General features: G+C 68.6%; 53 protein-coding genes and 1 tRNA gene (1 of these 54 cut by a window edge). 31 read left to right on the forward strand and 23 right to left on the reverse strand.

Annotated features, from left to right (window positions below; all coding sequences use genetic code 11):
- Nucleotides 1-321 precede the first annotated feature (321 nt).
- From aspS to ppx, 7 genes are all read left to right on the forward strand, one after another.
- On the forward strand, nt 322-2097 hold the full coding sequence (aspS, locus tag OZ671_RS13980; RefSeq protein WP_268861322.1) for an aspartate--tRNA ligase: 1776 nt from the start codon (nt 322-324) through the stop codon (nt 2095-2097).
- Between the two features lie 5 nt (nt 2098-2102).
- Nucleotides 2103-2975 (forward strand): alpha/beta fold hydrolase, encoded by an 873-nt coding sequence (locus OZ671_RS13985; RefSeq protein WP_268861323.1) that lies wholly within the window; start codon nt 2103-2105, stop codon nt 2973-2975.
- 130 nt (nt 2976-3105) lie between these two features.
- Nucleotides 3106-3636: a CDP-alcohol phosphatidyltransferase family protein gene (locus tag OZ671_RS13990; RefSeq protein ID WP_038311639.1), complete on the forward strand. Its 531-nt coding sequence runs from the start codon at nt 3106-3108 to the stop codon at nt 3634-3636.
- Nucleotides 3637-3720: 84 nt separating this feature from the next.
- Complete coding sequence (locus tag OZ671_RS13995) at nt 3721-4809, forward strand: AI-2E family transporter (RefSeq protein ID WP_268861324.1); 1089 nt, start codon at nt 3721-3723, stop codon at nt 4807-4809.
- Between the two features lie 2 nt (nt 4810-4811).
- The gene (locus tag OZ671_RS14000; RefSeq protein ID WP_038311641.1) at nt 4812-5513 is read left to right on the forward strand and encodes an HdaA/DnaA family protein; all 702 of its coding nucleotides are present in this window, start codon (nt 4812-4814) and stop codon (nt 5511-5513) included.
- 111 nt (nt 5514-5624) lie between these two features.
- The gene (locus OZ671_RS14005) at nt 5625-7883 is read left to right on the forward strand and encodes an RNA degradosome polyphosphate kinase (protein ID WP_268861325.1); all 2259 of its coding nucleotides are present in this window, start codon (nt 5625-5627) and stop codon (nt 7881-7883) included.
- Nucleotides 7870-9396, forward strand: a complete 1527-nt coding sequence (ppx, locus tag OZ671_RS14010) for an exopolyphosphatase (RefSeq protein ID WP_268861326.1) — start codon at nt 7870-7872, stop codon at nt 9394-9396. Before OZ671_RS14005 ends, ppx begins: the two co-directional genes overlap by 14 nt.
- 93 nt (nt 9397-9489) lie before the next feature.
- On the opposite strand, the gene OZ671_RS14015 is transcribed toward ppx, so the two are convergent.
- Nucleotides 9490-9906, reverse strand: coding sequence for a winged helix-turn-helix transcriptional regulator (locus OZ671_RS14015; RefSeq protein WP_268861327.1), 417 nt, complete (start codon nt 9904-9906; stop codon nt 9490-9492).
- Nucleotides 9907-10035: 129 nt separating this feature from the next.
- Between OZ671_RS14015 and OZ671_RS14020 the strand changes: the two genes are divergently transcribed.
- The 3 genes from OZ671_RS14020 to OZ671_RS14030 all read left to right on the forward strand — a co-directional run bounded on the left by OZ671_RS14020 (nt 10036) and on the right by OZ671_RS14030 (nt 12918).
- Nucleotides 10036-10599 (forward strand): NADPH-dependent FMN reductase, encoded by a 564-nt coding sequence (locus tag OZ671_RS14020; protein WP_268861328.1) that lies wholly within the window; start codon nt 10036-10038, stop codon nt 10597-10599.
- Between the two features lie 129 nt (nt 10600-10728).
- Nucleotides 10729-12750, forward strand: coding sequence for an acetyl-CoA carboxylase biotin carboxylase subunit (locus OZ671_RS14025; protein ID WP_268861329.1), 2022 nt, complete (start codon nt 10729-10731; stop codon nt 12748-12750).
- Between the two features lie 83 nt (nt 12751-12833).
- Nucleotides 12834-12918 (forward strand) — tRNA-Leu (locus OZ671_RS14030).
- Nucleotides 12919-13193: 275 nt separating this feature from the next.
- Here OZ671_RS14030 and OZ671_RS14035 read toward each other — a convergent pair.
- Nucleotides 13194-13628 carry a hypothetical protein gene (locus OZ671_RS14035; RefSeq protein ID WP_268861330.1) on the reverse strand — a complete coding sequence of 145 codons (435 nt, stop codon included), beginning with the start codon at nt 13626-13628 and terminating at the stop codon, nt 13194-13196.
- 332 nt (nt 13629-13960) lie between these two features.
- Here OZ671_RS14035 and OZ671_RS14040 point away from each other — a divergent pair, with 332 nt between their 5' ends.
- Nucleotides 13961-14746: an outer membrane protein gene (locus OZ671_RS14040; RefSeq protein ID WP_268861331.1), complete on the forward strand. Its 786-nt coding sequence runs from the start codon at nt 13961-13963 to the stop codon at nt 14744-14746.
- Between the two features lie 95 nt (nt 14747-14841).
- Here the strand turns inward: OZ671_RS14040 and OZ671_RS14045 are convergent, their stop codons facing one another.
- Nucleotides 14842-15639, reverse strand: a complete 798-nt coding sequence (locus OZ671_RS14045) for a polysaccharide deacetylase family protein (RefSeq protein WP_268861332.1) — start codon at nt 15637-15639, stop codon at nt 14842-14844.
- 94 nt (nt 15640-15733) lie between these two features.
- Between OZ671_RS14045 and mgtE the strand changes: the two genes are divergently transcribed.
- The 5 genes from mgtE (at nt 15734) to OZ671_RS14070 (ending at nt 21501) form a co-directional block, all read left to right on the forward strand.
- Nucleotides 15734-17131, forward strand: a complete 1398-nt coding sequence (mgtE, locus tag OZ671_RS14050) for a magnesium transporter (protein ID WP_268861333.1) — start codon at nt 15734-15736, stop codon at nt 17129-17131.
- A gap of 302 nt (nt 17132-17433) precedes the next feature.
- Entirely contained in the window at nt 17434-18984 is a 1551-nt protein-coding gene (locus tag OZ671_RS14055) for a putative bifunctional diguanylate cyclase/phosphodiesterase (RefSeq protein ID WP_268861334.1), read from the forward strand.
- A 172-nt stretch (nt 18985-19156) separates the two neighbouring features.
- A complete protein-coding gene (locus OZ671_RS14060) occupies nt 19157-19591 on the forward strand; it encodes a DUF3617 domain-containing protein (protein WP_268861335.1) in 435 nt (144 codons plus the stop codon).
- A gap of 90 nt (nt 19592-19681) precedes the next feature.
- Nucleotides 19682-20401 carry a ribonuclease activity regulator RraA gene (locus OZ671_RS14065; RefSeq protein WP_268861336.1) on the forward strand — a complete coding sequence of 240 codons (720 nt, stop codon included), beginning with the start codon at nt 19682-19684 and terminating at the stop codon, nt 20399-20401.
- Between the two features lie 152 nt (nt 20402-20553).
- Nucleotides 20554-21501, forward strand: a complete 948-nt coding sequence (locus OZ671_RS14070) for a glycoside hydrolase family 25 protein (protein WP_268861337.1) — start codon at nt 20554-20556, stop codon at nt 21499-21501.
- A 207-nt stretch (nt 21502-21708) separates the two neighbouring features.
- Here OZ671_RS14070 and OZ671_RS14075 read toward each other — a convergent pair whose 3' ends face one another.
- Entirely contained in the window at nt 21709-22191 is a 483-nt protein-coding gene (locus OZ671_RS14075; RefSeq protein ID WP_268861338.1) for a methyltransferase family protein, read from the reverse strand.
- Nucleotides 22192-22293: 102 nt separating this feature from the next.
- On the opposite strand from OZ671_RS14075, the gene OZ671_RS14080 reads away from it, so the two are divergent.
- On the forward strand, nt 22294-23466 hold the full coding sequence (locus tag OZ671_RS14080) for an isovaleryl-CoA dehydrogenase (RefSeq protein ID WP_268861339.1): 1173 nt from the start codon (nt 22294-22296) through the stop codon (nt 23464-23466).
- Nucleotides 23467-23515: 49 nt separating this feature from the next.
- Complete coding sequence (locus OZ671_RS14085) at nt 23516-24319, forward strand: YdcF family protein (RefSeq protein WP_268861340.1); 804 nt, start codon at nt 23516-23518, stop codon at nt 24317-24319.
- A 28-nt stretch (nt 24320-24347) separates the two neighbouring features.
- Here the strand turns inward: OZ671_RS14085 and OZ671_RS14090 are convergent, their stop codons facing one another.
- The 8 genes from OZ671_RS14090 to OZ671_RS14125 all read right to left on the reverse strand — a co-directional run bounded on the left by OZ671_RS14090 (nt 24348) and on the right by OZ671_RS14125 (nt 34015).
- Nucleotides 24348-26393, reverse strand: coding sequence for a hydantoinase/oxoprolinase family protein (locus tag OZ671_RS14090; protein ID WP_268861341.1), 2046 nt, complete (start codon nt 26391-26393; stop codon nt 24348-24350).
- A 2-nt stretch (nt 26394-26395) separates the two neighbouring features.
- The gene (locus tag OZ671_RS14095; protein WP_268861342.1) at nt 26396-28057 is read right to left on the reverse strand and encodes a hydantoinase B/oxoprolinase family protein; all 1662 of its coding nucleotides are present in this window, start codon (nt 28055-28057) and stop codon (nt 26396-26398) included.
- A 98-nt stretch (nt 28058-28155) separates the two neighbouring features.
- Entirely contained in the window at nt 28156-29472 is a 1317-nt protein-coding gene (locus OZ671_RS14100; protein WP_268861343.1) for an aspartate aminotransferase family protein, read from the reverse strand.
- A 25-nt stretch (nt 29473-29497) separates the two neighbouring features.
- Complete coding sequence (locus OZ671_RS14105; RefSeq protein WP_268861344.1) at nt 29498-30205, reverse strand: ABC transporter ATP-binding protein; 708 nt, start codon at nt 30203-30205, stop codon at nt 29498-29500.
- A complete protein-coding gene (locus OZ671_RS14110) occupies nt 30192-30929 on the reverse strand; it encodes an ABC transporter ATP-binding protein (protein ID WP_268861345.1) in 738 nt (245 codons plus the stop codon). Before OZ671_RS14110 ends, OZ671_RS14105 begins: the two co-directional genes overlap by 14 nt.
- Nucleotides 30926-31885, reverse strand: a complete 960-nt coding sequence (locus OZ671_RS14115) for a branched-chain amino acid ABC transporter permease (protein WP_103168622.1) — start codon at nt 31883-31885, stop codon at nt 30926-30928. The genes OZ671_RS14110 and OZ671_RS14115 overlap by 4 nt, the downstream gene beginning before the upstream one ends.
- A 2-nt stretch (nt 31886-31887) precedes the next feature.
- Nucleotides 31888-32763 (reverse strand): branched-chain amino acid ABC transporter permease, encoded by an 876-nt coding sequence (locus tag OZ671_RS14120; RefSeq protein ID WP_268861346.1) that lies wholly within the window; start codon nt 32761-32763, stop codon nt 31888-31890.
- A 103-nt stretch (nt 32764-32866) separates the two neighbouring features.
- On the reverse strand, nt 32867-34015 hold the full coding sequence (locus tag OZ671_RS14125) for an ABC transporter substrate-binding protein (protein WP_268861347.1): 1149 nt from the start codon (nt 34013-34015) through the stop codon (nt 32867-32869).
- A 175-nt stretch (nt 34016-34190) separates the two neighbouring features.
- On the opposite strand from OZ671_RS14125, the gene OZ671_RS14130 reads away from it, so the two are divergent.
- Nucleotides 34191-34991, forward strand: coding sequence for an IclR family transcriptional regulator (locus tag OZ671_RS14130; protein ID WP_268861348.1), 801 nt, complete (start codon nt 34191-34193; stop codon nt 34989-34991).
- Nucleotides 34992-35033: 42 nt separating this feature from the next.
- Here the strand turns inward: OZ671_RS14130 and OZ671_RS14135 are convergent, their stop codons facing one another.
- Nucleotides 35034-35303 carry a DUF3253 domain-containing protein gene (locus OZ671_RS14135; protein WP_268861349.1) on the reverse strand — a complete coding sequence of 90 codons (270 nt, stop codon included), beginning with the start codon at nt 35301-35303 and terminating at the stop codon, nt 35034-35036.
- Here OZ671_RS14135 and OZ671_RS14140 point away from each other — a divergent pair.
- The gene (locus OZ671_RS14140; protein ID WP_268861350.1) at nt 35294-37318 is read left to right on the forward strand and encodes a hypothetical protein; all 2025 of its coding nucleotides are present in this window, start codon (nt 35294-35296) and stop codon (nt 37316-37318) included. The genes OZ671_RS14135 and OZ671_RS14140 overlap by 10 nt on opposite strands.
- A 6-nt stretch (nt 37319-37324) precedes the next feature.
- Here OZ671_RS14140 and OZ671_RS14145 read toward each other — a convergent pair whose 3' ends face one another.
- The 4 genes from OZ671_RS14145 to OZ671_RS14160 all read right to left on the reverse strand — a co-directional run bounded on the left by OZ671_RS14145 (nt 37325) and on the right by OZ671_RS14160 (nt 40406).
- Nucleotides 37325-38026 (reverse strand): aspartate/glutamate racemase family protein, encoded by a 702-nt coding sequence (locus OZ671_RS14145; protein ID WP_268861351.1) that lies wholly within the window; start codon nt 38024-38026, stop codon nt 37325-37327.
- An 11-nt stretch (nt 38027-38037) separates the two neighbouring features.
- On the reverse strand, nt 38038-38943 hold the full coding sequence (locus OZ671_RS14150) for a 3-hydroxyacyl-CoA dehydrogenase NAD-binding domain-containing protein (RefSeq protein WP_268861352.1): 906 nt from the start codon (nt 38941-38943) through the stop codon (nt 38038-38040).
- A complete protein-coding gene (locus OZ671_RS14155; RefSeq protein ID WP_268861353.1) occupies nt 38937-39629 on the reverse strand; it encodes an FMN-binding negative transcriptional regulator in 693 nt (230 codons plus the stop codon). Before OZ671_RS14155 ends, OZ671_RS14150 begins: the two co-directional genes overlap by 7 nt.
- A gap of 105 nt (nt 39630-39734) precedes the next feature.
- Entirely contained in the window at nt 39735-40406 is a 672-nt protein-coding gene (locus tag OZ671_RS14160; RefSeq protein ID WP_268861354.1) for a DUF599 domain-containing protein, read from the reverse strand.
- A gap of 182 nt (nt 40407-40588) precedes the next feature.
- Between OZ671_RS14160 and OZ671_RS14165 the strand changes: the two genes are divergently transcribed.
- The 4 genes from OZ671_RS14165 to OZ671_RS14180 all read left to right on the forward strand — a co-directional run bounded on the left by OZ671_RS14165 (nt 40589) and on the right by OZ671_RS14180 (nt 44546).
- Nucleotides 40589-40996 (forward strand): rhodanese-like domain-containing protein, encoded by a 408-nt coding sequence (locus OZ671_RS14165; RefSeq protein ID WP_038311679.1) that lies wholly within the window; start codon nt 40589-40591, stop codon nt 40994-40996.
- A gap of 231 nt (nt 40997-41227) precedes the next feature.
- The gene (locus OZ671_RS14170; RefSeq protein ID WP_268861355.1) at nt 41228-41878 is read left to right on the forward strand and encodes a glutathione S-transferase family protein; all 651 of its coding nucleotides are present in this window, start codon (nt 41228-41230) and stop codon (nt 41876-41878) included.
- Nucleotides 41879-42045: 167 nt separating this feature from the next.
- Nucleotides 42046-42816 (forward strand): molybdate ABC transporter substrate-binding protein, encoded by a 771-nt coding sequence (locus OZ671_RS14175; protein WP_268861356.1) that lies wholly within the window; start codon nt 42046-42048, stop codon nt 42814-42816.
- Nucleotides 42817-42938: 122 nt separating this feature from the next.
- Nucleotides 42939-44546 (forward strand): carboxyl transferase domain-containing protein, encoded by a 1608-nt coding sequence (locus OZ671_RS14180; protein WP_268861357.1) that lies wholly within the window; start codon nt 42939-42941, stop codon nt 44544-44546.
- Nucleotides 44547-44574: 28 nt separating this feature from the next.
- Here the strand turns inward: OZ671_RS14180 and OZ671_RS14185 are convergent, their stop codons facing one another.
- On the reverse strand, nt 44575-45972 hold the full coding sequence (locus tag OZ671_RS14185; RefSeq protein WP_268861358.1) for an amidase: 1398 nt from the start codon (nt 45970-45972) through the stop codon (nt 44575-44577).
- Nucleotides 45973-46148: 176 nt separating this feature from the next.
- On the opposite strand from OZ671_RS14185, the gene OZ671_RS14190 reads away from it, so the two are divergent.
- From OZ671_RS14190 to OZ671_RS14205, 4 genes are read left to right on the forward strand one after another with little or no spacing between them, the layout of a single operon-like run.
- The gene (locus OZ671_RS14190) at nt 46149-48164 is read left to right on the forward strand and encodes an acetyl/propionyl/methylcrotonyl-CoA carboxylase subunit alpha (protein WP_268861359.1); all 2016 of its coding nucleotides are present in this window, start codon (nt 46149-46151) and stop codon (nt 48162-48164) included.
- Nucleotides 48161-48544, forward strand: a complete 384-nt coding sequence (locus tag OZ671_RS14195; protein ID WP_268861360.1) for a hypothetical protein — start codon at nt 48161-48163, stop codon at nt 48542-48544. Before OZ671_RS14190 ends, OZ671_RS14195 begins: the two co-directional genes overlap by 4 nt.
- A gap of 49 nt (nt 48545-48593) precedes the next feature.
- The gene (locus tag OZ671_RS14200; protein ID WP_268861361.1) at nt 48594-49007 is read left to right on the forward strand and encodes a DUF1489 family protein; all 414 of its coding nucleotides are present in this window, start codon (nt 48594-48596) and stop codon (nt 49005-49007) included.
- Between the two features lie 25 nt (nt 49008-49032).
- Nucleotides 49033-49494, forward strand: coding sequence for a hypothetical protein (locus OZ671_RS14205; RefSeq protein WP_268861362.1), 462 nt, complete (start codon nt 49033-49035; stop codon nt 49492-49494).
- Here the strand turns inward: OZ671_RS14205 and panC are convergent.
- Both panC and OZ671_RS14215 read right to left on the reverse strand, forming a co-directional pair.
- A complete protein-coding gene (panC, locus tag OZ671_RS14210) occupies nt 49472-50326 on the reverse strand; it encodes a pantoate--beta-alanine ligase (RefSeq protein ID WP_268861363.1) in 855 nt (284 codons plus the stop codon). The two genes, OZ671_RS14205 and panC, sit on opposite strands and share 23 nt — an antisense overlap.
- 40 nt (nt 50327-50366) lie before the next feature.
- Nucleotides 50367-50588, reverse strand: coding sequence for a DUF2842 domain-containing protein (locus tag OZ671_RS14215; protein WP_038311687.1), 222 nt, complete (start codon nt 50586-50588; stop codon nt 50367-50369).
- Nucleotides 50589-50709: 121 nt separating this feature from the next.
- Between OZ671_RS14215 and OZ671_RS14220 the strand changes: the two genes are divergently transcribed.
- Complete coding sequence (locus OZ671_RS14220) at nt 50710-51813, forward strand: COX15/CtaA family protein (protein ID WP_442957084.1); 1104 nt, start codon at nt 50710-50712, stop codon at nt 51811-51813.
- An 82-nt stretch (nt 51814-51895) separates the two neighbouring features.
- On the opposite strand, the gene OZ671_RS14225 is transcribed toward OZ671_RS14220, so the two are convergent.
- The 3 genes from OZ671_RS14225 to OZ671_RS14235 all read right to left on the reverse strand — a co-directional run bounded on the left by OZ671_RS14225 (nt 51896) and on the right by OZ671_RS14235 (nt 54817).
- Nucleotides 51896-53179 (reverse strand): O-acetylhomoserine aminocarboxypropyltransferase, encoded by a 1284-nt coding sequence (locus tag OZ671_RS14225; RefSeq protein WP_038311688.1) that lies wholly within the window; start codon nt 53177-53179, stop codon nt 51896-51898.
- A gap of 247 nt (nt 53180-53426) precedes the next feature.
- Nucleotides 53427-53981, reverse strand: coding sequence for a CoA-binding protein (locus tag OZ671_RS14230; RefSeq protein ID WP_268861364.1), 555 nt, complete (start codon nt 53979-53981; stop codon nt 53427-53429).
- Nucleotides 53978-54817: an enoyl-CoA hydratase gene (locus OZ671_RS14235; RefSeq protein ID WP_268861365.1), complete on the reverse strand. Its 840-nt coding sequence runs from the start codon at nt 54815-54817 to the stop codon at nt 53978-53980. The genes OZ671_RS14230 and OZ671_RS14235 overlap by 4 nt, the downstream gene beginning before the upstream one ends.
- 107 nt (nt 54818-54924) lie before the next feature.
- On the opposite strand from OZ671_RS14235, the gene OZ671_RS14240 reads away from it, so the two are divergent.
- Nucleotides 54925-55368: a PaaI family thioesterase gene (locus OZ671_RS14240; protein WP_268861366.1), complete on the forward strand. Its 444-nt coding sequence runs from the start codon at nt 54925-54927 to the stop codon at nt 55366-55368.
- Between the two features lie 187 nt (nt 55369-55555).
- A protein-coding gene (gene rplM, locus OZ671_RS14245) for a 50S ribosomal protein L13 (protein ID WP_268861367.1) crosses the window boundary here: on the forward strand, nt 55556-55759 show its 5' portion. Its footprint extends 258 nt past the window's final position; 204 of the gene's 462 nt are visible here — the first part of the coding sequence; the start codon lies at nt 55556-55558; the stop codon falls past the right edge of the window.

The raw sequence follows: 55759 nt of genomic DNA on the forward strand, positions 1-55759 counted from the left end.
GACCAGGCCGCGCACCGCGAAACCGGTTGAGGCGGCACCTGAAGCCGGCGCCAGCCCGCCGGAACTGCCGGCCGATGCGGCCGCGCCCGCCGCCCGGCCGCGCCGGCCGCGCGGAAAGACGGCGGGCGAGGGGACTTCCCGCAGCCGCCCGCGCGGCAAGCCGAAGGGCTGAGGCCCCGCGATCGGCTGGTCGCGGCGCCCCGGAGAGCAAGGGCGGGCCCCGATCGCTGCGGTTCCGTTTGAAGCGGACGCGCGGTTCCGCTAAACGGACGCAATCTTTCGCGCGCATCCGCGCTGCCGTTTCGTTTGCCGAGGCCTTTCATGCATCGCTACCGCTCCCACACCTGCGGCCAGTTGCGTTCCACCCATGTGGGCGAGACCGTGCGCCTGTCCGGCTGGTGCCACCGCATCCGCGACCACGGGGGCATCCTGTTCGTCGACCTGCGCGATCACTACGGCATCACCCAGTGCCTTGCCGATCCCGACAGCCCGGCGTTCAAGGCGCTCGAAGCCTGCCGGGCCGAATGGGTCATCCGCATCGACGGCCGGGTGAAGGCGCGCGACGAGGGGCTGAAGAACCCGAAGATCCCGACCGGCGACATCGAGGTGTTCATCACCGATCTGGAAGTGCTGGGCCCGGCAGCGGAACTGCCGCTGCAGGTGTTCGGCGATCAGGAATATCCCGAGGAAACGCGACTGAAATACCGCTTCCTCGACCTGCGCCGCGAGAAGCTGCACAAGAACATCATGACCCGCGGCCAGGTCATCGATTCGATCCGGCAGCGCATGAAGAGCGGCGGCTTCTTCGAGTTCCAGACGCCGATCCTGACCGCGTCCAGCCCGGAAGGCGCCCGCGACTTCCTGGTGCCGAGCCGTATCCATCCCGGCAAGTTCTACGCCCTGCCGCAGGCGCCGCAGCAATATAAGCAGCTCCTGATGATGTCGGGCTTCGACCGCTACTTCCAGATCGCGCCGTGCTTCCGCGACGAGGATCCGCGCGCCGACCGCCTGCCGGGCGAATTCTACCAGCTCGACCTCGAAATGAGCTTCGTGGAGCAGAACGACGTCTTCGACGCTGTCGAGCCGGTCATCCGCGGCGTGTTCGAGGATTTTGCCGAGGGCAAGCCGGTCACCCAGAAGTTCCCGCGCATTCCCTATGCCGAGGCCATGCGCAAATACGGCTCCGACAAGCCGGATCTGCGCAACCCGCTGGTCATGCAGGATGTGTCCGAGCATTTCCGCGGCTCGGGCTTCAAGGTGTTCGCCCGCATGCTGGAAGACGCCAAGAACGAGGTCTGGGCGATTCCCGCGCCCGGCGGCGGCTCGCGCGCCTTCTGCGACCGAATGAATTCCTGGGCGCAGAGCGAGGGCCAGCCCGGTCTCGGCTACATCATGTGGCGCGAGGGCGGCGAGGGGGCGGGGCCCATCGCGAATAATATCGGGCCGGAGCGGACCGCCGCGATCCGTGACGCGCTCGGCGTCAAGGAAGGCGATGCCGCCTTCTTCGTCGCCGGCAACCCCGAGAAGTTCGTGAAGTTCGCCGGCCTTGCCCGCACCAAGGTGGGCGAGGAGCTGAACCTCGTCGACAAGGACCGGTTCGAGCTCGCCTGGATCGTCGACTTCCCCATGTACGAGTGGAACGAGGACGAGAAGAAGGTCGACTTTTCGCACAATCCGTTCTCGATGCCGCAGGGCGGGCTCGAGGCGCTGGAGAACCAGGATCCGCTGACCATCAAGGCGTTCCAGTACGATATCGCCTGCAACGGCTACGAAATCGCCTCGGGGGGCATCCGCAACCATCGGCCGCAGGCCATGGTGAAGGCCTTCGAGATCGCCGGCTACGGCGAAAAGGAAGTGGTAGAGCGCTTCGGCGGCATGTACCGCGCCTTCCAGTATGGCGCCCCGCCGCATGGCGGCATGGCCGCGGGCGTTGACCGCATCGTCATGCTGCTCTGCGGTACGCAGAACCTGCGCGAGATCTCGCTGTTCCCGATGAACCAGCGCGCCGAAGACCTGCTGATGGGCGCTCCTTCGGAAGCGACGCCGAAGCAGCTGCGCGAACTGTCGATCCGCCTCGCGCTCGATCCGAAGGCCTGACGACCATGGGCGAGGCGGGTTTCGAGAGCAGGTTCGTCGCGGCGAGCGATGGGCTGAAGCTGCATGTCCGCGTCTATGGACAGCCGCGCGCCGGCCGCCTGCCGCTCGTCTGCCTCGCCGGCCTGTCGCGCAATGCCGCCGATTTCGACGTCGTCGCACGCGACATCTCGGCGACGCGCCAGGTGATCGCGCCGGACTATCGCGGTCGCGGCCTTTCGGACTGGGATCCCGACTGGCAGCGCTATGCACTGCCGGTCGAGCTTCAGGATGTGCTGACGGTGACGGCCGCGCTCGGTATCGAGCGGGCGGTCTTCCTCGGTACGTCGCGCGGCGGCCTTTTGACCATGGCGATGGCAGCGGTCCGCCCCACCATGCTGGCCGGGGCGATCCTCAACGATATCGGACCGGTCGTCGAGGCCACCGGCCTCGTCCGCATCAAGGATTATCTCGGCAAGCTGCCGGCGCCGGAAACGATGGAGGCCGCGGTCGCGCTGCTGAAGACCATCGGTGCCGGCAAGTTTCCAGGCCTTGCCGAAGCCGATTGGCGGCGGCAGGCCGAAGGCATGTGGACGATGCGCGACGGCCGGCTCGCGGCGGCCTTCGACCCGGCTCTCGCCAAGACCCTGGAGCAGGTCGATCTCGACGCGCCGCTGCCGACGCTCTGGCCGCAGTTCGATGCGCTCGCCGGCGTGCCCGTCATGGTGATACGCGGCGAGCATTCCGACATCCTCTCGGCGGAAACGGTCGCCGCCATGGCGGCCCGGCGCGCCGATCTCGACGTGCTGGACGTGCCGGGGCAGGGCCATGCGCCGCTGCTGGCCGATGCCCGCTCGATCGGCCGGATCGCGGCCTTCGCCGACCGCTGCGACGCGGCGTGAGTCCGGCCGGGAATGCCCGCGCCGGCGGTGCCGACCGCCGTTCGGGCCTCCTCTGCATTCCGATCGTCTTGGCAAGCCTCGATGCGCGCCTTAGTGTCCGCGTCCCCGAGCCTGGATCGACGCCGCGACCGTGAGCATTCCAAACCTTCTCACCATTCTCAGGATCCTGCTCGTTCCGGTGGTGATCTGGGCTATTTCGCAAGGGCGAATGGGGGTTGCGCTTGGTGCCTTCGTCTTCGCCGGCATCACCGACGCGGTCGACGGCTATATCGCCAAGCGCTTCAACCAGCAGACCGAGCTCGGCGCCTATCTCGATCCGCTGGCCGACAAGACGCTGATCGTTTCGATCTACGTGTCGCTCGCCATTTTCGGCTTCATTCCGCCCTGGCTGGTCATTCTGGTCGTCTCGCGCGACTTCATGATCGTCGGCGGCGTGCTGCTCTCCACCTTCGTCGACAAGCCGCTGGCCATCCAGCCGCTCCTGGTGTCGAAAGCGAATACGCTTGCCCAGATCGTGTTTGCGGCGCTGGTCCTGGCCTCGAAGGGCCTCGATCTCGAGCTCGGGCTCGCCATCGGGATCGGCATGTGGGCGGTCGCCGTGCTGACGCTCGTCTCGACGGGCGCCTATCTGGTCGCCTGGGTCAGGCACATGTCGACCTGACGTGCGGCGTCACGGGCCTTGAAACCGCCCTTCGGTCTTGCGACCTTGCTGGCCGGTCGGGTTGTTGGCACGGGGGGGACGGCATTGACGCTTCAACGACAGGTAGGCTTCTGGATCAGCGGCCTCGTCGTGTTGATCCTGGCGCTCTATCTGCTGCGCGGCGTGCTGTTGCCTTTCGTCGCGGGACTGGCGCTCGCCTATTTCCTCAATCCCGTGGTCGGGCGCCTGTCGAAGCTCGGCCTGCCGCGCACGATCGGCGCGCTCGTCGTCATCGGTACCTTCGTCATCGTCTTCATCGGGCTGGTCTTCCTGATCGTTCCGATCCTGGCGAACCAACTCACCGCCTTCATCGCCCGCCTGCCGGGCTATGTCGTGCAGTTGCAGACGCTCGCGACCGAGCAGAACCGCGAATGGCTGCAGAAACTGCTCGGCGAGCGGCTGCCCGACGTCTCGCGCTCGGTCGGCGATCTCGTGTCGCAGTCGGTCGGCTGGGCGGCCGGCTTCCTGCAGGGCCTCTGGTCGGGGGGCGCCGCCTTCATCTCGCTGTTCTCGCTGATCGTCGTGACCCCGGTCGTCGCCTTCTATCTGCTCAATGACTGGCCGAAGATCATGGACCGGGTCGATTCCTGGCTGCCGCTGAAGCACAAGGAGACCATTCTCGGCCTGATGCGCGAGATCGACCAGGCGCTGGCCGGCTTCCTGCGCGGCCAGGCCGCGGTCTGCGGCGTGCTGATGCTGTTCTACGGCATCGCGCTCACCGTGAGCGGGCTGAATTTCGGCCTGCTCATCGGCATTTCCATCGGCTTTCTCAGCTTCATTCCCTATGTCGGGTCCCTGACCGGGCTGATCCTGTCGCTCGGCGTCGCGATCGTGCAGTTCTGGCCGAACTGGTCGCCGGTTGCGATCATCCTCGGCATCTTCGTGGTCGGCCAGTTCCTCGAAGCCTATGTGCTCTACCCGAACCTCGTCGGTGAATCGGTCGGCCTGCATCCGGTCTCCATGATGTTCGCGCTGTTCGCCTTCGGTGCGCTGTTCGGTTTCGTCGGCCTGCTGCTGGCCGTGCCGCTTGCGGCCGCGATCGGTGTCTTGACCCGGTTTGCGATCAAGCAGTACCTCGCAAGCCCGCTCTATACGGGTGTGCCAAGGGAAGGACCGGCGGCGCCGGAAAAGTGACCATGTTCCCGAATGCGTTCCGCGCCGGCCCGCGCCAGATGGCGCTCGATCTGGCTTTGCCCGAAAGCCATGCGCGCGATGACTTTCTGGAGGCGCCGTGCAATGCCGCGGCACTCGCCCTGATCGAGGCCTGGCCGGACTGGCCGGCGCCGTTCGTCGCGCTGGTCGGCCCGCCCGGCGCGGGCAAGAGCCATCTCGGCGCGATCTGGGCCGATCAGGCGGGCGCCCGGCGCCTCGCCGCGCGCGACCTTGCCGCCACCCCGCCGGCCGACGCCCTGGCGACCGGGGCCTTGCTGCTCGAGGATGCCGGACCGAAAACCCCTGAAGTCGCGCTGTTCCACCTGATCAACAGCGCCAAGGAGGAGGGCGCCTTCGTGCTGATGACGGCGCGCGAATTGCCGGTGAGCTGGGGCACGGGCCTGAAGGACCTCGCCTCGCGCCTGCGCGCTCTGCCGGTGGTCGCGCTCGCCGAGCCGGAAGATGCGCTGCTGCGCGCCGTGCTGGTCAAGCTCTTCTCCGACCGCCAGCTCAATGCCGATGCGGAGATCGTCGAATATCTGGCGCGCCGGATGGAACGCTCGCTCGATGCCGCCAGGCGCCTGGTGGCCGAGCTCGATCGCGAGACGCTGGAGACCGGTCGCCGGCTGACCCGGCCGCTCGCCGCCCAGGTTCTGGAGCGGATCATGCAACCAAGCCTGATCTGACCGATTGTTCCCTTTGCAAGAGTTCTCGCGCCGCAAGACTTCTCTTGGACCGCGGTCACAGGGGCGTCATGATGGCAGGTGATGGGTTAGCCCATCGCTTGAGGGACAGACATGGCAACGCTCGAGACCAAGAAGGACGCTCTGGTTCAGGATACCCCCGTCGCATTGCGCGGCGAGGCGCCTGCCGCACCGCGGACGCCTGCACAGACCGAGAAACAGGCGCCGTCCGTCGATCTCCGGCATCAGCCGCAGCGCTTCGTCAACCGCGAGCTGTCCTGGCTGCAGTTCAACCGGCGCGTCATGGAGGAGGCCTCGAACCGCAGCCACCCGCTGCTCGAGCAGCTGCGCTTCCTGTCGATCTCGGCCAACAATCTCGACGAATTCTTCATGGTGCGCGTCGCCGGCCTGCGCGGCCAGGTGCTGGCGGGCCTCACCACGCTGTCGCCGGATGGGCTGAGCCCCGCCGAGGCCCTCGCCAAGATCAGCGACAGCGTCGCCTCGCTCGCCTCCGATCAGCAGCAGCGCTGGCGCGAGCTGCGTGACGATCTCTTCGCCGAAGGCATCGTGCTGGTCGACGCGCCCGACGTCACCAAGGCCGAGCGGGCCTGGCTCGAGGATCATTTCCTCAGCCATGTCTTCCCGGTTCTGACCCCGCTCGCCATTGACCCGGCCCATCCCTTTCCCTTCATCCCCAATCTCGGCTTCACCATCGCCCTGTCGCTGCAGCGCGGCGGCGACGGCCGGGCCATGCGCGCCCTGATCCGCGTGCCGGCCAAGATCGACCGGTTCATCAAGCTGCCCGACATCGCCGATACCGGCGCGCGCCGGTTCATCACGCTGGAGCAGACGGTGGGCCTGTTCATCGGCCGGCTGTTCCCGGGCTATGTGGTGAAGGGGCAGGGTGCCTTCCGCATCATCCGCGACAGCGATCTGGAGATCGAGGAAGAGGCTGAGGATCTCGTCCGGCATTTCGAATCCGCGCTGAAGCGCCGCCGCCGCGGCTCGGTCATCCGCATGGAGGTCGAGGCCGGCATGCCCGACGACCTCAGGCATTTCATCGCCCGCGCGCTCGGCGTGGTTGACGACGAGGTGTTCCGGGTCGAGGGCGTGCTGGCGCTCAACGAGCTTTCGCAGCTCGTCTCGCTCGACCGCCCGGACCTGAAATTCGTGCCCTATGCGCCGCGCTATCCCGAGCGGATCCGTGACCAGGGCGGCGACTGCTTCGCCGCCATCAAGCAGAAGGACCTGATCGTCCACCACCCCTATGAGAGCTTCGACGTGGTGGTGCAGTTCCTCAACCAGGCGGCCCGCGACCCCAATGTCGTCGCGATCAAGCAGACGCTCTACCGCACCTCTTCGGACTCGCCCATCGTCAAGGCGCTGGCGGAGGCCGCCGAGGCCGGCAAGTCGGTGACCGCGCTGGTCGAGCTCAAGGCCCGGTTCGACGAGGAGGCGAATATCCGCTGGGCGCGCGATCTGGAGCGCGCCGGCGTGCAGGTCGTGTTCGGCTTCATCGAGCTGAAGACCCATGCCAAGCTGTCGATGGTGGTGCGGCGCGAAGGCGAGGCGCTCGTCACCTATTGCCACGTCGGCACCGGCAACTACCACCCGATCACCGCCAAGATCTATACCGACCTGTCCTATTTCACCGACGATCAGGTGATCGGCCGCGACGTCGCGCGCATCTTCAATTTCATCACCGGCTATGCCGAGCCGCAGGAACTGGAGGCGATGGCGGTCTCGCCGCTCAATCTGAAGAAGCGGCTGCTCGACCATATCGCCGATGAAATCAGCTTCGCCCGCAGCGGCAAGCCGGCGGCGATCTGGATGAAGATGAACGCACTGGTCGATCCCGAGATCATCGACGCGCTCTATGATGCGAGCCAGGCCGGCGTGTCGATCGATCTCGTCGTCCGCGGCATCTGCTGCCTGCGGCCGGGTCTTGCCGGTCTCTCCGACAATATCCGGGTCAAATCGATCGTCGGCCGCTTCCTGGAGCACAGCCGCATCTATGCCTTCGGCGGCGGCCACGGCCTGCCGCATCCGAAGGCGCGCGTGTATATTTCCTCGGCGGATTGCATGCCGCGCAATCTCGACCGGCGCGTCGAGTCGCTCTGCCCGCTCAACAATCCGACGGTCCACCAGCAGGCTCTCGACCAGATCATGGTGGCCAATCTGAAGGACAACCAGCAGAGCTGGCGGGTCTTGCCGGACGGAAGCTCGGAGCGTATCAAGCCGGCCGACGGCGAGGAGCCGTTCAACGCGCACAAATATTTCATGACCAATCCGAGCCTGTCGGGACGTGGAAAATCGCTCAAGGAATCGTCTCCCCGTCACCTCTCAAGGCGGGCCGAGCGTGGAGCGAGCTGATTTCTTCGAGATCGCGCCTGGCCGGCTGCAGCTCGGCCCGACGATCGCGGTCATCGATATCGGCTCCAATTCCGTGCGCCTCGTCGTCTACGAGGCGCTGACCCGTTCGCCGACGCCGATCTTCAACGAAAAGGCGCTGTGCGGTCTCGGGCGCAACGTCCTGACCAGCGGGCGGCTTGCCGACGAGGCGGTCGCCCGGGCGCTGGCCTCGATCCGCCGCTTCCGCGTGCTGTGCACGCAGCTCAATGTCGGCGAGCTGCATGTCCTGGCGACGGCGGCGGTGCGCGACGCCAAGAATGGGCCTGATTTCGTCGCCGAATGCGAGGCCATCTGCGGTGTTCCGCTGCGGCTCCTGTCGGGCCGGGAGGAGGCGACCTTCGCCGCGCTCGGCGTGGTCTCCGGCACCTACCAGCCCGACGGCATCGTCGGCGATCTCGGCGGCGGCTCGCTCGAACTGGTCGACATCAAGGGCGAGCGCATCGGCGGCGGCGTGACGCTGCCGCTCGGCGGGCTCGCACTGCAGGACACGTCGGGCTATTCGGTCAAGAAGGCCGAGCGGATCGCCGCCAAGACGATCGGCAAGGTCGAGCTCCTGAAGAAGGGCAAGGGCCGCACCTTCTATGCGGTCGGCGGCACCTGGCGCTCGCTCGCCCGGCTGCATATGGCCCAGCGCGGCTATCCGCTCAACGTCATGCACGGCTATTCGCTGTCGGGCAAAGAAATCGCCGATTTCTGCTACCTCGTCAGCCGGCAGCCGACCGATACCATCTCGCGCATCGAGGTGGTCGCGGAGAGCCGGCGGCCGTTGCTCGCCTATGGCGCGCTGGTGCTGGAGGCGGTGGTGCGCGCGGCCAAGGTCGATACCGTCGTCGTCTCGGTGCTCGGCGTGCGCGAGGGCCTGCTCTTTTCCATGCTCGACGACGAGCAGCGCGCCCATGATCCGCTCTTGTCGGCGGCGCGCGAGCTCAGCCTGCTGCGGTCGCGCTCGCCGCGCCATGGCGAAGAGCTGATCGACTGGACCGACCGGTTCATGGAGGTGTGCCACCTCGAGGAGACGGCCGAGGAGCGGCGCCTGCGCCATGCCGCCTGCCTGCTCGCCGATATCGGCTGGCGCGCCCATCCGGACTATCGCGGGGAGCAGAGCCTCAACATCATCGCCCACGCCAATTTTTCGGGCGTCGATCATCCCGGCCGGGCCTATCTCGCGCTTGCCATCTATTATCGCCACGAGGGCATCGTCGACGAGTTCATGTCGCCGCGGATCCGCGAACTTGTCGGCGTCAGGCTGCTCGACCGGGCGCGCGTGCTGGGCGCCGCCATGCGGGTCGCCTACCTGATTTCGGCGGCCATGCCGGGCGTGCTGCCGCGCGCGCCGCTGACGCTCGAGGACCGGCGGCTGGTGCTGACACTGGCCGGCGACCTCTCAGGCCTCTCCGGCGAGCGGCTGGTCAACCGCCTGCGCACCCTCGGCCGGATGGTCGGCCGCGAGACCGAGCTGCGCAGCATGCCGTAACGGGCGGGGAGCGAATAGCGAATGGTAAGCGGGGACAGGAGCACGGTGGTGCGACTGGATCGCTGCCTAAAACATTCCATTCGCCCTTTGCCGTCACCCCGTCTTGCCGGTCGCGTCGAAGCGCTCGCGCGCGGCGACGATTTCGTCATGATAGGCATAGGCCCAGTCGCTGAGCGCCCGGATCGGCCCGAGCAGGGAGCGGCCGAGCGGGGTGAGGGCGTAATCGACACGCGGCGGCACGGTCGGAAAGACGGTGCGCGAGACCAGGCCGTCGCGTTCGAGGCCGCGCAGGGTGAGGGTCAGCATGCGCTGGGAGACGAGGCCGATCCGGTGCTTGAGCTCGTTGAAGCGCAGCGGACCGCCGCCGAGCAGGCGCACGACCAGAACCGCCCATTTGTCGCCGATGCGCGCGAGCACCACCTTCATCGCGGCGCAGTTGCCCGTATGCGGCCAGGAATCGCCCGCCGCGGCATCGGCGCCCACGGTTACATCCATGTGCCCCAGGTCCATGCATGTGCCTCCTTGCGGGCTGCCGTCACGGTTCTCTAGATAGCCTCAGTCACAAAGAGGAACTTAGTGGCTTCGCCGCCGGCCGCAAAGGCCCGGCGCCGACGACGAAGGACGATCAGGAGACCTGCAATGGCCCTCGAGCTGCATGTGATCATCACCAGCACCCGGCCCGGACGCGCCGGGCCGATTTTCGGCAAATGGCTGGAGGGCGTTGCGAAGGCGCATGGCAAGTTCGACACCAAGCTGATCGACCTCGCCGATTTCAACCTGCCCATTTTCGACGAGCCGAAGCATCCGCGGCTCGGCGACTACCAGCATGCGCACACGAAGAAGTGGAGCGCGAGCGTCAAGGCGGCCGATGCCTTCGTCTTCGTCACGCCGGAATACAATTACGGGCCGTCGCCGGCCCTGATCAATGCGCTGACCTATCTTGCCGCCGAATGGAACTACAAGCCGGCCGGCTTCCTGAGCTATGGCGGCATTTCCGGCGGCACCCGCGCCGTGCAGCAGGCCAAGCCGACGCTGACCACGCTGAAGATGATGCCGATTCCGGAAGGCATCGCGATTCCGAATTTTGCCGGCCTGCTCAACGAGGACCGGGAATTCGCCTCCAACGACCTGATCAATGCCAGCGCCCAGACCATGCTTGACGAACTGCACAAGTGGGCGGGCGCGCTGAAGACGCTGCGCTGAGCCTTGGCAAAGCGGCGCGGCCGGGGATTTCCTTGGCCGCGTCATCCCATTAGCCGAGTGGACGGGACTAGCGCTGGGGCCCTAGAAGGCGGCATCATATACAGTCGCATGCCGCCAAGGGCCCCGTTAATGTTCAAGAAGATCCTGATCGCCAATCGCGGCGAAATCGCCTGCCGCGTGATCAAGACGGCGCGCAAGATGGGCATCAGCACGGTCGCGGTCTATTCCGATGCCGATCGCGATGCCGTCCATGTCGAAATGGCCGACGAGGCGGTGCATATCGGCCCGCCGGCCGCCGCGGAAAGCTATCTCGTCATCGACAAGATCATCGCCGCCTGCAAGCAGACCGGCGCCGAGGCGGTCCATCCCGGCTACGGCTTCCTGTCCGAACGCGAGGCCTTCGCCCAGGCGCTGAAGGACAACGGCATCGTCTTCATCGGGCCGAACCCGCACGCCATCGCGGCGATGGGCGACAAGATCGAATCGAAGAAGGCGGCTGCCGCTGCCAAGGTCTCGACCGTGCCCGGGTTCCTCGGGGTCATCGAGGACGAGGCCCATGCGGTGCGGATCTCCAACGAGATCGGCTATCCCGTCATGATCAAGGCCTCCGCCGGCGGCGGCGGCAAGGGCATGCGCATCGCCTATTCGGCCGAAGAGGCGGGGGAGGGCTTCCGCCTCGCCAAGTCCGAGGCGAAGAGCTCGTTCGGCGACGACCGCGTCTTCGTCGAGAAGTTCATCGTCAATCCGCGCCATATCGAGATCCAGGTGCTGGGCGACAAGCACGGCAACGTCATCTATCTGGGCGAGCGCGAATGCTCGATCCAGCGGCGCAACCAGAAGGTCATCGAGGAGGCGCCGTCGCCGCTGCTCGACGAGAAGACGCGCCGCGCCATGGGCGAGCAGGCGGTGGCGCTCGCCAAGGCCGTGAACTACGACTCGGCCGGCACGGTCGAGTTCGTCGCCGGCCAGGACCGCTCCTTCTATTTCCTGGAAATGAACACCCGCCTGCAGGTGGAGCATCCGGTGACCGAAATGATCACCGGCATCGACCTCGTCGAGCAGATGATCAGGGTCGCCTACGGCGAAAAGCTCCAGATCCAGCAAGCCGACGTCAAGCTCAACGGCTGGGCCGTGGAGAGCCGGATCTATGCGGAGGATCCCTATCGCAACTTCCTGCCGTCGATCGGGCGCCTGGTGACCTACCGGCCGCCGGCCGAGGGCAAGGCCGGCGCGGCCATCGTGCGCAACGATACCGGCGTGACCGAAGGCGGCGAGATCTCGCTCTATTACGACCCGATGATCGCCAAGCTCGTCACCTGGGCGCCGACCCGCGAGGCCGCGATCGAAGCCCAGGCCGATGCGCTCGACGCCTTCGCGATCGACGGCATCCAGCACAATATCCCGTTCCTGGCCGCGCTGATGCACCATCCGCGCTGGCGTTCGGGCGAACTGTCGACCGGCTTCATCGCCGAGGAATACCCGGAAGGTTTCGCCGCCCGCCAGCCGGTCGGCGAGCCGGCGGAAGCCATGGCGGCGGTCGCGGCCTTCATCGACCACATGCTCAATGCCCGCAAGCGCCGGATTTCCGGCCAGATGCGCCAGGGCCAGCGCGTCTCGTTCGATCGCGACCGCGTGGTGCTGATGGGCGAGAGCCGCTACGACGTGCAGGTGCTCGACGACGGCGAGAAGATTGCCGTGCGCTTCTTCGAGGGCGCCGGCGGACGGGAGACCGCGAGCCACACCATCGCTTCCTCCTGGGTGCCGGGCCAGCCGGTGTTCACCGGTACGGTGGACGGCAAGCCGGTCAACGTGCTCGTCCGCTCCATTCCGAACGGCCTGATGATCGCCTATCGCGGCATCGCCACCCGCGCCTATGTCTATACCCGGCGCGAGGCCGAGCTTGCCGCGCTGATGCCGGTGAAGGTTGCGGCCGATACCGGCAAGAAGCTGCTCTGCCCCATGCCGGGTCTCGTCAAGTCGATCGCGGTGAGCGTCGGCCAGGAGGTGAAGGCCGGCGAGGCGCTCTGCGTGGTCGAGGCCATGAAGATGGAAAACGTGCTGCGTGCCGAGCGCGACGGCAAGGTCAAGTCGATCGCTGCCAAGGCCGGCGACAGCCTGGCCGTCGACGCCGTCATCATGGAGTTCGAATAAGGGCTGTGAGAAGAGCGTGCGGCCCCTTGCGGCGGCCAAATCGCTCTGCTAGACAGCCGCTCTCGCCGGGCTCGCCCGGCGATGCGGTCGTGGCGGAACTGGTAGACGCGCTACCTTGAGGTGGTAGTTCTTAACCGAGTGGAGGTTCGAGTCCTCTCGACCGCACCAATTTTCGAGAGAGCCCCGGCAGGCGATGGCTTGCCGGGGCTCTCTGCTTTTCGGACGGCGCGCGGGCCGGTGGATGACAGGCGGCCTGCCATGCCGACACCGGCCGCGTCGCCGCCGTTGAAGCCGAGGCCCTGGCCACCGGCCTTGCCGTCCGGACGATCGACGGCGAGGCTGCGTCCGCCGGCAAAACCCATCGCGGCTTTCGTTTTGGAGACGCTGCGACACTTGATGGTCAGCGCGGCCATGACGGCATCCCTGTCCGGCGCGAAGCCGTGTCAAAACGAGCGGCGGTTCACCGGTTTGCCGTCGCCGCGGAATTCGATCCGCATCTCCTGGCGGTCGGTTTCGGCGGTGCAGCTGAGCGAATGAACGACCAGGCCGTCGTCGGAGGCGTTCATCCGGCAGCGGCCGCTGGCCTGGGCGCTCCGCACCTCGCCGCGGCCGGCGCTGATCCGGACCGCGTCGACGAAGAGGACATAGTTGTCGAGGCTCGGCTGGCTGTCGCGGCCGCCGGAGAACGAGATCGCCGTATCGGCCATGGGGAAGGTGAAGGACACCCGGCCGTTCCGGAACTTGGTGTAGACGAAACCGCTGCAGCTGTAGCGCTCCGATCCCACGGAAAAGACCGGGCAGCTGCCGCCGGCGCTGACCATGGTTTGCAGATTGTCGAGATTCTGCGCGCCTGCCGGACCCGCTGCCAGCAGAAGCATGAACAGGCCTGCACCCGATAATCTCATCGCCAGAACGCGCTCCATCGTCACATCTCGAACGGAAACGGGCGGCAGTGCGGATCAATGTCCGAAAAATGACGCGTCGGAATATGGCCTGCCGACTTTGGCGAGACCGCGGCAAGCCGGGGCGGCGAGGAGCGGGCGAGGTCGCCACGGCCCCGCGGCGGTCCGATGACGGCTCTCCTCCGGACAGAGAATGGTTCCGATCTCCGTCCGTCCCTAGCGTGGCGGGTGCTGGGCTGAAGAGTTTTCGACGTTCTGCGCCGGCGGTTCGTGAACGCGGGTCAAACCGACGAGAGGGAGAGAGTTTGGTGACTGCGAGACGCAATTTTGCCCTGGCGGGCTTGGCGACATTGGCATTGGCCGGGCCGGCAACGGCGGCTGATATCGGCGGGCCGCCCGCGGTGATGGCCGAGACCACAACCTTCGGCGGGTTCAACTGGAACGGCTTCTATGTCGGCGGCCATCTCGGCGCCGGCCATCTGGCGTCCGAATACACCTATCTGACGACCCCGCTGCCGATTCCGATCGATGCCCTCGCGGCGCAGGGCTTCAGCCGCTCGGTCGGCGGGGTCCTCGGAGGCATCCAGCTCGGCTATCTCTGGCAGGTGTCGCGGGCCGCGGTGCTGGGTGTCGAAGGCTCGGCTTCGTTCGCGACGACCAGTTCGAATTTCCTCACGCCTGCCAGCGTGACGGTTTGGGGCGCTCCCGACAGGTTCCGCGTCTCCAACACCTTCCTCGGCAATGTTTCGGTCCGGGCCGGCCTCGGCATCGATCGGGCTCTGCTGTTCGGCAAGGTCGGCATGGCCGTCGGCACTTTCGGCTTCCGCCAGGCGGATCCGGTCGCATCGATCCATGCTTCGGCATCCACGACCCGCGTCGGCCTCCTGCTCGGCGCCGGCGTCGAATATGCACTCTCCCCGAATTGGACGATCGGCGCCGAATACAACCTCAACTATTTCGGGCCCTTCGCCCGGACGACCTCGGGCACGACGACGCCGTTCAGCTATCGCACGGATGCGAGCGTGCATGTCGGCAAGATCACGCTGAACTACCTGTTCTCGACCGGCCCGACGGCGATCGCTGCGCGCTACTGATGCTGAAACGTCGCTGAGGTCCAAGCGGCGGCGGACAGGCAACTGCCCGCCGCCGTTCGCGCATCCGACGGCTGGGGAATCGTGTCCGGCCGACGCTATGCCGGCTCGATATGCACGACCTTGTAGTCGCGCTGCTTCAGCTCGCGCAGGAAGGCCGGCAGCATCGCGGCGGTCTGATGGCGCGTGTCGTGCATCAGGATGATGCCGCCTTTGGTCTGTTCGAGCCGGCGGATCGCCAGGGCGAGCTGCGCTTCCGGCGTCATCTCGTTCCAGTCGCTGATCCAGAAATCGCAACCGAAAATGCCGATGCCACGGCCGGCGAGCCAGGCATTGAGCGCCGGCGAATCGCCGAAGCCCGGAAACCGGAAGAACGGCGTGCGCGGCGTGCCCGAATAGCTGCCGTAGAGCGCCTGGTCGACCGCCGTGAAGCCGGCTTCCATGTCGGCCTTGGCGCGCTCGATCGGCAATTGACCGAGCGTCATCGGGTGGGTCATCGAATGATGCGCCACGGTATGCCCTTCGGCGAGGATGCGGCGTGCCAGCGCCGGGGCGCCATGGGCCATCCGCCCGACCAGGAAGAAGGTCGCCCGGACGCATTCCTGGCGCAGCGCCGCCAGGACCTGGTCGGTCGGACCGGGCAGGGGACCGTCATCGAAGGTCAGCACCACCTCCCGCGGGCGCAGGTCCAGCGTGCGCGGGTAGCTCTTCCGGCCGACTTCGAGCCCGCCCGCGGTTGCGACCTTCAGCACGCGCGCCGTGCCCAGCGCCTCGGGCCGGCAGGCGGCTGCCCGCGCCGCGACCGGGGCGAGCGCCAGCGTCCCGCCGGCGGCGACGGCCTTTGCCAGGAAGCGGCGTCGGTGGACCGATCCACCCTTGCGATCATCCATCGTCATGCAGGCTTCGCGCCTCCTTGCCAAATCCCGTCCGCGCGCTCAAGAAGGCGCCATCCCCCGCCGCTCGACGTGGCATGCCCTCAGCGAGGCGCCCATGGCCGATTCCACGCCACAGCCTACCTTGCCCGAAGACTGGCGCGACGATGATGGTGCGTTGCGACCCGAAATCGTCGAAACGGTGGCGGAAGCCATCGCAAAAAGCGATGCCAGCGCCCTCAAGGACATGGTGGGCGAGGCACACGAGGCCGACCTCGGCGATCTCATCGCCCAGCTCGACGCCGAGGACCGCCGCCGGCTGATCGAATTGCTCGGCACCGACTTCGACTTCGCGGCGCTGACCGAGGTCGACGAGACGATTCGAATCGAGATCCTCGAGGAGCTGCCGGCCGAGACGGTGGCTGAAGGCATCGCCGAGCTCGACAGCGACGACGCGGTGTCGCTGCTGCAGGATCTCGACGAGGAGGATCGCTCCGAGATCCTCGACAAGATGCCGCCGGTCGAGCGCGTCGCGCTCAAGCGGGCACTCGACTATCCCGAGGATTCGGCCGGCCGGCGCATGAAGGACGACTTCATCGCGGTGCCGCCGTTCTGGACGGTCGGGCAGGTGATCGACCACCTGCGCGAGGCGGAGGACCTGCCCGACGACTTCACCGAAATCTTCGTCATCGATCCCGGCTTCCGGCTGCAGGGTCATATCCGCCTCGACCGGCTCCTGCGCACCAAGCGGCCGGTCACGGTGACCGACATCATGGAGGAGGAGGTCCGCACCGTCGAGGCGACGGAGGACCAGCAGGACGTGGCACTGATGTTCGAGCGCTACAACCTGCTCTCGGCCGCCGTCGTCGACGATGCCGGCCGGCTCGTCGGCGTGCTCACGGTCGACGACATCGTCGACGTCATCGAGGAGGAGGCCGACGCCGACATCAAGGCGCTCGGCGGCGTGAAGCCCGAGGAAGAGATTTCCGACAGCGTGTGGACCACCGCGAAGGGCCGCTTCCGCTGGCTGTTCATCAACATGCTCACCGCCTTCATCGCGACCTCTGTGCTCAAATCCTTCGAGAAGCAGATGGAATCGATGGTGGCGCTGGCCGTGCTGGCGCCGATCGTCGCGAGCCAGGGCGGCAATGCCGCGACCCAGACCATGACGGTGGCGGTGCGCGCGCTCGCCACCCATGATCTCGGCCCGCACAATGCCTGGCGCGTCATCGGCCGCGAGGCGCTGACCGGCCTCATCAACGGCTCGGCCTTCGCCCTGATCGTCGGGGTCGTCGCCGGCTTCTGGTTCTCGCTCGCCGATCTCGGCATCGTCATCGGCCTCGCCATGGTGTGCAACCTGGTGGCGGGCGGGCTTGCCGGCATCCTCATCCCGCTCGGCCTGTCGAAGCTCGATGCCGACCCCGCCGTATCGTCGGGGCCGTTCGTCACCACGGTCACCGACGTCGTCGGCTTCCTCGGCTTCCTGACCATTGCCTCCTGGTGGTTCAAGATCTGACGGCGGGCCGAACGGCGAGGGGAGAACAGGGGGCGCCGGCAGGAACCCTTGCGGCTGCCCGACAATCCGGGGCAGCCGTTGCGGCGCGCCATTCGCCACATGCTATGCCGGTGCGGCTCCGTGACAGTTTTCTGACGTTTCCATGAAGAATATAATGTTATTCATATTGTAAGAGCGTCGCGCCTGCCTGCCGATTTTACTTGGAAAAGCCTGCGCGTTGAGGCTTTCAGGAGGGGCCGTCGAGACCATCGGCCGCAGGACGCGGCGGGTCGCTCGCCGACGGCAATGCATGGGGCAGGGGCATGCCGGCGACCATCACTTCGGGCGCGTTTCTGGCGCTGCGCCGACAGGTCTGGGGCGTAACCCTGGCTGTCGTGCTCGTCGCGATCCTGGTCGCCGCGGCCAGCCTGCCCGACTGGTTCGCCGATCTCGCCTTCGCGCCCGATATTCCCTGGGCCGGCCGCCTCGCCATTGTCGCGCTCGGCGCCTGCGCGCTGGCGCTCGGCCTCCTGACGCGCCTGGCATGGCTGCTGGCCGAGGCCGGCGAGGGCGGCCTGCCGCATGCCGCCGCCGGGCTCGACGATCTCACCGGCCTGTCGAACCGGGCCGCCTTCTACCGGGCCTTCGGGCAGATGCTGGCCGGCCCGGCCGCCCGTCACGCCTTCACGCTCGTGCTGATCGATCTCGATCATTTCAAGGAGATCAACGACGGCCATGGCCACCATGCCGGCGACATCGTATTGGCCGAGGTCGGCCGCCGGCTGCGCCGGGTATGCGGCCCGGAAGCGCAGGTCGCCCGGCTCGGCGGTGACGAGTTCGCGGCGATCCTGCCGGGTGGCGGCGCCAGCCATGTCTTCGCCGCCTGCTCGCTGATCGCCGAGGACATCGCCCAGCCGATCCTGGTCGACGGCAAGGCCGTCCATGTCGGCGCATCGATCGGCTTCCTGGAGGTGGACGGGCCTGGCGGCGACCGCGACGAGCTGATGCGCCGCGCCGACCGGGCGCTCTATGCGGCGAAGGAGCAGGGCCGCGGCCTCGCCGTCGCCTACGATGCCGAGATGGGCCGCGACGTGGCACAGCGCCGGTTCTTCGAGCGCGAATTGCGCGGCGCGGTGCTGACCGGCGAGATCGACGTGCACTTGCAGCCGATCCTCACCGCCGACGGCACGCGGCTGCTCGGCATGGAGGCGCTGGCCCGCTGGAACCATTCCTATCGCGGCGCGATCATGCCTGGCGAGTTCATCCGCCTCGCTGAGGAAACCGGGCTCATCCACCAGCTCGGCCAGATCGTGCTGCAGCGTGCCTGCCGGGCCGCGGCGCTCTGGCCTGGCCTGTTCGTCGCCGTCAACGTGTCGCCCGTGCAGATGCGCCGGCCGGACTTTCCCGACCAGGTGAGGGCGGTGCTCGGCGAGACCGGCCTCGATCCCCGCCGGCTGGTGCTCGAAATCACCGAGAACATCATGATCGACGATCCCGACAAGGCGCTTGCGGCGCTGCGCAGCCTGCGCGGCCTCGGCGTCCAGATCGCGCTCGACGATTTCGGCACGGGCTTCTCCTCGCTCTCCTATCTGCGCAAGTTCCCGATCGACAAGCTGAAGGTCGACCGCAGCTTCGTCCTCGATCTCGACAAGGGGGCCGAGGCCGCCACCATCCTGCATTGCGTGATCAATCTCGGCCGCGCCCTCGGCCTCAAGGTCATCGCCGAGGGCATCGAGACCGATGCCCATGCCCGCTTCCTCAGGGCGGCCGGCTGTCACGAAATGCAGGGCTATCTGTTCGGACGGCCGGTGCCGGTGGCCGAATTCGCCCGGGTCCATGGCCTCGCACCGGAGCCGGCGCGGGCCGCCGCCTGAGCCGCAAGGGCCCGTGCGGCGGCTGCGGCCTTGGCGCCTGACGGTGCGATCCGGCTATCATCCCGCCGATTCGACCGCTGCCGCAATTTCGTTTCCTTCGAATGGCAGGCAGGGCCAGAGGGAAAGGGGGCAGCTGATTTCGGAGCCGGACAAGCCATTCAGGACGCGCCTTTTGGTCTTCGGCGGCGCCGGCCTGGCCGTGCTGCTCGCCGCAGTGACAGGCATGCTTCTGATCGGGCGGAACGCCCCGCGGGCGGTCGAGCGGATGCAGCCCGGCCGCTGGGCGATCGCGACCGGCGTCAATGGCCAGGCGCTCGGCACGCCCGTCACCAGCTGCATCGACGCTGCCGCGGCGCGGGCGGCCAATGGCAGCCAGGACGAGATCGCCGAGGCGGCGCAGACCGAGGGCGCGGCGCAGTCCTGCCAGGTCAGCGAGGTCCTGGTCGCCGGGCCGGTCGTCACCATCGAGATGGTCTGTCAGGGTCAGCCGGCGCGCTCCACCATGAGCTATCGCGGCACCAGCTACGAGGGCACCTTCGTCACCGGCATCGGCCGCCCCGGCAGCCGGACCGTCGCGATGCGGGGCCAGCGTATCGGCGACTGCTGAAGCAAGGATGCTCGACAGCCGGCCGCGCTTCAGGCAGTTTCGCGGGCCATCGGCCGATCCCTGGCCTGTTGCCGAAAGCCCCGAACTCCGATGACCGACGTCCTGCCGCTCGATCCCGCCATCAAGGCCGCCCTGGAAGCCGCCACCACCGCGACCCTGACCACGGTCCTGCTGAAGAAAGGTCTGCGCAAGACCTGGATGAACGGGCCGATGCCGTTCAGCAATGCCGACCGCCGCCTGGTCGGCCGGGCCTTCACGCTGCGCTTCGTGCCGGCGCGCGAGGATCTGGCGACGCCGGAAAGCTGGGCCTCGCCACGCTCGACGCGGGCGGCCATCGAGGCCATGCCGGAGGGGGTCATTGCCGTGGTCGACGCCATGGGCGTGCACGAAGCCGGCATTTTCGGCGACATCCTGTGCGCGCGCATGCACAAGCGCGGCGTCACGGCGCTCGTCACCGACGGCGTGGTGCGCGATGCCGCCGGCGTCGATGCATCCCAGCTGCCGGTCTGGTGCTCCGGCGCGGCCGCTCCGGCCTCGGTCGCCGCGCTCACCTTCGTCAACTGGCAGGAGCCGATCGGCTGCGGGGGCGTCGCGGTATTCCCGAACGACGTCATCGTGGTCGACGGCGACGGCGCGGTGCTGATCCCGCAGGACCTCGTCGAGGCGGTGGCCAAGGCCGCGACCGATCAGGAGCACCTGGAAGGATGGATCATGAGCCAGGTCGAGAAGGGCGTGCCGCTGCCGGGCCTCTACCCGCCCAATGCGGAAACGAAAGCCCGTTACGAAATGGAAACGGGTCGTAAAGCATAGTCGGCGTCCGCTGTCGGCCCGGTTTCGGCCACGATCCCTTTTTTCGGCCACGATTTGTGGCCATGCGCTAGAGGCCCATGCTCGCTCGCTCGTCCTCCCGCATTGCGCTCCTCGTTGCCGGCCTCGCGCTTGCGGGGTGCGGCAGCGTTCCCGTGGGCCCGACCGCAGTCGGCGAGCCGAGCGGCGACCATCCGTTTCCAACGCTGGTGCACACGTCGGGCCATTCGGCGCACGAAGTGCATGGGATCGACGTGTCGAAATGGCAGGGGACGATCGACTGGCAGGCCGTACGCGCCTCCGGCGTCACCTTCGCCTTCATCAAGGCGACCGAGGGCGCCGACCGCCTGGACGACCGGTTCCGCGAGAACTGGGAGGGCGCGCGGCGCGCGGGCGTTGCGCGCGGCGCCTATCATTTCACCTATTGGTGCGGCTCGATGGCGGACCAGATCGCCTGGTTCCAGCGCCACGTGCCCGTCGACCCCGAAGCGCTGCCGCCGGTGCTCGATGTCGAATGGAATTTCCATTCGCCGACCTGTCCGCGCCGGATTTCGGTGGAATCGGCCCGCCACAAGATGCGCGAATTCCTCCACGCGATGGAGCGCCATTACGGCAAGCGGCCGATCATCTATGCCGACATCACCTTCCATCGCGAGGTGCTGGCGGGCGGCGAGTTCGCCCAGTATCCGTTCTGGGTGCGCTCGGTCAGGGCGCTGCCCCATGAGCGCTATCCCGGCCGGCGCTGGGCCTTCTGGCAGATCACCGCCACCGGCCGTGTCGGCGGCGTAAACGGCAATGTCGACCGCAATGTCTTCGCCGGCTCACGCGCGCAGTGGCAGCGGCTCGCCCAGACCGGTTTCCGGCACCATGGCACGGCGGTCGCCGATGCCAGCCCGGCGCCGGCGCCCCAGCCCGCGGCCGATCCGCGCGGAACGCATCAGGCCGCTCCGGTCCTCGCGGCCGCGGCCGGCCAGCCGGCGACCCTCGAAGCCGGGCAGGTGACCTCGGCGACCGTCAGCCCCTCGGTGCCCCCGGCGGCGGTGCCGCCGGCCGATACGCCGGCCATTGCCGCACCGCTGCCGGTGCCCAGGCCGCGGTCCTAGGCGCCTGACCGCTTCGCGCGCAGCCGGCCTGCACGAGCGTCGGCCGGGGTTCGATGCCGGAAACGACGCTCATGAGGCGCTGCAATTGCTGCAGCACGCTCCAATCGTCATGAAAAGATCCGAGCGCGGCGAGGCTCGGACCACGACAGCGCTTGCTGCAGGGCGCCGCACGCACTGCGAGCGGGGCCACAAATTCTCGCCGATGCTTCAGAGCCAGCGCCTGACCTCCATGCGATAGGCCTCCCATTCGAGACCGAAGCGCTCGGACAGATGCGCCTCCTCGGGCTTGATGGCAAAGCGCGTGATCAGCATCAGATAGATCACCGAGGCCACGATGTACCAGGGCGAGGCCTGGAGCGCGCCGAAGCCGGCAATGATCAGCATCTGGCCGATATAGGTCGGGTTGCGGCTGAAGCGGAACGGGCCCCACGTGACGAGGCGGGTCGCGGCCTGGTGGGGCAGGGTGGTGGTGCCCGCGCGTGCGAGCGTCGCATGGGCCCAGATGGCAAGGCCGAGACCTGCCGCCAGGCATAACGATCCCTTGATGCGCAGCAGCTCGACGAGCCCGTCATGGGCGGGCAGGAGCGCGGTCAGCCCCCAGCCGAGCGCCAGGCAGCCGACGAAGATCGCGGAGGGCCAGGGGAACCGGCTCGGCCGGGCGAAAAAGGCCGTCGATCGCTGGTCACTCACGCCATTCGCTCCATAAGGCCCCCGGCCGCACGGCCGATCATGACACGCGCCGAGGGGACTTCTATAACGGCGGGCAAAGCTTGTCTTTCAGGGAGGACTCCCATGTTGCCGAACGCGCCGCGCCCCTTCGACTTCGACCTCGGCGAAACGGCCGACATGCTGCGCGACACGGTGGCGAACTTCGCCCGCGCCGAGATTGCGCCGCGCGCGGCCGAGATCGACAGGACCGACCAGTTCCCGATGGACCTGTGGAAGAAGTTCGGCGACCTCGGTCTGCTCGGCATGACGGTCGAGGAGGAATATGGCGGCACCGGGCTCGGCTATCTCGAGCACTGCATCGCCATGGAGGAGATCTCGCGCGCCTCGGCCTCGGTCGGCCTGTCCTACGGCGCCCATTCCAATCTCTGCGTCAACCAGATCCGCAAGAACGGCAATGACGAGCAGCGCCGGCGCTACCTGCCGAAGCTGATGTCGGGCGACCATGTCGGCGCGCTCGCCATGTCGGAGCCGGGCGCCGGCTCGGACGTCGTGTCGATGCGCCTGCGGGCCGACAAGAAGGGCGACCGCTACATCCTCAACGGCACCAAGATGTGGATCACCAACGGCCCGGACGCCGACGTCCTGGTGGTCTACGCCAAGACCGATCCGGATGCCGGCCCGCGGGGCATGACCGCCTTCCTCATCGAGAAGGGCTTCAAGGGCTTTTCCTGCGCCCAGAAGCTCGACAAGCTCGGCATGCGCGGCTCGCATACCGGCGAGCTCGTCTTCCAGGACTGCGAGGTGCCGGAGGAGAACGTGCTCGGCGCGATCGGGCGCGGCGTCAATGTGCTGATGTCGGGGCTCGACTATGAGCGCGCCGTCCTCTCGGCCGGGCCGATCGGCATCATGCAGGCCTGCATGGACGTGGTCATGCCCTATATCCACGAGCGCAAGCAGTTCGGCAAATCGATCGGCGAGTTCCAGCTCGTCCAGGGCAAGGTCGCCGACATGTACGTGTCGATGAACGCGACGCGCGCCTATGTCTACGCCGTCGCCAAGGCCTGCGACCGCGGCCAGACGACACGCGAGGACGCGGCCGGCGCCATTCTCTACGCGGCCGAGAACGCCACCAAGATGGCGCTCGATGCGATCCAGCTGCTCGGCGGCAACGGCTATATCAACGACTACCCGACCGGGCGGCTCTTGCGCGATGCCAAGCTCTACGAGATCGGGGCCGGCACCAGCGAGATCCGGCGCATGCTGATCGGGCGGGAGCTGTTCGAGAAAACCGCGTGAGGCCGGCGGCTGGTTCGAAGATCCTGGCGTAGGGCGGCGCGGCGAGGCCATGTTCTTCTACGCGTCCAAGATCCTCTGGTGGCTGGTGACGCCGTCCAACGTGCTCATCGGCCTCGTCGTTCTCGGTGTGCTGGCGCAGGCGACGCGTTTTGCCCGCGCCGGCCGCCGCATGGTCGCCGCGGCGGCGGTCGGCCTCGTCATCGCCGGGCCGGTGCCGCTCGGCATCTGGCTCGCCCGCCCGCTCGAGAACCGCTTTCCGCAGCTGACGCAGGACATGCCCGCGCCGACGGGCATCATCGTCCTCGGCGGCTCCATCGACCAGACGACCACGGCGGCGCGCCGCGGCCAGGTGACGATCACCGCGGCGCCCGGCCGGATCACCGAGGCGGTGGCGCTTGCCCGCCGCTATCCGCAGGCGCGGCTGGTGTTCACCGGCGGGGCCAATGCCGTGTTCCTGCGCGACGGGCTCGACGAGGCGGAAGCGGCGCGCAAGCTGTTCGTCGAGCTGGGCGTCGCGCCCGAGCGCATCGTCATCGAGCGGGAAAGCCGCAACACCTGGGAAAACGCCGTCTTCAGCCGCCGCCTGCTGCAGCCGAAGCCGGGCGAGCGCTGGGTGATGATCACCTCGGCCTGGCACATGCCCCGGTCGGTCGGCATTTTCCGCGTCGCCGGCTTCGACGTCACGCCTTATCCCGTCGACTACGAGACGCGCGGCAGCGCGAGCGAGCTGGTCCTGCCGATGCTGCCGGCCAGCCGGGGGCTCGACCTCGTCGACCGCATGGCGCGCGAGTGGATCGGCCTCGTGGCCTACCGGCTCACCGGACGCACCGACGCGCTGCTGCCCCGGCCGTGAGGTGCGGCCGAGGCGTGCCGGCCCGGTCTCACGGGCGGCCGATCGCGATGTCGAGCCAGCCCAGGGCATTGACCGTCAGCGTATCGGCCGGTCCGACCAGGATGGTGGTCGTCTCGGATTCGACGAGAGCCGGCCCGCAGATCCGATGGTTCGGCATGAGGCTGCCGAAATCGTAGACCGGGATCTCCTTCGGGCCGTCGAGGAAGACGGTGCGCGTCGCCCTGGCCTGCGCCGGGCCGTCCGGCTCCGCAGCCACCGCGCTCTCGCCGATTCGCGGCACGTCGCCGACGGCCGAGACCCGGGCGTTGACAAAGACCACCTCCTGGTCGGGCGAGGCATAGGTGTAGAGTTCCTCGTGGCGGCGATGGAAGCGCTGGTCGATCTGGTCGGTCAGGTCGGGCGCCTCGAGCGCGATGCCGTCGAGGTCGACGTCGATCTCGAAGATCTGCTCGCCGTAGCGCATCTCGGCCGAGCGCTCGATCCTGACCGGGCCGTCGAACCAGGCTGTCATCCGGGCGAGCGCGGCGGCCTCGAGCTCGGCCATGACCGAACGGATCGCCTCGGCGCCGACCCGGCCGGTGCCGATGCTGGTCCGGCCGACCTCGTAGCGGAGGTCGCTCGCCAGCATGCCCCAGGCGGACAGGACCGAGGCGGCGACCGGCACGATGACGCGCGGGATCTCCAGCTCCCTGGCGACCTCGACCGCATGCAGGCCGGCGGCGCCGCCGAAGCTGACCATGGCAAAGCGGCGCGGATCGACGCCGCGGCGCAAGGTCATGAGCCGGATGCCGTCGGCCATGCCGAGATTGACCATGCGATAGATGCCGGCCGCGGCCTGTTGGAGGCCGACGCCCAGCGCCGCGCCGATCCGGCCGACCGCCGCTTCTGCGGCCGCCCTGTCGAGGCGCCGGCGGCCGCCCATGAAGGTCTCGGCACCGAGATAGCCGAGCACGACATTGGCGTCGGTGACGGTCGCCGCCGTCCCGCCATGGCCGTAGCAGGCGGGCCCGGGCTGGGAGCCGGCGCTCGCCGGGCCGACATGAAGAGCGCCGCCGGCATCGACCGAGGCGATCGAACCGCCGCCGGCCGCGATGCTGGCAATATCGAGGCTGCGCAGCGCGATGCGCTCGCCGGCGAGGCCGGCATCGGCGGTCAGCGCCGCGCGGCCGTCGACGACCAGGGAAATGTCCGTGCTCGTGCCGCCCATGTCGAAGGGGATCAGGTCGGCGACACCCAGCAGCTCGGCGCAGCGCCGGCAGCCGGAAATGCCGCCGGCGGGACCGGAGAGCACCGTCCCGGCGGCGAGGCGCGAGGCTTCCTCGACCGGAGCCATGCCGCCATGCGAGAGGATGATGAACAGGCTGCCGGCAAAGCCCGCCTCGGCGAGCCGGCGTTCGAGATTGCCGAGATAGCGCTGGACCGCCGGGCCGACATAGCTGTTGACGACCGTCGTCGAGACGCGCTCGAACTCCTTGATCTGCGGCCAGACGTCGCTCGACCGCGAGACATAGATGTCCGGCAGCGCGCGGCGCAGGCGCTCGACGGTCGCGATCTCGTGCGCGGGATTGCGATAGGCGTGCAGGTAGCAGACCGCCACCGAGGTCGCCCCGGATGCGCGGACGGCTTCGATGGCGGCGTCGAGCGATGCCTCGTCGAGCGGAATGCGCACCGCCCCGTCGGGGCCGAGCCGCTCGCGGACGCCGAAGCGCCGCTCGCGCGGGACCAGCGGCTCGGGCGGGGGCGTGCGCAGGTCGTAACGATTGCCTTTCAGGCCCTCGCGCATTTCCAGGATGTCGCGATGGCCCTCGGTCGTGAGCAGGGCGACCTTCGCGCCCTTGCGCTCCAGGAGCGCATTGGTGGCGACCGTCGTGCCGTGCACCAGGCGTGTCGCGTTGGCCAGCAGGCCGGCGCGCGTGAGGCCGAGCTTGCCGGCGAGATCCTCGAGCCCAGTCATCACTCCGAGCGACTGGTCCTCGGGCGTCGAGGGCGATTTTGCGAAGACGGCGACGCGGTCCGGTCCGACCGCGACCAGATCGGTGAAGGTGCCGCCGACATCGATGCCGATCGTGTACATGGTCAGATGTCCTTCCGGGTGTCGGTGATCAGCCCCTGGGCGCGGTCGCGCGCCAGCGCCGCGGCCGCGCGTTCGCCGGCCGGCCCCCAGCCGCCACCGCCGGCGGAGCGGATCTCCAGGACATCGCCTGGGGCGAGGACGATGCCGACCTCCTTGGTCTTCAGGGCGCGCGGCGGCTTGCCGTCCGACAGGAGCCGGATGCTGTGCGGCGCGCCGTCCTCGCCGCCCTGCAACCCGCAGGCGCCGTGCCGGATGCCGTCTCCGGCGGTATTGGCGAGCGCCGGGCGGCCGATTTCGAGCGCAAGGTCGAGCGCGACGCCGAGCCCGCCCCGGTGCCGGCCGCGGCCGCCGGAATCGGCCCGGAACTCGTGGTGCCGGAAGTGCAGCGGGAAGCGCACTTCGGCCACTTCGAGCGAGCCGAACTTGATGCCGCCGACTGTGTGCCACTCGCCGATCGAGGACCAGCCGTCGCCGCCGGGCGAGGCGCCGCCGCCGGGCCTTGCCTGGAACATGTGCCAGATGAAGCTGCGGCCGCTGCGCGGATCCTCGCCCTGGATGGCGACGCGGAAGCGGCGGCTCCACCCGGCCATGGCCCGGTCGGGACAGCAGTCGGCGAGCGCCTTGACCACGGCTTCGACGATCTCGTTGGAGGGATGGCTCGTGCACATGGTCACCGGCCGGTCGGGATCGGCCCAGACGATGGTGCCCTGCCGGGCAACGACGGTGAGCGGGCGGAGCGCGCCGTCGTTCTTCGGCGTCTCCGGATCGATCAGATAGGCGAAGGCCATGGCGACCGCGGCCTGGGTATTAGCATGCGAGGAGTTGACGAAGCTGTCGGTCTGCGGATCGGAGGCACTGAGATCGACCTCGATGTCGCTGCCCCGCTTGGTGACCTTGGCGGCGATCCGCAGGTCCTGCCGGCCGCGGCCGTCGTCGTCGAGAAAGGCCTCGCCATGGTAGACGCCGTCCTTCCAGCCGGCGACGACCTTGCGCGCCTGCAGCTCGGCAGCATCGAGAATGCCCTCCATGGCCGCCTCGACCATGGCCAGGCCGAACTCGGCGAACAGCCGGTCGAGCCGGCGGCGGCCGAGATTGGCGGCGCCGACCATGGCTGCCAGGTCGCCACGGAAATCGCGGCCATTGCGCACGTTGAGCGCCAGCATGTCCAGGAGGTCGTCGCGCAGCCGGCCGGCCTCGTAGAGGCGTAGGGGCGGCACGCGCAGGCCCTCCTGCCAGATCTCGCGGGCTTCGGGATTGTAGCCGCCGTGGGTGGCGCCGCCGATGTCGCTCTGGTGCGCGCGCACGATCGTCCAGAGCATGCGCCGACCCTCGGCGAAGACCGGCACGAAGGCGGTGAGATCGGGCAGGTGGCTGCCGCCGTGATAGGGATCGTTGAGCAGGAACACGTCGCCCGGCGCGACATCCTCGAAGCGCGCCTCGATGGCGCGCGTCGCCCAGGGCAGGGCGCCGACATGGACGGGGATGTGGTCCGCCTGGGCGATCAGGCGCGAGCGCGTGTCGCAGATCCCGATCGAGAAGTCCCGGCTCGAATTCAGGATCTGCGAATAGGAGGTGCGCAGCATGGCTTCGCCCATCTCCGCCACGATGGAGGAGAGCCTGTGCTGCACGACGGAGCGGGTAATGGGATCGACCGTGGTCGACATGGGTGAGGCCTTCCATTCGGATGCAGGCGGCCGGGGCGGCGCTCGCGCGCCACCGGATGCCGGCTGCGATGGGTTCGCTTGACGGTGGTGTGGATCGGCTACATGGCGGCGATGTCCACGACCGATTCCGAGATCGCCGCGACGACGGTCTCGATGTCGGCGTCGGTCATCGGCGTCGACAGGGCGATCAGGCCATAGCCCGCGGCCAGCACGCCGCGATCCATGAGGCCGCGGTTGAAGCGCGCCATCCGGGCCGTCTCCTCCGATCCCGCATAGGCGCTGCGATAGTCCCTGACCGGCCTGTCGGTGAAGTGGATCTTGGCGAGCGACCCCATGCCGATCGCGCGCCCCGGCACGCCGTGGCGGGCGAAGGCCTCGTTGGTGCCGGCGCGGAGCCGGTCGCCGATCGCGTCGAGCCGCGCGAAAGCCGCTTCGTCGAGCAGTTCCATGGCGGCGAGGCCGGCGGTCATCGTCACCGGATTGGCCGAGAAGGTGCCGCCGTGCGGCAGCGCCGGCTTGCCGTCGGTCGGGTCGAACACCGCCATGAACTCGGCGGCGCCGGCGACTGCGCCGACCGGGAAGCCGCCGCCGATGATCTTGCCCAGCGTCGTCAGATCGGGCGCGATGCCCCAGTGGCCCTGGGCGCCGTTGAAGCCGAGCCGGAAGGTGATGACCTCGTCGAAGATCAGCAGGGCGCCGACCTCGCGCGAGACCTGGCGCAGGGCTTCGAGATAGGCCTTGTCGGCGGGGACGAGGCCGGCGCGGTTGGGCATCGGGTCGACCAGGATGCAGGCGAGCTCGGAGCCGTGCTCGCGGATCAGGCTGACCGCCGCGTCGATGTCGTTGAACGGGATGGTCAGCGTGTCGGCGAGGACATTGGCCGGCGTGCCGCGGGCATAGGCGACGGAAACCGGCGCGTTCTTGCCCCAGTCGGCGGGCGAGGGGTCGAGACTGACTTCGGCATAGTCGTAGGAGCCGTGATAGGCGCCCTCGCATTTGGCGATCTTCGGCCGCCCGGTATGGGCGCGTGCGGCCTTCAGCGCCATCATGACCGCCTCCGAGCCGGAATTGCAGAAGCGGACATGGTCGACGCTCGCCAGCCGCGCGGCGATCAGTTCGGCGAGCAGGATCTCCGATTCCGTCGGCATGCCGAAGGCGGTGCCGAGCGCGATCTGTCGCGTCGCCGCCGCGATCAGCGTCGGATGCGCATGGCCGTGGATCAGCGCGGTGAAATTGTTGATGCAGTCGATGCGCGACACGCCGTCGACATCGATGACACGGCAGCCTTCGCCGCGCGCCGCATAGAGTGGATGCGGCTTCATGTAGACGGTGGTGCGGGTATTGCCGCCCGGCAGGCTCGTGCGTGCCCGCTCATAGAGCTCTCGCGAGCGGGAGGCTGGGACTTGATCGGTCATCGCTCGTCTCCTTCAGAGGTTTCCGCTAGCGGCCGAGATAGGCTTCGCGGACGCGGGCATCCTGTTTCAACTGGTCGGCGGCGCCTTCGAGCACGATGCGGCCGTTCTCCAGCACGTAGCCGCGGTCGGCGACCGCCAGCGCCAGCACCGTGTTCTGCTCGACGACGAGAATGGTCAGCCCCGCCGCGGCGATCTCCCTGATGCGCTCGTAGACCTCCTCGGCGAGCCGGGGGGCGAGGCCGAGGGAGGGTTCGTCGAGCAGCAGGAGCCGCGGGCGGGCCATCAGCGCACGGCCGATCGCCAGCATCTGCTGCTCGCCGCCCGAGAGCGACCAGCCGAGCTGGTCGCGTCGCTCCTTCAGCCGCGGAAACAGGTCGAAGATGCGGGCGAGATCATCGGCCGCCGACTGGCCCCAGCGACGCCAGGACGTGGTGCCGAGGACGAGGTTCTCCTCGACGGTCAGGCCCGGGAAGATCCGCCGCCCCTCCGGCGCCTGGGCGATGCCGAGCCGGACGCGTTTTTCGCTGGCGAGGGAGCCGAGCGGGCGGCCGTCGAAATCGATCGAGCCGGAGCGGACCGCGTTCAGGCCCGAGACGGCGCGCAGCAGGGTGGTCTTGCCGGCACCGTTGGCGCCGATCAGCGCCACCGTCTCGCCCGCGCCGACCCTGAGCGAGACGCCGTGGAGCGCGACATTGCCGCCATAGGCGACGACGAGCCTGTCAGTCGCGAGCATGGCCGTAGCCCTCCCCAAGATAGGCCGAGAGCACGGCAGGATCGGATTGCACTTCGGCCGGCGTGCCCTCGGCGATGGGCGAGCCGAAATTGAGCACGAGGATGCGTTCGGCGAGCCGCATGACCATGCCCATATTGTGCTCGATGAGCACGACGGCGAGCTCGTGCTCGGCGCGCAGGGCCGTCAGCCGCGCCATCAGCTGCTCGACCTCGCCGGAATTGAGCCCCGCGGCGGGTTCGTCGAGCAGCAGCATGCGCGGCTCGCAGGCCAGCGCCCGGCAGAGCTCCACCATGCGGCGCTGGCCGTAGGAGAGCGAGCCGATGGCGCGATCCGCCTCCGGTGCCAGCCCCATCCGGTCGAGCGCGGCGAGCGAGGCCGCGCGTAGCTGGCTCTCGCTGCGGCCGCCGCGGATGGCGGCGCCGGTCATGACGTTTTCGAGCACGGTGAGGCGCGGGAACAGCCGGCCGTGCTGGAACGTCCGGCCAAGGCCTGCCCGGATGCGGCGATGCGTCGGCGCCCGGGTGATGTCGCGCCCGCCGAAGGTCACCGTGCCTGTGCTCGGCGGGGTCAGTCCCGTCAGCACGTTGAGGAAGGTCGACTTGCCGGCGCCGTTCGGGCCGATCACCGCGACGAACTCGCCGGGCGCGACAGCGAAGTCGACGTCGGACAGCGCCATCAGGCCGCCGTAACGTTTGGAGATGGCGGTTGCCGCGAGCAGGGTCATGGCGTCGTCTCCGCTTCGCCGCCGCGGCCCGGCCGGCGCAGCCGCCCGGCGAGGCCGGCAAGGCCGGTGGGCAGGAAGATCAGGATGGCGAGCAGCATCAGGCCGAAGAAGGCAAGATAGGCATCGCCGAGGAAGCGCAGCCATTCGGGCAGGAAGGTGAGCAGCGCCGCGCCGATGATCGCGCCCGCCACGACGCCTTCGCCGCCGACGATCAGCATGGCGAGATAGACGATGGAATGGGCGTAGTTGAAATCCTCCGGCGCGACGAAACGGACATGGGTCGCGAACAGGGTGCCGGACAGCGCGGCGAAGGCGGCCGACAGGCACAGCGCCGTGATCTTCACGCGGGTGACGTCGATGCCGGTCATGCGCGCGGCGGTCTCGTCGTCGCGCACCGCCATCATCGCCCGTCCGTGCCGCGACTTCTGCAGCGCCATCGCGAAGGCGGCGGAGAGGGCGAGCAGGACAAGGCCCAGCCACAGGAAGCGCCGCTCGTCGTTGAAGGCGAAGCCGCCGAGGCGCAGCTCGGGAATGCCGGAAATGCCGTTGGTGCCGCCGGTCAGGGAGATCCAGTTGGTCACCACGATGGTGAAGCTGACATTGAGGCCGAGCGTCGCGAGGGCGAGATAGTGCCCGCGCAGCCGCAGCAGCGGGTAGCCGATCAGGCCGGCGAAAAGCGTCGTCACCAGGATCGCGACCGGCATGGCGAGCCATGGCGACCAGCCGCCTGATGTCGTCAGGATCGCCAGCGCATAGGCGCCGAAGCCGACGAAGGCGGCATGGCCGAGCGAGATCAGCCCGGCGAGGCCGAAGGCGAAATTGAAGCCGATGACGGCGATCGCCGAAATCACGGAAACGTTGAGGAGCCGCAGCCGGTAGTCGGCGAGCACCAGGGAGAGGGCGGCGCCGAGCGCGAGGATCGCGGCGGCGGCGAGGAGACCATCGTAGCGGCGCATGGTCAGCCCCTGTCCTGGATGCGTTCGCCGAACACGCCTTGCGGGCGCACCAGCAGGAACAGGACCATCACGACGAAGGCGATCAGATCCTTGTAGGCCGACGAGAGGTAGGAGGCGCCGAGCAGTTCGGTCAGGCCGACGAAGAGGCCGCCGGCGATCGCGCCGGGCAGGCTGCCGAAGCCGCCGATGATGGTCGCCGCAAAGGCCTTGAGCGCGATCGGATCGCCCATATTGACGTCGGCGAACCACATCGGCCCGAGCAGGAGCCCGGCAATGCCGGCGAGCACGGCGGCGAGGACCCAGGACAGGGCGAGCAGGAGGTTGACGTTGAGGCCCATGAGCCGCGCAGCCTCGACGTCCTGCGCGACGGCGCGCATGCCGATGCCGAGCGCGGTACGGTAGAACAGCAGCCAGATCAGCCCGACGAGCAGCGCGGTGACAATCACGACCATCGCGGCATGGGCGGTGATGGTCGCGCCGGCAATGTCGATGGTCATGCCGTCGAGGGGCGAGGCCAGGCGGAAGGGCCAGGAGCCGAAGCCGAGCAGCGCCGCGTTCTGCATGACGATGCCGACCGCGACCGTGCCGATGATCACGGTGACGACGGGGCTTGCCCGCAGCGGCAGGTAGACGGTGATGAAGAACAGGGCACCGAAGGCGGCCATGGCGAGAAGGGCGGCGGCGTAGCCGACCGGCCACGGCAGGCCGGCATTGGCCAGCATGGCGACGCCCGCGAAGGTCCCGAACATCACGAACTGGCCGGCGGCGAAGTTCACGACGCCGGTTGCGGAATAGACGATGACGAAGCCGATCGCCGCGAGCGCGTAGACGCTGCCGAGGGCCAGCCCGTTGACGAAGAGTTGGATGAAGTCGGCCATGCTCCGCTCGTGATCTCGAACGACCTCGTCGGCCGCGGGCGGACCCGCGGCGACAGGCCGGAAAGGGCAGGAAGGCTGGCTGCGCGCGCGGCGCGGCCTTGCGTCAGTCGAGCTGGATCGTCTTCACCAGTTCGAGCTGCTTGGTGCCGGGCTTCGCCTTGACGATGGCGAGATCCCTGACGCCGTTGCCTTTCGCGTCATAGCTGTAGACATGGCCGATGCCCTGCCAGCCGCGGAGATTGGCGAGCCAGTCGCGCAGGGCCTTCGGATCAAGCCCGACCTTGCGCATGCCTTCGGCCATGATCAGGGCGCCGTCGTAATAGGCGAGGCCATAGGGGTCGGGATCGATGCCGAAAGCCTTCTTGTAGCGCTCGACGAAGTCCTTCATGCGCTCGCCGACGCTCGGATCCATATAGGTGTCGACCACGCCCCAGACGTTTTCGAGGTCGGCCGGGGCGATCAGCTGCAGGGCGGCCGGAACCAGCGCCGCGGACGAGGTCACCAGCGGCATCTTCAGGCCCAGCATCTTGGCCTGCCGGAGCAGCAGCGCGCCGTCCTGCGGATAGTTGAACAGGAGGATGACGTCGGCGCCCTTGCCGCGCAGGCTGATCATCTGCGCCGAGAAATCCTTGTCGTTCTGGCCATAGGCTTCCATGCCGACGACCGGCGTGCCGGCAGCCTCGAACTGCCGGGCGGCGACCTGGGCGCCGCCCTGGCCGAAATCGTTCTGGATGAAGATGATGCCCGGCTTCTTGGCATTGAGCAGCTTGGCGGCCTCCACCATGCCGCGGGCCGAGACCGCGTCCGCCGGGCGCACGCGGAACAGCCATTCATTGCCGCCCTCGGCGACCACGTCGGCGCCGCCGGCATACATGGCGGGCACGCCGACCTTCTTCAGCTCCGGCGAGACCGCGAGGTTCTGGGTCGAATAGCTCGACAGGAAATAGAACGAGGGCTTGGTCTCCTGCGCGAGCTTCATGAACGCGTTGACCGCGGTGCTGTTCGAGGCCTGGGTGTCCTCGAACATGATCTTGATCTTGCGGCCGTTGATGCCGCCGCCGGCATTGATGTCCCGTTCCGCGAGCTGAAGGGCGTTGTGATACTGCTTGCCGGTCAGCGACAGCGGCCCGGTGATCGGCACCGTCGCCCCCACCAGAATGTCGCCCTGCTGGGCAAGCGCGGCGGCCGCGCCCGCCGGCGCGACGCCCGCCGCCAGCGCAAGTCGCAGAAACTGCTGCCTGGTCATGGTCATTCTTCCATCCCCCTCTGTTCGTGTTGAGCCGATCCGCCGGCATCGGTCGGCCGGAAGATCGTCACACAGATGGCTTGACTCGTTCCGATTTTCGGAATAATGTACCGTAAATCGATATGACCGTAAAAGCGCGTCCGGCGCCTGTCAACCGGTTTGGGACGAGGGAGGACGAGGCGTGGCCGACCAGACTGAGGCGGACAGCCCGCTGGAGCGCTATTTCCGGCTGCTGGAACTGATCGCGGCGTTCCCTGGCCGGCTTGCGCTGGCCGATGTCGCGGAGCTTTCGGATCTGCCGAAGACGACGGCGCACCGGCTGCTGAAGGGGCTGGTGAAAGCCGAGCTCGCCAGCGGCGGGCAGGGCGGGCGGGCCTATGCGATCGGGCCGCGGCTTGCGCGCATCCTGCATGCGACGGCGGGCGAGGGATGGCTGGAGACGCTCGTGCGCCCGACGCTCGCGGCGCTTGCCGAGCAATCGGGCGAAGCCTGCTATCTCACCAAGCTCGTCGGCAGCCGGGTGCTGGTCGCGGTGTCGCAGGCGCCCGAGGTGCGCTGGCGCAGCTACGTCCAGCCAGGCATCGAGATGCCCCCCCATGCGGCAGCGACCGGCAAGGCGATCATCGCCTATCAGGACGAGGCGCTGATCCGCGAGGCGCTCGCCGCCGAGCTGCCCAAGCTCACGGTCAACACCCGCAGCGACGAAGCCTGGATCCGGGAGGAGTTCGGGCGCGTCCGCGCGCAGGGCTACGCCACCTGCATCGGCGAGATCGACGAGGGTCTTGCCGCCATCGCCGCGCCGGTGCGCCAGAATGACGGGCTCATCCTCTATGCCGTCGGCATGACCGGGCCGCTTCAGCGCATCATGGGCGACCGGCTGCCGCAGCATCTCGCGGCGCTGGACGAGGCCTGCCGGGCGCTCGCGGGCAAGCTGTCGATTGGAACCAGGATCGATGCGGCCGGCGAGGCCGGCGCCCGCTGATCGCGGTCCGGCTCCTGCCGCCGTGGCCGGATCCCGGCGCGATCATTCCGGCATGGGCAAGGTCAGCCGATAGACACCCTTGAAGTCGTCGGGATCCGCCGGCTTGCCCTTGCGCAGGATGACGAGCCGGCCTTCGCGGGCAAGGCGGATCGCCGTGCGCCGCACCGGCTGCAGCAATGTATGCCAGTCCAGGTCGCGCGAGGCTGCAACATCCTTGGCTGCATCTTCGGGCGAAATGGACTTGCCGGTGCCCCTGGCGGCAGCGAGCCTCAGGATGGCGGCTTCGAGATCGGATTCGACGGATGTGCTCATACGGTTGTCATGCCCCGTCGCGGTGGCCGCGTCGAGGCCTTGTTGTCGCCGCGCTCGTCCTGTTCGGGCTTGCCGGCGGCGCGGCGCGGGCCTTCGAGCCCGGCCAACCGCTGCTGGCGGTCACCGACAACGCGACCTTGCGGGTACTGGAGACCGGTGGCTACGGCTTCGGCCGGATGATCGGGGCGGCCGCCGAGGCCTCCAATGCAGAGCTGGATCGCGACAGCGCGGCCTATCGGCATCTCGCCGCGACGCTCACCCGCGACGTCGGCGAGCTGCGCCGCGAGATCGAGGCGAGCGGCCGCCGCCTGCTCGAGATCACCGACGACAATGTCGGCCGCGTCTTCGAAACGGCATGGCTGTCGTCTCCCGCCGCCCGGTTTCGTCTCGTCGGCCTCGTCACGCGGTTCGACCGGCGGGATTTCCTGCCCGATGCCGCCGCGACCGGATGCGGCGAAGTGCGGCTGGTCTATCGTCTGGCCTATCGTTTCACTCGCGAGGGCCGCACCTATGCGTCGCGCATGCCGATATCGGTCAATGCGGTCTACGACCTGCCGCGGCCGATCGAGGGCGGCTGCGCCGCGCTGATCGACCGTTTCGTTGCTCCGGCCGCGGCCAGCGATGCCGGTGCCCGGGCCGGCTGGCTCGCCGCCGGTCCCCTTGGCACCTTGCCGGCGCTGCCGCGCCAGATCGAGATCAATGCCCAGGTGGTGCGTTTTCCCTCCGGCCTGGAGACGACCTTCGGCGGCCAGGCCGCCTATGTCATGCGCATCTTCGCCGTCGCCGCCGGCGCGGACGGGCCGCGCCTTGCCGACAAGGTGCTGGAAAACACGCCCGATGTCGCAAGGCTCGGCGCCGACGCGACCCTCCGCGCCGAGCTCGTCGCCTATCTTGCCGCGCGCGGCGAGGCGGTCGACCAGGGCGTGCTGGTCATCCCGGACAGGTTCCTCGCCACCCGCGCGGTGTCCTATTCGACCTATGGCTCGGCGCGGCTCGCGAACCGCCCGTTCACGCAGATCTTCGGCTCCCATGGCGCCGATTTCGCAGCGCTCGGCTTCGCGCGCCATGCCCTGGTGCACAGTCCCGAAGCCTTCGTCGAGCGGCTCGACATGATGAGCTGCCAGGGCTGTCACCAGTCGAACGCGACGGCCGGCTTTCACCTGATCGGCGAGGACGATCCGACGATCTCGCCGCTCAATCGCGTGCTCATCGGCGTGTCTCCCCACTTCCACGCCGAGCAGCCGCGGCGCGCGGCCTATGCGCAGGCGCTGCGTGCCGGGCGCGAACCGAACCGGTTCCGGCCGCTGCCGGCCGCGCCGCCGGCCGAATGGCATGCGGCGGGGGCGCCGTTGCATCGGCCCGCGGGCCTCGGCCTCGCCTGCCCCACGCCTGAGGCGGGGCGCCATTTCGGCCAGGGCTGGTCCTGCGCGGCGGGGTCGACCTGTACCGGCCTTGCCGCGAATGCCGCGATCGGCATCCCCTTCGGCCAGTGCCTGACGACGGGACAGGAGAACGAGTTTTCGGGCCAGGCTTGCCTCGCCGGCCGGATCACGACGGCGGCCGGCCAGCCCTGGCGCGACCGCTTCACGGTGACCGCGCAGCTCAACAGCCGCGCCCGCACGATGAACTTCACCAGCCACACCTGCCGGCCGCCGGTCGGCGGCGCGCCGGCGGGTCTCGCCTATCGCAAATGCACGGATCAGGATCGCCGGTTCGCCGGCTTCCGGCCGGGTGGGGCGGCGCCCAACGAGATCTGCGGCTATGCCGGCGGCAAGGCCTTCGACATCTGCGTCGCCTCCAACGATTTCGCGGCCTGTCTCGGCCAGTCGATCGTGCGCGGCATGCGCGCCACCTGCGGCGGCGATCGTTTCTGCCGCGAGGATTTCATGTGCCAGGCCCTGCCGGCGGACCTACCGGAGATCGGCCGCGTCGCCGGGCTCGGCTATTGTTCGCCGACCTATTTCCTGTTCCAGATGCGGCTCGACGGGCATCCCGATCCGCGTCGGCGCGGCTGATCGCGATCAGCCGCCGGCCGCTTCACGCACCGCGCGCTGCACGGCCCTGACGGCTGCGTCCGGCGTGGTGATGACCGGCCGTCCGGTCGCCTGCTCGACCGCCGCGCGGGCGCGGGCGAGCGAGAACTGGCCGAGGATGACGGCGTCGACGCCGGCAAGGCTGGCGGCCGCCTCGGCGACCAGGCGGTCATGCGTTGCGCCGTCGCCGGCCTTGAGCGCGGCCAGCGCGCCGTCGGCGAGCACGCCCTTGACGGTGATGCGCTGGCGGCGAGCCGCAGCCTCGTCTTCCAGCTCGCGCATGAGGGACGCAAGCGATGGGGGAAAGCTGACGACGACGGCTATAGTGCTGCCGGCATCGAGTGCCTCGCGGAACGCCGCTTCGTTCGGCCGGAACACCGGGATCGGCAGCGCCTTCTTGACCGCATCGATGGCCGGGCCGAAGGCCGAGCAGGTGAACAGCATGGCGCGCGCCGCGTCCGCCGCGCCGCGGGTGGCGGCGGCATAGCGGCCGAGCGTCAGGAAACGGTCGACCATGGCCGCGTCGAGGCTGCCGCGGGCGGCAAGGTCGGTGGCGAGCGAGGTGTCGAGCAGATCGAAGCAGGCGGCTTCCGGCCAGATCTCGGCAAAGGCTGCGCGCGCCGGCAGGACCGATTCCTCCAGGGCATGGACCAGCGCGATGCGGGGCGGGGCAGGGGTGTCGGAGGTCATGAGGGCTCGCTTCAGAGGCTCTTCAGAATGGCGATGGTGGCGCGATCGCGGGCCGCGGCAAGCTCGCCGACCGACCGGCCGGCGGCTTCCTCCGCGATGCCGGCCACCAGCGTCGCGCGCACCTCAGGCGTCAGGGCTGGCGTGCCGAGGCTCGCCCAGCGGCGCTCCTGGCTCGGACCGAGCGTTTCGAGGTAGGACGCCATGCCGCCGTCGCCGCCGCCGAGATGATAGCCCATATGCGGGCCGACCACGGCCCAGCGCAGGCCCGGCCCGTTGACGAGCGCGCGATCGATGTCCGCGACGGTGGCGACGCCGTCGGCGACCAGCGCCACGGCCTCGCGCCAGAGCGCGGCCGACAGCCGGCCGGCAATATGGCCCGCGGCCTCGCGCTTCAGGACGACGGGCACCCGCCCGAGCGCCGCGTAGAACTCCTTGGCGCGCTCGAGAACGGCGGGATCGGTGCCGAACAGCTCGACCAGCGGCATCAGATGCGGCGGATTGAAGGGGTGGGCGGTGACGAAGCGCCGCGGCTGCGCCAGGTCGCGCGCCAGATCCGACCAGACGAGGGCCGACGTGCTGCTGGCGATGATCGCGTCCGCCGCGGCCGCCGCCTCGATCTCGGCATAGAGCGCCCGCTTCAGATCGAGCCTTTCCGGCGCGTTCTCCTGGATCAGGACGGCCCCCGAACAGGCCTCTGCCAGGCTGTCGCAGACGACCGGTGCGCTGCCGGTGACCTCGTGCAGCGCGGCGAGCTGTCCGGTCATGACGGCGGCGCGCGCCGCAACCTCGGCACGGGCGGCGGGCGAGGGGTCGAAGACCCGCACCGCGTGGCCGCCGACGGCCGCGAACAGGGCGGCCCAGCTCGTGCCGATCAGTCCCGCGCCGATCACTGCAACGGAGAGCGATGTCTTCACCATCGATAGGTCCTCGCGCGGGCCGCGGCGTCGGTGCCGCCGGCCGGCACATCCGGTGCATAGACGAGATGCGGCCGGAGCGCACGGAGCTTGCCGGCGATTTCGCGCCCCGCGGCATCGTCGGCCGCGGCCAGCCGGTTGGCCACTGCCACGTGATCCTCGTCCAGCTTGTGCTGGTTGAGCTTGCGCTGGCCTTCGACACGCTCGACGCTCATCTCGATCGTCACGATGGCGGCCAGCATGGTCTCGCGTTTGCGCTCCTCCATGGTGGCGAGCGACCAGGGCGGTTTTGGCGCGAGGCGTTCCTCGAAGGTCTCCAGCAGGTCGTCGCCGTGGCCGCGATTCGCGGCCCGCGCGAGCCGCTGCGCCGGACCGGTCAGATGCACGGCCTCGTAGAGCCAGGTCGAGACATGGTCTGATGTTGCGTACCAGTCGTTGGAAATATAGGCGTCCGGACCCCAGACGGCGACCAGGAAGGACCGACCGTCCGCCAGTTGCACCAGTGGATTGGCCGCGGTCAGGTGGAAGGTCAGGACGGTGCGCTCGCCCTCGCGCCGGAGCGTGAAGGGCACGTGCGAGCCGCGCGGGCCGGAGGTGTCGCTCGCCGCCACCAGCCCGAAGCCGCGCCGCGCGGCAAAGCCGAGCGCCTCGTCACGGGGCCAGGCGAAGGCCGGTTTCAGGATATGCACGGACGCGTCTCCTCACGTTCGGTGGGAGCTTGCACCAATGCCTCCGGTCCGCCCAGCGGCATCGGGCATGGAAGCCAAGCGCGGGCGGATCCCGGACGGGCCGGCCTAGAAGCGGACCGCATCGAGGCTGTTGGACAGGAACTGGCGGCGATAGATGACGAAAACCACGGCGGCGGTGCTGACGATCAGGACCACCGGGCCGAAGAACCAGCCGAGATAGCCGAGCGCGAAGAAGAAGGCGCGCTGGCCGCGGTTGAAATGGGAGGCGGCGATGGTGTTCATCGTCGCCGCGCGCTGGGCCATGACCAGCGCTTCCTGCGTGCCGCTGCGGTCGCCGTCGGGGGTCGCGCCGATGAGGATCGCGCAATAGTTGAACAGCCGGTAGGCCCAGGCGAACTTGAAGAAGGCATAGACGAAGATGAGGGTCAGCCCGGCAACCTTCACCTCCCATTGCTCGCGGCTCGGGTGATAGCCGAGCGGCAGCGCCTGGACGATCTCCACCGCCCGGTCGGTGGCGCCGAGCAGGGTCAGGCCGCCGCCGACCGCCAGCAGCGAGGTGGAGGCGAAGAAGGCCGTGCCCTGCTGCAGCGTCATGTTGATCTGGCCATCGACGATGCGATTGGCCCGCGTCAGCATCTCGGTCATCCAGCGCTGGCGATAGGCGGCCATGACCTGGGTCAGGCCCTGGCCGTTGCGGCCGACGACGTCGACCAGCCAGGCATACCCGGCCCAGGCGATCACGAACCAGGCAAAGGCGATGGCGTCGAGCAGCGTCATTCCGAGCATTGCGAAGCGGTAGCGCATCGGAGGTGGGGCCGTCGAGCCTCTTGGCACAGGCAATGGCGGTCCCGCCGCGACGGCGGTCGGGGCAGCCCGTCGGCAAGGGCCTGCCTCGGGCGGCCGGGGGATGCTATGAACGGCACGACCGACCGTTCAAGGCGGAATGACTGGAGGACGCGATGCCGCAGACCATCACCACCGGCTACAAGGCGCTGGTTGCCGATGCCGAGCGCGAGGTCGAGACGCTCGATGTGGAAGCGGCCAAGGCGCTGCATGGCAAAGGCGATGTCGTGCTCGTCGACCTGCGCGATCCGCGCGAGCTGGAGCGCGAGGGCAAGGTGCCCGGCGCCTTCCACTGCCCGCGCGGCATGCTGGAATTCTGGATCGATCCGGAAAGCCCCTATCACAAGCCGGTCTTCGCCGAGGACAAGAAATTCGTCTTCTTCTGCGCCGGCGGCCTGCGCTCGGCGCTCTCGGCCCAGACGGCGCAGCGGATGGGGCTGAAACCGGTCGCCCATATTGCCGGCGGCTTCGGCGCCTGGAAGAAGGCCGGCGGCCCGGTCGAGCAGGTCAAGCCGCGCGACTGACACCGGCGCTCCGCCGCAACGCGGCTCGCCCTGGCCTGGACCGACGGGGCGAGTTTCGGATTCAGCAGTCGCTCGCATCCATTTGATTTCAGGGGCTATTCTGGTGCGGTCAGGGGCCGTCGGCGCCGGTCCCGACCGATCAGCGCCGTCAATCCCTGCCTTCACCCGAATGCGTTTTGGGCATGGCCCCGTCTGGGTCATCATCGCGCCTCCACCAGTCGTGGGGACGCCATGAAACTCGTCATTGCCAACAAAGCCTATTCGTCCTGGTCGTTCCGGCCCTGGATCCTGATGAAAGCGCTGGCCCTGCCGTTCGAGGAAGAGCTGATACCGCTCTATCAGCCGGATACGGCGAGCCGGATCGCCCGTTATTCCCAGGCTGGCCGGGTTCCGGTGCTGATAGACGGCGACATTACCGTCTGGGACAGCCTTTCGATCATCGAATACCTTGCCGAGACGCGGCCGGATCTTGCGATCTGGCCACGCGACCGCGCGGCGCGCGCGCATGCCCGTTCGCTGTCGAACGAGATGCATTCGGGCTTCATGCCGCTGCGTGCCGCCCTGCCGATGAACATGCGCCGCGCGCCCAAGCCGGTGCCGCATGACGACGACGTCGATACCGCGATCGACCGCATCTGCCAGGCCTTCATCGAGGCCCGCGACCGTTTCGGCGGGGCAGGCGCCTTTCTCTATGGCGATTTCTCCGCGGCGGACGCGATGTATGCGCCCGTCGTCAGCCGTTTCCACGGCTATGCCGTGCCGGTACCGCCAGCCGTGAAGGCCTATATGGAGGTGGTGATGGCCTTGCCCGCCTGGAAGGAATGGCATGCCGACGCCATGGCCGAGCCCTGGTACGAGCCGCGCTACGACGACATGGGCTGAGCTTGCGCCCGCGACACCGAGCCTGCGGGCCGCCCGTGATCGCCGGCACGTTTCCGGCCGCTTCTCGGCCATGGTCCGAAAGAGCCATTCCCGATCGCCCCGCGTCGGGCCATGATACCGCCTGACCGCGGCCGCGGCGCGCCGCGGCTTCGTGGCGGGAGGTTGTCATGGCGGGACGCTGGCTTGCCTTCGGACTGGCGCTTCTGACGACGGGCTGGACCGCGGCTGGATCCGCGCTGGAGCTCAAGGTCGGGGTCGCCGGCGCCGGCACATCGGCGATCCGCACCATCGTCGAGCAGTTCGAGGCGAGCAGCGGCCACCGCGTGGTGCTGGTGCCCGACACCGCCGAGGGGATCGTGCGGCGCATGGAGGCCAACGAGGCGATCGACATGGTGATCGCCTCCTCCGTCGTCATCGATCTCCTGACCGCAAAGGGACTGGTCCGGGTCGGGTCGCGCACCGACCTTGCCCGCGGCGGCATCGGCATCGGCATGCGCGAGGGCGCCGCCTCGCCCGATATTTCCTCGCTCGAAGCAGTGGAGCGGCTGCTCACCTCGGGCGTGACCATCGCCTATCCTGATCCGGCGACCGGCAGTGCCAGCGGCCTCTACATTGCCGATCTCCTGCGGCGGCTCGGTCTTGCCGATACGCTGCGCCCGAAGCTGCGGCTCGCCTCCAGCGGCGACGTGGTGTCGCTGGTCGCGCGGCACGAGGCCGATCTCGTGCTGCAGCAGATGAGCGAGATCCTGCCGGTGACCGGTGTCACCATGATCGGGCCGTTGCCGCCGGAGATCCAGGTGACCATCACCTATTCGGCCGGCATCGCCGCAGCGGCCATGGAGCCGGAGGCGGCGCGCGCCTTTCTCGCCTTCGTCACCGGGCCGGCGTCGCTGCCCGTGCTCGCCAATGCCGGCCTCGAGCCGCCGCGCGAACCCTGATCCGAGGCGCATGGCCGCAGCGGGCCGGAAGGGCCTTACGCCGTTTCGCCCGGATGACAGGCGGGCCCGGAAACGATAACCAGGAGCCATCGCGACAGCGTTCAAAGCCGGAGTCCGCAGCCTTGGCCGTCCTGAAATCCTCCTTCAATCCCTCGAGCCCCGAGGCCAAGGCGAATGCCGAAGCCTGGGGCGCCCTGATCCAAGACCTGAAGGAGAAGCGGGCGGAGGCCGGGCTCGGCGGCAATGCCAGGGCGCGCCAGCGCCATCTGGAGCGCGGCAAGCTCCTGCCGCGCGACCGGGTCATGACCCTGCTCGATCCCGGCTCGCCGTTCCTGGAACTGTCGCAGCTCGCCGCCAACGGCCTCTACGAGGACAAGATCCACGGCGCCGGCCTCATCACCGGCATCGGCCGGGTCGAGGGGCGAGAGGTGATGATCGTCTGCAACGATTCGACCATCAAGGGCGGTACCTATTACCCGATGACGGTGAAGAAGCACCTGAGGGCCCAGGAAATCGCCCGGGAGAACCGGCTGCCCTGCATCTATCTGGTCGATTCGGGCGGGGCCAACCTGCCGCACCAGACCGACGTCTTCCCCGACCGCGAGCATTTCGGCCGGATCTTCTACAATCAGGCCAATCTGTCATCCGAAGGCATCCCGCAGATCGCCGTGGTCATGGGCTCCTGCACCGCCGGCGGGGCCTATGTGCCCGCCATGTCGGACGAGACCGTCATCGTGCGTCGGCAGGGCACGATCTTCCTCGGCGGCCCGCCGCTGGTGCGGGCGGCGACCGGCGAGATCGTCTCCGCCGAGGATCTCGGCGGCGCCGACGTCCATGCCCGTCTTTCCGGCGTCGCCGACCACTATGCGGTCGACGACACCCATGCCCTCGCGATCGCCCGGCGGATCGTCTCCAACCTCAACAGCCGCAAGACCGTCGACATCGCGCTGGAGCCGGCGCGCGACCCGCTCTACGACCCGTCCGAGCTCGAAGCACTGGTGCCGACCAACCTGAAGACACAATACGACATCCGCGAGGTCATCGCGCGGCTCGTCGACGGCTCGGAATTCGACGAGTTCAAGGCGCTCTACGGCCAGACGCTGGTCACCGGCTTCGCCCATATCCACGGCATGCCGGTCGGCATCATCGGCAATAACGGCATCCTGTTCTCGGAAAGCGCGGTCAAGGGCGCGCATTTCATCGAATTGTGCTGCCAGCGGCGCATTCCGCTGCTGTTCCTGCAGAACATCACCGGCTTCATGGTCGGCCGCCAGTTTGAGGCCGGCGGCATCGCCAAGGACGGCGCGAAATTCGTCACCGCGGTCGCGTGCGCCCGCGTGCCGAAGATCACCATGCTGGTCGGCGGCAGCTATGGCGCGGGCAATTACGGCATGTGCGGCCGGGCCTATTCGCCGCGCTTCCTGTTCACCTGGCCGAATTCGCGCATCTCGGTGATGGGCGGCGAGCAGGCGGCGAGCGTGCTCGCCACCGTCAAGCGCGAGAATTTCGAGGCCGAGGGCAAGGCCTGGAGCGCGGAGGAGGAGGAGGCCTTCAAGGCGCCGATCCGTGCCAATTACGAGGCGGAAGGCCATCCCTATTATGCCACGGCCCGGCTCTGGGACGACGGCATCGTGACCCCGGGAGAGACGCGGCGGGTGCTGGCACTCGCCTTCAGCGCTGCGCTCAACGCGCCGATCCCGGAGACGAAATTCGGCGTGTTCCGGATGTGAGGGCCGGCCGTGACGGCCGGCCGTCCCCTCAGCCCGGCATCGGCCAGGCTTTCTGCTCCGGCCGCAGCTGCTCGAGCAGGCGGCTCATGCGCATCACGCCGCGGTCGTCGAAGCGCCGGCCGATCACCTGCACGCCGATTGGCATGCCGTCGGTGTGGAACGTCCAGTTGACGCTCGACGCCGGCTGCTCGCTCATGTTGGAGGCGACGGTGAAGGGGATGTGCTCCAGCGCGCGATGCGCATCGTCGGTCGGCGAATGGGCCTCCGCCGCATAGCTGACCGGGCAGGTGACCGGCGAGAGCACGAAGTCGAAGGCTTGCGTCGCCTTGACGCTGGCCTCGCGCATCGCCTGCACCGCATTATAGGCGCGCATGACGTCCGTGCCGGTGAAGTCCTTTGCCCGCCAGGTCGCCCATTCCACGATATAGGGCAGCAGCCGGCTCTTCTTCTCCTCGCTGAGCCCGACGATGTCGGCATAGGAGCGGGCCTCGAAGAATCGGCACATCCCGTCCAGCATCTCCTCGGTCAGGAAGCCCTTGAGCTCGACCACCTCGGCGCCTTCGGCCGCGAGCGCGCCGGCGGCGGCGCGCACGGCCGCGACGATGGCGGGATCGGCGGGCAGGCCCGCCGGCATTTCGGTGAGCAGGCCGATCTTCAGGCCTTTCGGCGTCAGGCCGTCGAGCCCCTCTGCGTAATCGACGGCGTCATAGGGCAGGTCCATGAAGTCGCGCGGATCGGGCCGGGAGATGATGGTCATCAGCGCGGCGGAGTCGGCGACCGTACGGGTCATCGGGCCGGCGACGCGGCCGAGGAAGGGCGGGTGTATCGGCACCCGGCCGAGCGAGGGCTTCAGGCCGAACAGGCCGCAATGGGCCGCCGGCAGGCGCACCGAGCCGCCGATATCGGTGCCGATATGGAGCGGGCCGTAGCCGGCAGCGCCCGCCGCGCCGGCGCCCGAGGACGAGCCGGCCGGGTTCTTGGCGAGATTCCAGGGATTGCGGGTGACGCCGTGCAGCGAGGAGAGGCCGGCCGACAGCATGCCATAGTCGGGCATGGTGGTCTTGCCGGTGATCACGATGCCGGCCTCGCGCAGCCGCGCCGGCACCGGCGAATCGGCCGCGCGCGGCGTCATGTCGGCAATCGGCACGCCGACGGGGCACGGATCGCCTTCGGTGGCGATATTCTCCTTCACCGTCGCGGGCACGCCGTCGAGCGCGGACAGCGGCGCGCCGCGGCCAAAGCGCGCCTCGGCCGCCTTGGCCGCCGCCAGCGCCTGGTCGGCGTGGACGATGTACATGGCATTGATCTTAGGCTCGCAGGCCGCGATCCGGTCGAGCACGGCGCGCGTGACCTCCACCGGCGAGAGCGAGCGGTCGCGGTAGGCCTTGGCCAGCTGGGCGGCGGAGAGATCGGGCAGGGCAGTCATCGGGGGCTCCGGAACGGGAGGGCCAGCATCCGCGCCGCCGGACCTTCAGGCAAGGGCGGACGGCCGCGCGAGAGCTATGCGGCAAGGCCGGCCACGGCCGTTCGGAGCCCTGGTCCGGCGGGCCGATCCGGGCTAGTTTCAGGGTCCAAATCAGTCGCCTGTTCGAGGTCTGCCCGATGCTGTCTTCCGTGCTCATCGCCAACCGCGGCGAAATCGCCGTCCGTATCATCAGGACGGCGCGACGCATGGGATTGCGTACGATTGCGGTCTATTCGGACGCCGATGCCCATGCGATGCACGTCCGGCTCGCCGACGAAGCCTATCCGATCGGCCCGGCGCCGGCGCGCGAGAGCTACCTCGTCATCGACAGGATCATCGAAGCGGCGCGCCGGTCGGGCGCCGAGGCGATCCATCCCGGCTACGGCTTTCTGTCGGAACGGGCCGAATTCGCCGATGCCTGCGCCGAGGCCGGCATCGTGTTCATCGGCCCGCCGGCCAACGCGATCCGCGCCATGGGCCTGAAGGACGGCGCGAAGAGCCTGATGCAGCGCGCCGGCGTGCCGGTCGTGCCCGGCTATCATGGCGCCAACCAGGATCCGAAATTCCTGAAGGAGAAGGCCTACGAGATCGGCTATCCCGTGCTGATCAAGGCGGTCGCCGGCGGCGGCGGCAAGGGCATGAAGAAGGTCGAGAAGCTCGTCGATTTCGACGAGGCGCTGGCCTCCGCCCAGCGTGAGGCGGCAAGCTCCTTCGGCGATCCGCGCGTGCTGATCGAAAAATACGTGCAGGCGCCGCGCCACATCGAAATCCAGGTGTTCGGCGATGCCCAAGGCAATGTGGTGCATCTGTTCGAGCGCGACTGTTCGCTGCAGCGCCGGCACCAGAAGGTGATCGAGGAGGCGCCGGCCCCGGCCATGCCGCCGGCCATGCGCGAGGCCATGGGCCGCGCGGCCGTCGAGGCGGCGAAGGCCGTCGGCTATGTCGGCGCCGGCACGGTCGAATTCATCGCCGACGGCTCCAACGGCCTGCAGGCCGACAAGTTCTATTTCATGGAGATGAACACCCGCCTGCAGGTGGAGCACCCGGTGACCGAGGCGATCACCGGCCAGGATCTGGTCGAGTGGCAGATCCGGGTCGCCGCGGGCGAGCGGCTGCCGCTCTTGCAGGACGAGCTGGCGATCCACGGCCATGCGGTCGAGGCGCGGCTCTATGCCGAGGATCCGGAGCGCGGCTTCCTGCCTTCGACCGGCCGGCTGCACACGCTCGAATTCGGCGATGGCGAGGGCGTGCGCGTCGATACCGGCGTCGAGGCGGGGGCGGAGGTCTCGCCCTTCTACGACCCGATGATCGCCAAGGTGATCGCCTTCGGCGAGACCCGCGACGAGGCGCTGGACCGTCTCGGTGCCGTGCTGGGCCGGACGGTGGTCGCCGGCCCACGCACCAATCTCGCCTTTCTGAAGGCCCTGACCGAGGCGCCGGGCTTCCGCTCCGGCGCCTTCGACACGGGCTTCATCGACCGCAATCTCGCAGCCCTCGGCGCGGTGCCGCGGGCCGCCGACCCGGCCACCGTGCGGCTCGCCGCCCTGAAGCTGGTCGACGGCGCCTGGGCCGCGCGGCAGGGCCGCGACCAGGCCCGGTCGAACGAGGCGGCCTCGCCCTGGAGCGCCACAGACGGCTTCCAGCTCGCCGCCGCCCGGCGCGTCTCGGTGCCGCTCGTCGTCGACGGCGAGCGCGCCACGGTGGAACTGGTCTCGCCGGCCCCCGGCACCGGACGAACCGGCAGCATCCAGGCCGTGTTCGGCGGCGGCACCAGCGACTATCACGACGACTACCTGCCGGTGGCGAACGATCCGGCCTTCACGCTGACGCGCGACGGCCTGTTCGTCGTCCGCGACGGCCGCCAGACCGAGGTCCGGCGCTTCGATCCCTTCGATGTCGATCTCGACCATCTCGACGGCGGCGGCGCGGTCAAGGCCCCGATGCACGGCAAGGTGATCGCCGTGCTGGTGGAGCCGGGCCAGGCGGTGGCCAAGGGCGACCGGATCGCGGTGATCGAGGCGATGAAGATGGAGCACACGCTGGTGTCGCCGGCCGACGGCACGGTCACGGCGATCGCCGTGACGGCCGGCGAGCAGGTGGCCGAGGGCGCGCCGGTCGCGACGATCGAGGCCCGGACGGAGCAGGCGGCATGATCATGCGCGCGGGCCGCTTCGTCCTCGCGGCAGCGACCCTGGTCCTTGCCGGCGGCACGGCGCAGGCCTGCCAGTGCTACAACTGGTCGCGCGCCGATGTGGTGGCGCGCGCCGACGTGGTGATCGAGGGCATGGTGGCCGTCGTCACGCGCGTGCAGCGCGGCCAGCAGCAGGCGACGATCGACGTCTACAGGCAGGAGAAGGGGGTGCCGGTCACCTCCATCGTCGTGCTCGCGCCCGACAGTCCGGGCGCCTGCGGCGTCGACTTCCGGGTCGCGCAGCGCGTCCAGCTCGCGGCCGTCCGCGACGGACCGGTCTGGCGCACCAATCTGTGCATGGCTCTCGGTCTGCGCCAGCAGCCCTTTATCCCCAGCCGTTGACGCGCCGGCGGCTTGGGCGTGGACGCCGGATCGCGCTAGGATGCCGGCCATGGCCCTGCATCTCATCAAGCTCTGTGTCGGTGCCGAGTCGGTCGAAGACCTGCAGCAATGGGTCGACCGGCGCATGAAGACCTATGGCGAGCAGGTCCATACGACGCGCATGCAGCCGAAGCGCGGCGACGAGATCGTCGGGCAGGGCTCGCTCTATTGGGTGATCAAGGGGTCGATCCTCTGCCGGCAGAAGCTGGTCGGCATCCGGCCGTTCACCGATGCCGAGGGCATTCCGCGCTGCGACCTCGTCCTCGATCCGGTCATCGTCAGGGTCCAGCCGCGCCGGCGCGGTCCGTTCCAGGGCTGGCGCTATTTTCCCGAAAGCGACGTGCCGCCGGATCTCGACACGGGCGCGACCAAGGGCATGCCGCAGGAGCTGGCCAAGCAGCTCGCCGAGCTCGGCCTGCTCTGAGCGCCCTCTCGCGGAGGAGCTGCGCATGGCCTTCGCTATCAAGGCGCCGATCGACGATCCGCAGGCGCCAGCCTTCGTCTTTTCCGCGCAGAAGACCATGTATGGCGGCAAACATGTCGCCGCGGGCGACGATATCTTCCTGTTCGCCAGCGAGAACGAAGGCGGGCAGGGCCTCGTCGCACGCGGCGTCGTGACTTCCGCCGCGGCGGTGGCCCGGATCCCCGGCATCGCCAGGCAGACCCCGCGCGTCAGCCTTGCGGTCGCGCGTATCGAGCTCGCCCTGAGGCCGCTCGGGCGGCGCGAGCTCAAGCGTTTCGACGACTGGAGCGATCGAGCGCCCGCCACAGAGCTCAATTTCAAGCTGTACCGGCAGGCGACGAACAAGGTCGTCGGCCTGTCCGAGCCGGCGGCGGCCTTCCTTGCCGGGTTCTTTCGGCCGGCGCGCGCGGCCGACGAGCGTCCCGTCACACCGCGATATTGTCGATGAGCCGGACCTGGCCGATGCGCGCGGCGACGAGCAGGCGCAGCGCCGTGTCCGGGCGGGCCGCGCCGAGATCGTCGGCGGCCCGGCATTCGAGATAGTCGAGCGCGAAGCCATTCGCCGCTATGGTGGCGCGGCCCGCGGCGAGCGCGGTCTCGATCGCGGCGAGGCCGCCGCGGCGGATGGCCGCCGCCGCCGTCTGCATGGCCGCGTGCAGGTGGGGCGCCTTGGCGCGGTCCGCGGCGGTCAGATAGACGTTGCGCGAGGACATGGCGAGGCCGTCGGCTTCCCGGATGGTCGGCGCGCCGCGGACATCGACCGCAAGGTCGAGGTCGACCGCCATGCGCCTGATGACGGCGAGCTGCTGGAAGTCCTTCTCGCCGAAGATGGCAAGATCCGGCCGGCACTGGGTGAACAGCTTGGTGACGATGGTGGCGACGCCGCCGAAATGGTGAGGCCGGGCGACATCCTCGAGGCCGGCGGTCGCCGGGCCGGCGAGGTTGACGCTGGTCACGAACCCCCTGGGGTACATGACATCGACGGTCGGGGCGTAGACGAGCTCGGCATCGACCGCGGCGAGCTTGGCAAGATCGGCCTCGAAGGTCCTGGGATATTTGGAGAAATCTTCCGTCGGGGCGAACTGGGTCGGATTGACGAAGATCGACACCACCACGCGCGCGCCGGCCGCCTTGGCCGCCTCGACCAGCGAGATGTGGCCGGCATGGAGCGCGCCCATGGTCGGCACCATGGCGATGGTGTCGCCCTTGGCGCGAAAGGCGGAAACCGCGGCGCGCAGGTCCGCGACGGTGCGGACGACCGTGGGCGTCGGGCGGGTCATGGCAATCCTCGTATCGGGGGCGGGGGACCTTAAAAACCGATCAGGCAGTGTCGTCTTCGGCGCCGGGTTTGGCCATCCACCAGATGACCAGCATGGCGACGGGAATCCAGCCGATGCCGGCGAGCGCGTAGAAGACCGGCTCGCCGATGGGGCCGAACTTGCGGGCGGCATTGTGCATGATGCCCATCACCAGCAGCGCGTAGAAGGTCACCCAGACGAGCAGGATGACCGTGCCGATGAGCTTGCGGGTGCGCACATGCATGGGTCTTTCGTCCTTGGGCCGTGATCAGTGCCGGGCACTGGACAGGATGCCGCCTTGTCGGGCACCGGCGAGGTCTATATCTCTCTCCGACCATCGATCACAAGCGCCGAGGAAAAGCCGCATGACGGCTGCCCAGTCCGTTTCCGCCACCATCGATCCCCACCGGGCCGTCCGCCTGTGGCTGCTCCTCGTGGCCGCCCTGGTCTTTGCGATGGTGGTGGTCGGTGGCGCGACGCGGCTGACCGATTCCGGCCTGTCGATCACCGAATGGCGACCGGTGACCGGAACGCTGCCGCCGCTGACCCATGCCCAGTGGCTCGCCGAATTCGCCAAATACCAGGCGAGCTCGCAATATGACCTGGTCAATCGCGGCATGTCGCTCGCCGATTTCCAGTTCATCTTCTGGTGGGAATGGGCCCACCGGCTGCTCGGCCGGGTGATCGGCGCGGCCATGCTGCTGCCCTGGCTGTTCTTCCTGATGCGCGGCCGGCTCGACCGCCGGCTCGCCGCGGTCACCTTCGGCATCGGCTTGATGATCGGCTTCCAGGGGCTCGTCGGCTGGCTGATGGTCGCCTCCGGCCTCAACCCCGGCATGGTGGCCGTCGCGCCGCTGAAGCTGATGTTCCACCTGACGCTGGCCTGCCTGATCTTCGCCACCCTCGTCTGGGTGGCGCTCGGCCTGAAGCCCGCCCGCGATCGCGGGCCGGTATCGACGCGCCTGCGCTGCGGCGGCCTCGCCGTGCTCGTTCTCATCGTCGTGCAGATCATGCTGGGCGCGCTGGTCGCCGGCAACGATGCCGGCATGCGCTTCAACGACTGGCCGCTGATGGACGGCGCCCTGGTGCCGCCGCTCGGCCAGCTGTTCGACAAGCCGAGCACGCTCGAGGCCTTCGTGGACTCGCTGGCGCTGACCCAGTTCAATCACCGGCTCGGCGCCTATGTGCTGTTCGCCCTGGCGCTGTGGCACATGCTGGCCGCCCGTGGCAGCGGCTTTGCAAAGAGCGCGACCGTCCTGTTCGGCCTGATCACCGCCCAGGCGATCATCGGCATCACCACGCTGGTCCTGGTGGTGCCGCTGTGGGCGGGCCTGCTGCACCAGGCCTTCGCGGTTCTGGTGCTCGGCCACGCCGTCGGCCATGCGCATGGCCTGGTGCGGGCAAGGCGCCTGCCGGAGAACCCCTCGGCGCCGGCCGCCGCGATGGCCCCGATGGGGCGTGCCGCCTGAAAGGCAAGCGCGCCGCAGGCGCCAGTTGACCCGTCAGGTCCGGCATCGCCGCGGTTCCGCGGCGATGCCGGCCGTTCGCGATTCAGACCTCGCGCAGCGACGCGTCGAGATCGGCAATGATGTCGGCGGCGTCCTCGATGCCGATCGACAGGCGCACCACTTCGGGGCCGGCGCCGGCCTCGGTCTTCTGCGCATCCGAGAGCTGCTTGTGGGTGGTGGAGGCGGGGTGGATGATCAGCGAGCGAGTGTCGCCGACATTGGCGAGGTGCGAGAACAGCTTGACCTCGGAAACCAGCTTCACGCCCGCCTCGAAGCCGCCCTTCAGCCCGAAGGTGAAGACGGCGCCGGCGCCGCGCGGGCAATATTTCTGGGCGAGCGCATGCTGCTTGTCGCCGGGCAGGCCGGGATAGTTCACCCACGACACTTTCGGGTGCTTGGACAGCCACTCCGCCACCTTGAAGGCGTTCTGGCAGTGCTTGTCCATGCGCAGCGGCAAGGTCTCGATGCCGGTCAGGATCATGAAGGCGTTGAACGGCGAGAGCGCCGGTCCGAGATCGCGCAGGCCCAGCACCCGGCAGGCGATGGCGAAGGCGAAATTGCCGAAGGTCTCGTGCAGGACGATGCCGCCATATTCCGGCCGCGGGGCGGTCAGCATGGGATAGCGGCCGCTCTTCGACCAGTCGAAGGTGCCGCCGTCGACGATCAGGCCGCCGATCGAGTTGCCGTGGCCGCCGAGGAACTTGGTCGCCGAATGGATGACGATATCGGCGCCGTGATCGATCGGCCGGATCAGGTAGGGCGAGGCGAGGGTATTGTCGACGATCAGCGGCACGCCGGCCTTGCGGGCGATCGCCGAGAAGGCCTCGATATCGGTGATGTTGCCGGCCGGGTTGGCGATGCTTTCGATGAAGATCGCCTTGGTCTTGGCGGTCACCGCCGCTTCCACCGCCGCGATGTCGTCCTGGTCGACCCAGACGACGGTCCAGCCGAAGTTCTTGTAGGAATGGTTGAACTGGTTGATCGAGCCGCCATAGAGCTTCTTGGAGGCGATGAATTCGTCGCCCGGCTGCATGAGCGCATGCATGACCAGGAACTCGGCGGCATGGCCGGAGGCGACGGCGAGCGCGGCGGTGCCGCCTTCGAGCGCGGCCACGCGTTCCTCGAGAACCGCGTTGGTCGGGTTGCCGATGCGCGTATAGATGTTGCCGAAGGCCTGCAGGCCGAACAGCGAGGCGGCGTGGTCGACATCGTCGAAGACGAAGGACGTCGTCTGGTAGATCGGGGTGGCGCGGGCGCCCGTGGTCGGATCCGGCTGGGCGCCGGCATGGACGGCCAAGGTCGAGAAGCCGGGGATGCGGTCGGACATGACTTCCTCCTGAAACGCGCGGCCTCGATCGGGCGCGACTGAACCAATGCCTGCTAACGAAGGGGCCGTCCCAGCGTCAAGCGCCGACGGCACGGAAGCCGCTCCGCGCCCCCCCATCGATCGGCGGCCGGCCGTCTCGCGCCTTCGCGCGAGCTGGATACCGGTTCGCGTGAAGAAAAAACGGCAAGCCAACAGCTTGGAGCCTTTCACCGTTTCCGTGAGACGGCGAAGGGCTCACGCGAAAATGCTATTCGCCGTGCCCCTCGCCACCGCCGAAAGTGGGCCTCAGCCCAAGCTTCTGGAACTTGCCCGATTTCAGCTGCGGCGCGCGCCTGGCCGAGATCGTGCGGGAATTGACGCCCATCCAGGCGATCTCCGAGGACAACCGGCCGAGCTCGATCTTCGGGCAGCGGTTCATCACGACCTTGAGGCCGGCGGCCTCGGCGCGGGCGGCGGCGGCGTCGTTGCGCACGGTGAGCTGCATCCAGATCGCCTTCGGCCGGGGGTCGAGGGCGAGCGCCGCGTCGACGATGCCGCCGGCGGCCTCCGAATTGCGGAAGATGTCGACCATGTCGATCGGCTCGGGCACGTCGGCGAGCGACGCATAGACGGTACGGCCGAGGATGTCGGTGCCCGCCAGCGTCGGATTGACCGGATGCACCCGATAGCCACGGTCGATCAGGTATTTCAGGACGAAATAGCTCGGGCGGACCTCGTTCGCCGAGGCGCCGACCATGGCGACGACCTTAACCGCCGACAGGATGCCGCGGATGTAGCCGTTGGAATAGTCGTCGTGATTCACTTGTCCTCCCAGCGCGGTTCGCGCTTGGCCAGAAGCGCGCCGATGCCTTCCTCGGCGTCGCGCGCCAGCATGTTCTCGGTCATGACGGCGCTGGCATGGCGATAGGCCTCGGCAAGCGTCATGTCCAACTGCTCGTAGAAGGCCCGCTTGCCGATGCGGACGGTCAGGCTCGACTTCGAGGCGATGATGCGCGCCAGGGAGATGGCTGCGCCATGTTCCTCGCCCGCCGGCACGACCTTGTTGACGAGGCCGAAGCGGAAGGCGTCCTCGGCGCCGATCATCTCGCCGGTCAGCAGCATTTCCATGGCGTGTTTCGGCGCGACATTGCGCGACAGCGCCACCATCGGTGTCGAGCAGAACAGGCCGATGTGAACGCCCGGCGTGCAGAACCGCGCGGCGCTGGAGGCAATCGCGAGATCGCAGCTCGCCACCAGCTGGCAGCCTGCGGCGGTGGCGGTGCCCTGGACCGCGGCGATGACCGGCTGGGGCAGGGTGACGATCTGCTGCATCATGGCCGAGCAGCGGGCCAGGATATCGGCGAAATAGGCCTTGCCCCGGTCGGGATCGGCGCGCCGCGCGGTCATTTCCTTCAGATTGTGGCCGGAGGAGAAGACCGGGCCGCTGGCGGTCAGAACCACCGCGCGCACCGATCGGTCGGCGGCGATCGCGCCGAAGGCCTGCGACAGCGCCGCGAGCATGGCTTCCGACAGGCTGTTGCGGCTCGCTGCATTGTTGAGGGTCAGCGTGGCGACGCCGTCGTCGTCGTGCCGGTCGAGCAGGGCGGCAGGCGGTGCGGAGGCGGCGGCGGCGGCGGCCGCAGGGGAGGAGGCATTCATGGCTATCTGCCGTTCGCGGGGGTGGTGAAGCGAAATTGGCCCGCTATCGTCTCGGCTTCAAGTCGGCTGCGGATTGGCAGCCCTGCCCCGGGGGAGTGCAGCCTTTCATGTCGCACGCGGTCATGACCATCGCGCAGCTGAACACGTTCCTGGCGCGCGACTTCCCCCAGGTCTTCACGCCGGACAGCGCCTTCAGCATCGTTTCGGTCGGCTACCGCGAATCCGTCATGCGCTGCCGCTTCGACCAGCGCCACCTGAGGCCCGGCGGCACGATCTCAGGTCCGACCATGATGACGCTCGCCGATGTCGGGCTCTATATCGCCATCCTCGCCTCGATCGGGCCGGTCGCCATGGCGGTGACCACCAATCTCAACATCAATTTCCTGAGCAAGCCCGCTCCGCGCGATCTCATCGCCCGCACGAAGCTGCTCCGCCTCGGCCGGCGCCTTGCCGTCGGCGAAGTCTCGATCTACTCGGACGGCGAGGAGGAGGACATGGTCGCCCATGTCACCGGCACCTATGCCATCCCGCAGGAACGCGCCGGCGCATAAAGGCTTGCGATTCCGCGTGAAAATCAAAGGTATTGCAATACCTATTTTATAAGCATCTGATTTTACTTGGAAAATTATAGAGCTTGTCGATTGACGCTGATGGCCGGCTCGCTTATAGCCTTCGCCACCGCGCCGGGACCGCCAGTCCCGGCGTTCGAGTTTTCTCTTGAAGTCGGATGAGACCATCATGAAGACCTTCGTGGCCAAGCCGGCCGAGGTCGACAAGAAGTGGGTTCTGATCGACGCGACGGGCCTGGTTGTGGGCCGTCTCGCGACGATCGTGGCGATGCGCTTGCGCGGCAAGCACAAGCCGAGCTACACCCCCCATGTCGATTGCGGTGACAACGTCATCATCATCAATGCGGAGAAGGTGGTGCTCACCGGCCGCAAG

Source organism: Phreatobacter sp. AB_2022a, assembly GCF_026847585.1.
Classification (GTDB): Bacteria; Pseudomonadota; Alphaproteobacteria; order Rhizobiales; family Phreatobacteraceae; genus Phreatobacter.

Coding starts and splice junctions, on each gene's coding strand:
- aspS (WP_268861322.1), top strand. CDS start 322: ATGCATCGCTACCGCTCCCACACCTGCGGCCAGTTGCGTTCCACCCAT.
- OZ671_RS13985 (WP_268861323.1), top strand. CDS start 2,103: ATGGGCGAGGCGGGTTTCGAGAGCAGGTTCGTCGCGGCGAGCGATGGG.
- OZ671_RS14000 (WP_038311641.1), top strand. CDS start 4,812: ATGTTCCCGAATGCGTTCCGCGCCGGCCCGCGCCAGATGGCGCTCGAT.
- OZ671_RS14005 (WP_268861325.1), top strand. CDS start 5,625: ATGGCAACGCTCGAGACCAAGAAGGACGCTCTGGTTCAGGATACCCCC.
- OZ671_RS14015 (WP_268861327.1), bottom strand. CDS start 9,906: ATGGACCTGGGGCACATGGATGTAACCGTGGGCGCCGATGCCGCGGCG.
- OZ671_RS14020 (WP_268861328.1), top strand. CDS start 10,036: ATGGCCCTCGAGCTGCATGTGATCATCACCAGCACCCGGCCCGGACGC.
- OZ671_RS14025 (WP_268861329.1), top strand. CDS start 10,729: ATGTTCAAGAAGATCCTGATCGCCAATCGCGGCGAAATCGCCTGCCGC.
- OZ671_RS14035 (WP_268861330.1), bottom strand. CDS start 13,628: ATGCTTCTGCTGGCAGCGGGTCCGGCAGGCGCGCAGAATCTCGACAAT.
- OZ671_RS14045 (WP_268861332.1), bottom strand. CDS start 15,639: ATGACGATGGATGATCGCAAGGGTGGATCGGTCCACCGACGCCGCTTC.
- mgtE (WP_268861333.1), top strand. CDS start 15,734: ATGGCCGATTCCACGCCACAGCCTACCTTGCCCGAAGACTGGCGCGAC.
- OZ671_RS14055 (WP_268861334.1), top strand. CDS start 17,434: ATGCCGGCGACCATCACTTCGGGCGCGTTTCTGGCGCTGCGCCGACAG.
- OZ671_RS14065 (WP_268861336.1), top strand. CDS start 19,682: ATGACCGACGTCCTGCCGCTCGATCCCGCCATCAAGGCCGCCCTGGAA.
- OZ671_RS14080 (WP_268861339.1), top strand. CDS start 22,294: ATGTTGCCGAACGCGCCGCGCCCCTTCGACTTCGACCTCGGCGAAACG.
- OZ671_RS14085 (WP_268861340.1), top strand. CDS start 23,516: ATGTTCTTCTACGCGTCCAAGATCCTCTGGTGGCTGGTGACGCCGTCC.
- OZ671_RS14090 (WP_268861341.1), bottom strand. CDS start 26,393: ATGTACACGATCGGCATCGATGTCGGCGGCACCTTCACCGATCTGGTC.
- OZ671_RS14095 (WP_268861342.1), bottom strand. CDS start 28,057: ATGTCGACCACGGTCGATCCCATTACCCGCTCCGTCGTGCAGCACAGG.
- OZ671_RS14100 (WP_268861343.1), bottom strand. CDS start 29,472: ATGACCGATCAAGTCCCAGCCTCCCGCTCGCGAGAGCTCTATGAGCGG.
- OZ671_RS14105 (WP_268861344.1), bottom strand. CDS start 30,205: ATGCTCGCGACTGACAGGCTCGTCGTCGCCTATGGCGGCAATGTCGCG.
- OZ671_RS14110 (WP_268861345.1), bottom strand. CDS start 30,929: ATGACCCTGCTCGCGGCAACCGCCATCTCCAAACGTTACGGCGGCCTG.
- OZ671_RS14115 (WP_103168622.1), bottom strand. CDS start 31,885: ATGCGCCGCTACGATGGTCTCCTCGCCGCCGCCGCGATCCTCGCGCTC.
- OZ671_RS14120 (WP_268861346.1), bottom strand. CDS start 32,763: ATGGCCGACTTCATCCAACTCTTCGTCAACGGGCTGGCCCTCGGCAGC.
- OZ671_RS14125 (WP_268861347.1), bottom strand. CDS start 34,015: ATGACCATGACCAGGCAGCAGTTTCTGCGACTTGCGCTGGCGGCGGGC.
- OZ671_RS14140 (WP_268861350.1), top strand. CDS start 35,294: ATGTGCTCATACGGTTGTCATGCCCCGTCGCGGTGGCCGCGTCGAGGC.
- OZ671_RS14135 (WP_268861349.1), bottom strand. CDS start 35,303: ATGAGCACATCCGTCGAATCCGATCTCGAAGCCGCCATCCTGAGGCTC.
- OZ671_RS14145 (WP_268861351.1), bottom strand. CDS start 38,026: ATGACCTCCGACACCCCTGCCCCGCCCCGCATCGCGCTGGTCCATGCC.
- OZ671_RS14150 (WP_268861352.1), bottom strand. CDS start 38,943: ATGGTGAAGACATCGCTCTCCGTTGCAGTGATCGGCGCGGGACTGATC.
- OZ671_RS14160 (WP_268861354.1), bottom strand. CDS start 40,406: ATGACGCTGCTCGACGCCATCGCCTTTGCCTGGTTCGTGATCGCCTGG.
- OZ671_RS14165 (WP_038311679.1), top strand. CDS start 40,589: ATGCCGCAGACCATCACCACCGGCTACAAGGCGCTGGTTGCCGATGCC.
- OZ671_RS14170 (WP_268861355.1), top strand. CDS start 41,228: ATGAAACTCGTCATTGCCAACAAAGCCTATTCGTCCTGGTCGTTCCGG.
- OZ671_RS14175 (WP_268861356.1), top strand. CDS start 42,046: ATGGCGGGACGCTGGCTTGCCTTCGGACTGGCGCTTCTGACGACGGGC.
- OZ671_RS14185 (WP_268861358.1), bottom strand. CDS start 45,972: ATGACTGCCCTGCCCGATCTCTCCGCCGCCCAGCTGGCCAAGGCCTAC.
- OZ671_RS14190 (WP_268861359.1), top strand. CDS start 46,149: ATGCTGTCTTCCGTGCTCATCGCCAACCGCGGCGAAATCGCCGTCCGT.
- OZ671_RS14195 (WP_268861360.1), top strand. CDS start 48,161: ATGATCATGCGCGCGGGCCGCTTCGTCCTCGCGGCAGCGACCCTGGTC.
- OZ671_RS14200 (WP_268861361.1), top strand. CDS start 48,594: ATGGCCCTGCATCTCATCAAGCTCTGTGTCGGTGCCGAGTCGGTCGAA.
- OZ671_RS14205 (WP_268861362.1), top strand. CDS start 49,033: ATGGCCTTCGCTATCAAGGCGCCGATCGACGATCCGCAGGCGCCAGCC.
- panC (WP_268861363.1), bottom strand. CDS start 50,326: ATGACCCGCCCGACGCCCACGGTCGTCCGCACCGTCGCGGACCTGCGC.
- OZ671_RS14215 (WP_038311687.1), bottom strand. CDS start 50,588: ATGCATGTGCGCACCCGCAAGCTCATCGGCACGGTCATCCTGCTCGTC.
- OZ671_RS14220 (WP_442957084.1), top strand. CDS start 50,710: ATGACGGCTGCCCAGTCCGTTTCCGCCACCATCGATCCCCACCGGGCC.
- OZ671_RS14225 (WP_038311688.1), bottom strand. CDS start 53,179: ATGTCCGACCGCATCCCCGGCTTCTCGACCTTGGCCGTCCATGCCGGC.
- OZ671_RS14235 (WP_268861365.1), bottom strand. CDS start 54,817: ATGAATGCCTCCTCCCCTGCGGCCGCCGCCGCCGCCGCCTCCGCACCG.
- OZ671_RS14240 (WP_268861366.1), top strand. CDS start 54,925: ATGTCGCACGCGGTCATGACCATCGCGCAGCTGAACACGTTCCTGGCG.